Source organism: Bacillus altaicus (assembly GCF_042136375.2).
Lineage (GTDB): Bacteria > Bacillota > Bacilli > Bacillales > Bacillaceae_G > Bacillus_A > Bacillus_A cereus_U.
This window is the reverse complement of the sequence record NZ_CM143394.1, coordinates 1-57,671: the sequence shown is the minus strand read 5'-3', so window position 1 is coordinate 57,671 and position 57,671 is coordinate 1. Positions and strand designations below refer to the sequence as shown.

Genomic DNA, 57,671 nt, shown 5'->3' with positions numbered 1-57,671 from the left:
GACTCCTCTCGGGCGCGCCATAACGGGAAGTGGCTCAGCTTGGTAGAGCACCTGGTTTGGGACCAGGGGGTCGCAGGTTCAAATCCTGTCTTCCCGACCACGCGGGTGTAGTTTAGTGGTAAAACAAGAGCCTTCCAAGCTCTGGTCGAGAGTTCGATTCTCTTCACCCGCTTTTAGTTCTTTGAAAACTGAACGAAACAAACAACGTGAACGTCAATTTTTATTTTTAGATGCTAGACAAACTAACTTTATTGGAGAGTTTGATCCTGGCTCAGGATGAACGCTGGCGGCGTGCCTAATACATGCAAGTCGAGCGAATGGATTAAGAGCTTGCTCTTATGAAGTTAGCGGCGGACGGGTGAGTAACACGTGGGTAACCTACCCATAAGACTGGGATAACTCCGGGAAACCGGGGCTAATACCGGATAATATTTTGAACTGCATAGTTCGAAATTGAAAGGCGGCTTCGGCTGTCACTTATGGATGGACCCGCGTCGCATTAGCTAGTTGGTGAGGTAACGGCTCACCAAGGCAACGATGCGTAGCCGACCTGAGAGGGTCGATCGGCCACACTGGGACTGAGACACGGCCCAGACTCCTACGGGAGGCAGCAGTAGGGAATCTTCCGCAATGGACGAAAGTCTGACGGAGCAACGCCGCGTGAGTGATGAAGGCTTTCGGGTCGTAAAACTCTGTTGTTAGGGAAGAACAAGTGCTAGTTGAATAAGCTGGCACCTTGACGGTACCTAACCAGAAAGCCACGGCTAACTACGTGCCAGCAGCCGCGGTAATACGTAGGTGGCAAGCGTTATCCGGAATTATTGGGCGTAAAGCGCGCGCAGGTGGTTTCTTAAGTCTGATGTGAAAGCCCACGGCTCAACCGTGGAGGGTCATTGGAAACTGGGAGACTTGAGTGCAGAAGAGGAAAGTGGAATTCCATGTGTAGCGGTGAAATGCGTAGAGATATGGAGGAACACCAGTGGCGAAGGCGACTTTCTGGTCTGTAACTGACACTGAGGCGCGAAAGCGTGGGGAGCAAACAGGATTAGATACCCTGGTAGTCCACGCCGTAAACGATGAGTGCTAAGTGTTAGAGGGTTTCCGCCCTTTAGTGCTGAAGTTAACGCATTAAGCACTCCGCCTGGGGAGTACGGCCGCAAGGCTGAAACTCAAAGGAATTGACGGGGCCCGCACAAGCGGTGGAGCATGTGGTTTAATTCGAAGCAACGCGAAGAACCTTACCAGGTCTTGACATCCTCTGAAAACTCTAGAGATAGAGCTTCTCCTTCGGGAGCAGAGTGACAGGTGGTGCATGGTTGTCGTCAGCTCGTGTCGTGAGATGTTGGGTTAAGTCCCGCAACGAGCGCAACCCTTGATCTTCAGTTGCCATCATTAAGTTGGGCACTCTAAGGTGACTGCCGGTGACAAACCGGAGGAAGGTGGGGATGACGTCAAATCATCATGCCCCTTATGACCTGGGCTACACACGTGCTACAATGGACGGTACAAAGAGCTGCAAGACCGCGAGGTGGAGCTAATCTCATAAAACCGTTCTCAGTTCGGATTGTAGGCTGCAACTCGCCTACATGAAGCTGGAATCGCTAGTAATCGCGGATCAGCATGCCGCGGTGAATACGTTCCCGGGCCTTGTACACACCGCCCGTCACACCACGAGAGTTTGTAACACCCGAAGTCGGTGGGGTAACCTTTATGGAGCCAGCCGCCTAAGGTGGGACAGATGATTGGGGTGAAGTCGTAACAAGGTAGCCGTATCGGAAGGTGCGGCTGGATCACCTCCTTTCTATGGAGAATTGATGAACGCAGTTCATCAATAAACGTTGACTTGCTTTGTTTCGTTCAGTTTTGAGAGAACTATCTCTCAAGTTTAAATGTATGTTCTTTGAAAACTAGATAACAGTGTAGCTCATATTTTTTTTAATTTTAGTTTGGTTAAGTTAGAAAGGGCGCACGGTGGATGCCTTGACACTAGGAGTCGATGAAGGACGGGACTAACGCCGATATGCTTCGGGGAGCTGTAAGTAAGCTTTGATCCGAAGATTTCCGAATGGGGAAACCCACTATACGTAATGGTATGGTATCCTTACCTGAATACATAGGGTATGGAAGACAGACCCAGGGAACTGAAACATCTAAGTACCTGGAGGAAGAGAAAGCAAATGCGATTTCCTGAGTAGCGGCGAGCGAAACGGAATCTAGCCCAAACCAAGAGGCTTGCCTCTTGGGGTTGTAGGACATTCTATACGGAGTTACAAAGGAACGAGGTAGACGAAGCGACCTGGAAAGGTCCGTCACAGAGGGTAACAACCCCGTAGTCGAAACTTCGTTCTCTCTTGAATGTATCCTGAGTACGGCGGAACACGTGAAATTCCGTCGGAATCTGGGAGGACCATCTCCCAAGGCTAAATACTCCCTAGTGATCGATAGTGAACCAGTACCGTGAGGGAAAGGTGAAAAGCACCCCGGAAGGGGAGTGAAAGAGATCCTGAAACCGTGTGCCTACAAATAGTCAGAGCCCGTTAATGGGTGATGGCGTGCCTTTTGTAGAATGAACCGGCGAGTTACGATCCTGTGCGAGGTTAAGCTGAAGAGGCGGAGCCGCAGCGAAAGCGAGTCTGAATAGGGCGTTTAGTACGTGGTCGTAGACCCGAAACCAGGTGATCTACCCATGTCCAGGGTGAAGTTCAGGTAACACTGAATGGAGGCCCGAACCCACGCACGTTGAAAAGTGCGGGGATGAGGTGTGGGTAGCGGAGAAATTCCAATCGAACCTGGAGATAGCTGGTTCTCCCGAAATAGCTTTAGGGCTAGCCTTAAGTGTAAGAGTCTTGGAGGTAGAGCACTGATTGAACTAGGGGTCCTCATCGGATTACCGAATTCAGTCAAACTCCGAATGCCAATGACTTATCCTTAGGAGTCAGACTGCGAGTGATAAGATCCGTAGTCAAGAGGGAAACAGCCCAGATCGCCAGCTAAGGTCCCAAAGTGTGTATTAAGTGGAAAAGGATGTGGAGTTGCTTAGACAACTAGGATGTTGGCTCAGAAGCAGCCACCATTTAAAGAGTGCGTAATAGCTCACTAGTCGAGTGACTCTGCGCCGAAAATGTACCGGGGCTAAATACACCACCGAAGCTGCGAATTGATACCAATGGTATCAGTGGTAGGGGAGCGTTCTAAGTGCAGTGAAGTCAGACCGGAAGGACTGGTGGAGCGCTTAGAAGTGAGAATGCCGGTATGAGTAGCGAAAGACGGGTGAGAATCCCGTCCACCGAATGCCTAAGGTTTCCTGAGGAAGGCTCGTCCGCTCAGGGTTAGTCAGGACCTAAGCCGAGGCCGACAGGCGTAGGCGATGGACAACAGGTTGATATTCCTGTACCACCTCTTTATCGTTTGAGCAATGGAGGGACGCAGAAGGATAGAAGAAGCGTGCGATTGGTTGTGCACGTCCAAGCAGTTAGGCTGATAAGTAGGCAAATCCGCTTATCGTGAAGGCTGAGCTGTGATGGGGAAGCTCCTTATGGAGCGAAGTCTTTGATTCCCCGCTGCCAAGAAAAGCTTCTAGCGAGATAAAAGGTGCCTGTACCGCAAACCGACACAGGTAGGCGAGGAGAGAATCCTAAGGTGTGCGAGAGAACTCTGGTTAAGGAACTCGGCAAAATGACCCCGTAACTTCGGGAGAAGGGGTGCTTTCTTAACGGAAAGCCGCAGTGAATAGGCCCAAGCGACTGTTTAGCAAAAACACAGGTCTCTGCGAAGCCGTAAGGCGAAGTATAGGGGCTGACACCTGCCCGGTGCTGGAAGGTTAAGGAGAGGGGTTAGCGTAAGCGAAGCTCTGAACTGAAGCCCCAGTAAACGGCGGCCGTAACTATAACGGTCCTAAGGTAGCGAAATTCCTTGTCGGGTAAGTTCTGACCCGCACGAAAGGTGTAACGATTTGGGCACTGTCTCAACCAGAGACTCGGTGAAATTATAGTACCTGTGAAGATGCAGGTTACCCGCGACAGGACGGAAGGACCCCGTGGAGCTTTACTGTAGCCTGATATTGAATTTTGGTACAGTTTGTACAGGATAGGCGGGAGCCATTGAAACCGGAGCGCTAGCTTCGGTGGAGGCGCTGGTGGGATACCGCCCTGACTGTATTGAAATTCTAACCTACGGGTCTTATCGACCCGGGAGACAGTGTCAGGTGGGCAGTTTGACTGGGGCGGTCGCCTCCTAAAGTGTAACGGAGGCGCCCAAAGGTTCCCTCAGAATGGTTGGAAATCATTCGTAGAGTGCAAAGGCATAAGGGAGCTTGACTGCGAGACCTACAAGTCGAGCAGGGACGAAAGTCGGGCTTAGTGATCCGGTGGTTCCGCATGGAAGGGCCATCGCTCAACGGATAAAAGCTACCCCGGGGATAACAGGCTTATCTCCCCCAAGAGTCCACATCGACGGGGAGGTTTGGCACCTCGATGTCGGCTCATCGCATCCTGGGGCTGTAGTCGGTCCCAAGGGTTGGGCTGTTCGCCCATTAAAGCGGTACGCGAGCTGGGTTCAGAACGTCGTGAGACAGTTCGGTCCCTATCCGTCGTGGGCGCAGGAAATTTGAGAGGAGCTGTCCTTAGTACGAGAGGACCGGGATGGACGCACCGCTGGTGTACCAGTTGTTCTGCCAAGGGCATAGCTGGGTAGCTATGTGCGGAAGGGATAAGTGCTGAAAGCATCTAAGCATGAAGCCCCCCTCAAGATGAGATTTCCCATAGCGTAAGCTAGTAAGATCCCTGAAAGATGATCAGGTTGATAGGTTCGAGGTGGAAGCATGGTGACATGTGGAGCTGACGAATACTAATAGATCGAGGACTTAACCATATAATATGAAGCAAATGTTATCTAGTTTTGAAGGAATATACCTTCAATAGTTTGGTGATGATGGCAGAGAGGTCACACCCGTTCCCATACCGAACACGGAAGTTAAGCTCTCTAGCGCCGATGGTAGTTGGGACCTTGTCCCTGTGAGAGTAGGACGTCGCCAAGCTATTTATATCATCGCGGGGTGGAGCAGTACGGTAGCTCGTCGGGCTCATAACCCGAAGGTCGCAGGTTCAAATCCTGTCCCCGCAACCAAATGGTCCCGTGGTGTAGTGGTTAACATGCCTGCCTGTCACGCAGGAGATCGCCGGTTCGACCCCGGTCGGGACCGCCATTTTATATAAAGAAAAGAACGAAACAAGTTGTTTCGTATTTTTTTATTTGTTTTAACAAAAAACTAATAAAGACAGTCAAACTATCCTTAGGAAAACTCCTAAGGACTTTTTTATATATTTAAAACCTGTATAATAAAGAGCAGAGAACATTGTGAGTAAAGTAGGTGAAGTCTGTGAGTAAATATGAAATAACAACAAAATCTTCCGAAGAAACCCAGCGATTATCAGAAAAATTAGGGGGACTTGTAAAGAAACAAGATGTAATTATTTTAGAAGGTGATCTTGGAGCTGGCAAGACGACTTTTACAAAAGGACTAGCAAAAGGTCTTGGAGTGAAAAGAGTCGTAAATAGTCCTACCTTCAATATTATTAAAGAATATAAAGGAAGATTACCGCTATATCATATGGATGTGTATCGTTTAGCGGAAAGTGAAGAAGATTTAGGATTTGATGAGTATTTCTATGGTGAAGGGATTACAGTAGTAGAATGGGCTCATTTAATAGAAGCATATTTACCGAATGAGAAGTTGCAAATTAGTTTATTCCATGCTGGAGATGATACAAGAAAAATTGTACTCGAGCCAATTGGAGATCGCTATATTAGATTATGTGAGGAGCTATTACAAGATGAAAGTACTAGCAATTGATACTTCAAATTACGTAATGGGTGTATCCCTTATTGAGGAAGGGAACGTGATTGGGGAAATCATTACAAATTTAACAAAAAACCATTCTGTACGTCTTATGCCAGCTGTAGAGAAACTGTTAAAAGAATGCGGTGTAAAACCGAAAGAATTGACTAAAATTGTTGTAGCAGCTGGACCAGGATCATATACAGGTGTTCGTATAGGTGTGACAGCTGCAAAAACATTAGCTTGGTCACTTCAAATACCAATTGTAGGTGTATCAAGTTTAGAAGTGCTGGCTGCAAATGGTACTAATTTTAATGGACTAATTTGTCCTTTATTTGATGGCCGACGTGGTCAGATTTACACGGGGTTATATACATATGAAGGAGAGCGTATAACTTCAATAGAAGAAGACCGAATTATTCTTATTGTTGACTGGTTGCAAATGTTAAAAGATAAAGAACAGCCTGTTTTATTTATTGGTAACGATGTTAAATTGCATAAAGAAACAATTGTAGAATATTTAGGTGATCAAGCTGTATTTGCTCCGTTCACTATGAATAACCCAAGACCAAGTGAATTAGCATTTTTAGGATTACAAAAAGAAGAACAAGACGTGCATACGTTTGTTCCTAGCTATCTTCGTTTAGCTGAAGCTGAAACAAAATGGTTAGAAAGTCAAAAACAATAGGGGCTTACAGAAGATGGATATGATATTTAGAAAGATGGCACCTGATGATATTGCTCAAATTGTAGCTATTGAAGAAGCGTCTTTTTCAACCCCTTGGACTGCAGATGCCTTTCACCGTGAATTAGAGGTGAATGAACATGCACATTATGTCGTGCTAGAAAAAGATGGTCTCGTAATTGGATATTGTGGATTGTGGATAATTATTGATGAATCACATGTAACAAATATAGCTATCCTGCCAGAATACAGAGGTCAAAAGCTAGGGGATGCCTTATTGAAAGAAGTCATTTCCGAAGCGAAAGGGTTAGGAGTAAAAACAATGACACTTGAAGTACGCGTGTCAAATGAAGTAGCAAAGCAGTTATACAGAAAATACGGATTTCAAAATGGTGGGATTCGTAAACGATACTATGCAGACAATCAGGAAGATGGTCTTGTAATGTGGGTGAATATATAATGGGAAAAAATACAATTATACTTGGTATTGAAACAAGCTGTGATGAAACAGCTGTAGCAGTTGTTAAAAATGGAACGGAAATCATTGCGAATGTCGTTGCATCGCAAATTGAAAGTCATAAGCGTTTTGGCGGAGTTGTACCAGAGATTGCATCCCGTCATCATGTAGAAGAAATCACAGTTGTGTTAGAAGAAGCTTTAAAAGAAGCGAATATCACTTTTGAGGATATTGATGCAATTGCTGTAACAGAAGGCCCAGGTTTAGTCGGAGCACTTTTAATAGGTGTAAATGCAGCGAAAGCTGTGGCTTTTGCTCATGATATCCCTCTAGTTGGTGTTCATCATATTGCTGGTCATATTTATGCGAATCGTTTAGTAAAAGAAGTACAATTCCCGTTACTATCGCTTGTTGTATCCGGTGGACATACGGAGCTTGTTTATATGAAAGAACATGGTTCATTTGAAGTGATTGGTGAAACGCGAGATGATGCGGCAGGAGAAGCTTACGATAAAGTGGCTCGTACATTATCAATGCCTTATCCAGGTGGTCCTCATATTGATCGCCTTGCGCATGAAGGAAAACCAACAATTGATTTGCCTCGTGCGTGGCTAGAACCTGATTCGTATGATTTCAGCTTTAGTGGATTGAAATCAGCAGTTATCAACACTGTGCATAACGCAAAACAGCGCGGTATAGAAATTGCACCAGAAGATTTAGCAGCAAGTTTCCAAGAAAGTGTAATAGATGTACTGGTAACGAAAGCGTCTCGTGCAGCAGATGCTTATAATGTAAAACAAGTGCTTCTTGCTGGTGGAGTAGCTGCTAATAAAGGGCTTCGTGCACGTTTAGCAGCAGAATTTGCACAAAAAGAAAATATAGAGCTAATTATTCCTCCTCTATCTTTATGCACAGATAATGCAGCGATGATTGCGGCTGCAGGTACAATTGCGTACGAACAAGGAAAACGCGCTACATTAGCTTTAAATGCAAATCCAGGATTAGATATTGAAGCATAGTTATACACAAAATTAACCACAGCTTGTGGATAAAACCCATATTATCTGTTGATAATATGGGTTTTTTTGTGTACATAAAATGTGTATAACTTTTTGTGTGACTGTGGATAATGTGGAAAAGTTATTTGGAAGTTTATATTATAAAGGTGGATATGTGCATAACCTTGTGGATAACATAGAGGAAGTCTGACCTTTGAAGAAATTCTTTTTTGGGAAATAAAAAACAAGGAGATGTCCAAAAAACATTTTGAAACATCCTCCACTTATTATATAAGGTGCTACTATTGTCAATCCTTTTCGAATCGTTTATATAATTTCATTTACTATGGTATTGATTCCAAAAGAGAAAATAAAAAGGAGGTCATCTCGTCAAAAAGCCCGACTTATGAGACATCCTCCTCTTTTAAATTCTCTTATATATGCAGTTCTTCCCATTCTGCCATACAAGCTTCAAGCTGTTCTTGCAGTGTTTGTTTTTTAGTTGTAATTTCACTAGCCTTTTCATAATCTGCATATATTTCTGGTAAGCAAAGCTGATCTTCTAACGTAGCAATTTCTTCTTCTAAGCCTATGATATTTTGTTCCAGTTCTTCAATTTTTCGAGTACGTTGACGCTCTAACTGTTTACGTTCTTTTTCTTCGAGATAATTTAATTTTTCTTGTGCCACCACTTTTTGAACAGGTACTTCATCTTCTTGCTCTAGTTCCGCGCGTTCAATCATTTCATTTTTCTTTTCAACGTAATAATCGTAATCACCTAAATATTCTTGTGCACCTTCTGTTGATAACTCAACAACGGTTGTCGTTACGCGATTAATAAAGTAGCGGTCATGAGAGACGAATAGAAGAGTACCTGGGTAATCAATTAAAGCATTCTCCAAAATCTCTTTACTATTTAAATCAAGATGGTTTGTTGGCTCATCGAGAATTAATAAATTGGATTTTTGCATCATAAGTTTTGCAAGAGCTAGTCGAGCCTTTTGTCCACCACTCAGAGAAGATACTGGTTTTAATACATCATCCCCTGTGAATAAAAAGTTGCCTAGTATAGTGCGAATTTCTTTTTCAGGTTGCAGGGGATATTCATCCCATAGTTCATTTAAAACTCGCTTCGAAGATGTTAAGTTAGCTTGTTCTTGATCATAATAACCAACAGATACATTTGACCCGAAAGCAACGTTTCCATGTAATAGCTGCAACTTATTCACAATGGATTTCAATAATGTAGATTTTCCAATTCCGTTTGGCCCAACTAAGGCAACACTGTCACCGCGAGTTAAGCGCATATTTACATGTTCAATAATCGGTTCCTGATAATAGCCAATAGTTGCATCTTTAACTTGTAAAACATCATTTCCACTTTGTTTTTCAATATCGAAGTGGAAGGAAGCTGATTTAGAATCGCCTAATGGTCTAGCTAATACTTCCATTCTATCTAATTGTTTACGGCGACTTTGAGCACGTTTTGTCGTAGATGCACGAGCTATATTTTTTTGCACAAAGTCTTCCAGTTTAGAAATTTCATCTTGTTGTTTTTCATAACGCTTCATCTCTTGCTCGTATAGAGCTGATTTTGAGTCTAAATATTTACTGTAGTTACCAACAAATCGTCGGCTTTCCTTATTAGAAATTTCGTATACTTGTGTAACGAGTTTATCTAAGAAATAACGGTCATGGGAAACGATTAAAATCGCGCCAGGATAGCCTTGTAAATATTGTTCAAGCCATGTTAGTGTCTCAATGTCCAAATGGTTTGTAGGTTCGTCTAAAATAAGTAAGTCTGGTCTAGTTAATAATAATTTCCCAAGAGCTAATCGAGTCTTTTGTCCACCACTTAATGTGGAAATTGTCGTCTGATGCGTTTCAACTGGGAAGCCAAGACCGCTTAAAATCGAGCGTATATCCGCTTCGTACTGATAGCCGCCTTGATCTTTATAATCTAATTGTAATTGGTCATAATCAGCTAATAATTTCTCATATATAGCCGCAATTGAAAAGTTTTCTTCTTTTCCCATCTCTTGCTCTAGCCTTCGAAGTTTTGTCTCCATCTGCTGTAGATGTGTAAAGACGGTTAACATTTCATCCCAAATTGTTAAAGACGTTTCTAATCCGGTATTTTGAGCTAAATACCCCATTGAGACATCTTTCGGTTTTATAATTTCACCACCATCATGAGATAACTCGCCAGCTATTATTTTTAATAATGTAGATTTTCCGGCTCCATTTCGTCCGACTAATGCGATACGATCTTTTGTTTGTACTTCCAATTTTATGTTTGCAAGAATCGTTTCTGCACCGTATAATTTCGAAAGCCCATTCACTTGTAATAATATCAATGTTTTCACCTCAAATAATTTCTTAACTTTGCCATGTTTATATTTCTCAATCATACTAAAAATAGTGTATAGTTTAAAATAAAGAGAGAATACTTCTTCTCTTTATTATACAAGGAAATTCATGAGTACTAAACTTCTGTATTTGATTCAAGTATAAGAATAAAGATAGGAAGAGAGGAGAGGTTATATGGATCAGCAAAAAATTCCACAGGCCACTGCCAAACGATTGCCTCTATACTATCGATTTATCCAAAACTTATCTCTTTCTGGTAAGCAACGTGTTTCATCAGCCGAATTGAGTGAAGCGGTAAAGGTTGATTCCGCAACTATTCGAAGAGATTTTTCATATTTTGGAGCGTTAGGGAAAAAAGGATATGGATATAACGTAAATTATTTATTATCATTTTTCCGTGAAACACTCGACCAAGATGATATAACACGCGTGGCACTTATTGGAGTAGGTAATTTAGGGACCGCTTTCTTACATTATAATTTCACGAAAAACAATAATACAAAAATTGAAATGGCGTTTGATGTTAGTGAAGAGAAAGTTGGAACAGAAATCGGAGGGATTCCTGTATATCATTTGGATGAATTAGAAGAACGTTTATCAACTGATATACAAGTGGCAATATTAACGGTACCCGCTACAGTAGCGCAATCTGTGGCAGATAGATTGGCAGAAACGAACGTGCATGGTATTTTAAATTTCACACCAGCACGCTTAAATGTGTCAGAGAATATAAGAATTCATCACATTGATTTAGCTGTAGAGTTACAAACGCTTGTTTACTTTTTGAAGAATTATCCACAATAAAACGCAGAGGGGATGACCTCTGCGTTTTATTATTGTTTTTTCTTTGTGAATTTAACTAAGATAAGGCGAAGTGCCAAATTAAAATCAATTGTTGCCATAACTGCAAATAGTATTGTCCACATATTCCAGATTGTATCTGTTACGTTCGTAATGGCGAAGCGTGTAAAGATACATCCAAGAAGAAAGTACAATGCAGCCATGAACAATGGTGAGTTTCTCATACTAAAAATCCTCCGATAAAGCCTTGCATTTTTTCAGCTTCTTTAATCATTTCTTGAATTTGCTCATTACTTACTACAACTTGAGCAACTGCAACTAATGTATTCATTGCAACATGAGCTGCAATAGGAACTATAATTCGTTTCGTTTTTACGTATAAAAAGGCGAATACGAGCCCCATAGAAGTGTATACCAATAAGTGAGTAAAATCAAAATGAATCGCCGCGAATACAAGTGAACTAATGATAGCGGCAATAAAGAAGTTAAACTTCTTATAAAGTGTACCGAATAAAATTTTTCTAAATACGATTTCTTCCAAAATAGGTCCTATTATAGATATGACAATCAGGAACCAAGGTGTCGTTCTTGCGATGTCCATAAGTCTTGCTGTATTTTCAGATCCCGGTGTAATCCCTAATAAACGCATTTCGATCATACCGGCAATGCTTTGTGAGAACAGCGCTAAGAAGAAACCAATAAAAATCCATCCAATTGTAGCAGGAACAGTAGAGCGCATTTTATCTAAATGCCTGTCACGAATGTCTGTTCTGAGTAACCAAAGTACAACGCATAATGCAATGAAAAAGCTAATGATAGCCCAATGACCAGTTATGAGTTGAAGTTTTTCCTCTCTAGTAAATCCCCTATTATCGTATAGTCCAGTTTTCAGGAGAAGCGGTAACCCGGCAATGCCTGATAACTGCATTAAAATGTATGTAACGATAATCCACCAATATTGTTTTTTCAAATGGTTTAACCATCCTTTCTAACGCTAGTGTATGAGATAAGGTAGGATAACATGTAAATATACTACCTACGATATAAACTTTCATTTGAATTATATTTTTTTTGTAAATAAGTATTTGAAAATAAAATAGGAGACAGGAAAAAGTTGTACGTTTAGCGAAAACAACTTAGGGTGTCTTTCATATTGTAACATACAAGAAGTGGGAACAACGATTCATATAGTAAAGGCAGTAGAAGAAGTAATGATATGTAGGAAAGTGCATAAAGTAATTTGCGAAAAAATTATGATTTTTTTACTTGCAAAAGAAATTGAGATTATTTATTATTAGAAGTGTGTTAGCACTCGTGTGACTTGAGTGCTAATAAATAAAATTTACATAACAAAATGAGGAGGTTATTGTTCATGCTAAAGCCATTAGGTGATCGCGTTGTAATTGAACTTGTTCAAGCAGAAGAAAAAACAGCAAGTGGTATTGTATTACCAGAAACTGCAAAAGAAAAACCACAAGAGGGTAAAGTTATTGCAGTAGGTACAGGCCGAGTGCTTGAAAATGGTGAGCGTGTTGCTTTAGAGGTAGCAGCAGGTGATCTTATCATCTTCTCAAAATATGCAGGTACTGAAGTGAAATACGAAGGTACAGACTACTTGATTTTACGTGAAAGTGACATTTTAGCAATTATCGGTTAATTATATACATTTTAAAAATCCAAGGGGGTCAATTATTATGGCAAAAGATATTAAATTTAGTGAAGAAGCACGTCGTTCGATGCTTCGCGGTGTCGACACTCTTGCAAACGCAGTAAAAGTAACGCTTGGACCAAAAGGTCGTAACGTTGTACTTGAGAAAAAATTCGGTTCACCACTTATTACAAATGACGGTGTAACAATCGCAAAAGAAATCGAATTAGAAGATGCATTCGAAAACATGGGTGCGAAATTAGTGGCAGAAGTTGCTAGCAAAACAAACGATGTAGCTGGTGACGGAACGACAACTGCAACTGTATTAGCGCAAGCTATGATTCGTGAAGGTCTTAAAAACGTAACAGCTGGTGCAAACCCAATGGGTCTTCGTAAAGGTATCGAAAAAGCTGTTACTGCTGCAATTGAAGAATTAAAAGCGATTTCTAAACCAATCGAAGGTAAATCTTCTATCGCACAAGTAGCTGCTATTTCTTCGGCTGACGAAGAAGTAGGTCAATTAATTGCTGAAGCAATGGAGCGCGTTGGTAACGACGGCGTTATTACTTTAGAAGAATCTAAAGGATTTACAACAGAATTAGACGTAGTAGAAGGTATGCAATTTGATCGTGGATATGCATCTCCTTACATGATTACTGATTCTGATAAAATGGAAGCAGTTCTTGATAACCCATACATTTTAATTACTGACAAAAAGATTTCTAACATCCAAGAAATCTTACCAGTATTAGAGCAAGTGGTACAACAAGGTAAACCACTTCTTATCATTGCTGAAGATGTAGAAGGCGAAGCGTTAGCTACATTAGTAGTGAACAAACTTCGTGGTACATTCAATGTAGTAGCTGTTAAAGCTCCTGGATTTGGTGACCGTCGTAAAGCAATGCTAGAAGATATCGCAATCTTAACTGGTGGCGAAGTAATCACTGAAGAATTAGGACGTGACTTAAAATCTGCTACAGTTGCATCTTTAGGACGCGCTGGTAAAATTGTTGTAACGAAAGAAAACACAACTGTAGTTGAAGGTATTGGAAATTCAGAACAAATCGAAGCTCGCATCGGTCAAATTCGCGCGCAATTAGAAGAAACAACTTCTGAATTCGATCGTGAAAAATTACAAGAACGTCTTGCAAAACTTGCGGGCGGCGTAGCAGTAATTAAAGTAGGTGCAGCAACTGAAACTGAGTTAAAAGAGCGCAAACTTCGCATTGAAGATGCACTTAACTCAACTCGTGCAGCAGTAGAAGAAGGTATCGTTGCAGGTGGTGGTACTTCACTTATGAACGTATACACGAAAGTAGCTTCTATCGTAGCTGAAGGCGACGAAGCAACAGGTATCAACATCGTACTTCGTGCACTAGAAGAGCCAGTTCGTCAAATCGCAATCAACGCTGGTCTAGAAGGATCTGTAGTTGTAGAGCGTCTAAAAGGCGAAAAAGTAGGCGTTGGTTTCAACGCAGCTACTGGCGAATGGGTTAACATGCTTGAGTCTGGTATCGTAGATCCAGCTAAAGTAACTCGTTCTGCACTTCAAAACGCAGCATCTGTTGCAGCTATGTTCTTAACGACTGAAGCTGTAGTTGCTGACAAGCCAGAACCTAATGGTCCTGCAATGCCTGATATGGGCGGCATGGGCATGGGTGGTATGGGCGGAATGATGTAATTCCGTTCTCCCGAAAAACATCCACTTCTATATAGAAGTGGATGTTTTTTTGTGTTTTTGAGCGCAGGAAATTAATTTCTGTAGAATTTTGTCGCTTTCTCTCTTGACCATACTGATACTTCATTGTTAGAATCTAGGGAGATAATATAAAACGATCCTTCATATATCCTCAATGATATGGTTTGAGAGTCTCTACCGGGTTACCGTAAACAACCTGACTATGAAGGCAGTGTGTCTTATATTTATAAAGAGCGGAAGACTATCTTTCTTTATAAAGCCAGACCCCTGCCTTTTCTTTGTCATGAGACTAGAGGCGGAGGACTGGCTTTTTTTATTATATTGGTAATGCTTTTTGCTAAATTGGTGAAAATATTTATATACGAGAACTAACGTTGGGGTGATTATTTTGAAGAAGCAGCATGATACAATTATCGTTTTAGATTTTGGGAGTCAGTACAATCAGTTAATAGCACGTCGAATTCGTGAGTTCGGTGTATACAGTGAACTTCATCCGCATACAATTACTGCAGAAGAAATTAAAGCAATGAATCCAAAAGGGATTATTTTCTCTGGTGGACCAAATAGTGTATACGGTGAAGGTGCATTACATTGTGATGAAAAAATCTTTGAGCTAGGATTACCGATTTTCGGTATCTGTTACGGTATGCAGCTTATGACGCAACACTTCGGTGGTAAAGTAGAACGTGCCAATCACCGTGAGTACGGAAAAGCTGTTCTTAAAGTAGAGAACGAATCAAAATTATATGCGAACCTTCCAGAAGAGCAAGTTGTATGGATGAGCCATGGTGACTTAGTAACTGGTTTACCTGAAGGATTCGTAGTAGATGCAACAAGTGAGTCTTGTCCAATTGCTGGTATGAGCAATGAAGCGGAAAACTTATATGGTGTACAATTCCACCCAGAAGTACGTCACTCTGAGCACGGTAACGATTTAATTAAAAACTTCGTATTCGGCGTATGTGGTTGTTCTGAAGGATGGAACATGGAGAACTTTATCGAAGTAGAATTAGAGAAGATCCGTGAAACTGTTGGAGACAAAAAAGTACTATGCGCACTTAGTGGCGGTGTAGACTCTTCTGTTGTAGCGGTATTAATTCATAAAGCGATTGGTGACCAATTAACATGTATTTTTGTGGACCACGGTTTACTTCGTAAAGATGAAGCAGAAGGTGTTATGAAAACATTTAGCGAAGGCTTCCATATGAACGTTATTAAAGTGGATGCACAAGAGCGCTTCATGAACAAGTTAAAAGGTGTAGAAGATCCAGAGCAAAAACGTAAAATCATCGGTAATGAATTCATTTACGTATTTGATGATGAAGCTTCTAGATTAAAAGGAATGGACTTCTTAGCGCAAGGTACACTTTACACGGACATCGTTGAAAGTGGTACAGCAACGGCACAAACAATTAAATCTCACCATAACGTTGGTGGACTTCCAGAAGACATGCAGTTCAAATTAATTGAGCCTTTAAACACTTTATTTAAAGATGAAGTACGTGTATTAGGATCAGAACTAGGAATTCCTGATGAAATCGTATGGCGTCAACCGTTCCCAGGTCCAGGACTTGGTATTCGTGTATTAGGTGAAATTACAGAAGAGAAATTAGAAATCGTTCGTGAATCTGATGCGATTTTACGTGAAGAAATTATAAAAGCAGGATTAGAACGTGAAGTTTGGCAATACTTCACTGCGCTTCCTGGTATGCGTAGTGTAGGTGTTATGGGTGACGAGCGTACTTACGATTACACAGTAGGTATTCGTGCAGTAACATCTATCGATGGTATGACAGCTGATTGGGCACGTATCCCTTGGGACGTATTAGAGAAAATCTCTGTACGTATCGTAAACGAAGTAAAACACGTTAACCGTATCGTGTATGATATAACGAGCAAGCCACCAGCAACTATTGAGTGGGAATAGTATTATAATGAAAGATCCATCTATCATTTTATGTATAGATGGATCTTTTTGTTTTATTTTTAAGTGATTACACGAACGAAAATACAAAAGTTTTTAAAAACGTTCGTTTTTAAATTGACACATACCCTATTGTGGGTTAATATGAGTATGTAATTGATACGAAAAGTGAATATTATGCCGTCGTATAATATCGGGGATATGGCCCGAAAGTTTCTACCTAGCTACCGTAAATGGCTTGACTACGAGGCGTTTGTATAAAGATGAGGGGAAACTTGTCTTTGTTTATAGAACGCTTCCATGTATATGCAATGGGAGCCTTTTTTATTTTTATAGATAAAAGAGGGCTAGGGAGAATTACGGCGAGTAATCATATAACGGGGGAAACGTAAGATGAAACGCTATTTTCAGTTTGATGAACTCGGCACAAATTATAAAACAGAGTTCATAGCAGGTTTAACGACATTTCTATCTATGGCTTACGTATTATTTGTCAATCCTGCTACGCTATCACTTGGAAATGTTAAAGGGTTACCAGCTGGTACAGGAATGGATCCAGGTGCAGTATTTGTTGCTACAGCATTAGCAGCGGCGATTGGTTCGTTAATTATGGGGATATTTGCGAAGTATCCGATTGCTTTAGCGCCAGGTATGGGAATAAACGCGTTCTTTGCTTATACAGCGGTGTTAACGATGGGAATTCCGTGGCAAACGGCAATTGCTGGAACATTAATGTCAGGTATTATCTTTATTATTCTTACTGCTTCAGGTATTCGTGAAAAAATCATTAATGCAATTCCAGTAGAGTTAAAGTTTGCAGTAGCGGCGGGTATCGGATTATTCATTGCCTTCCTTGGATTCCAAAATGCCGGAATTATCGTAAAAAATGATGCTGTCCTTGTTGGATTGGGGGATTTAACGAAGGGCACAACGTTGTTGGCGATTTTCGGAGTTGTTACTACAATCATCTTCATGATTAAGAAAATAAATGGTGCTGTTTTCTACGGCATGATTCTTACGGCAATCTTAGGAGTAGCAACAGGATTAATTGATACTCCGAAAGCTGTAGTGGGAGCAATACCGAGTCTAGAACCAACGTTCGGTGTGGCGTTAACTCACTTTGGAGATATTTTCACTGTTGAAATGGCGATTGTTATTATAACGTTCTTCTTTATTGATTTCTTTGATACAGCGGGTACGCTTGTAGCGGTTGCGAATCAAGCGGGATTAATGAAGAACAATAAATTACCACGTGCAGGAAAAGCATTATTTGCAGATGCGATTGCAACTGTAATTGGTGCAATTCTAGGTACATCTACTACAACGTCTTACATTGAATCGTCTGCAGGGGTAGCAGCAGGAGGACGTTCTGGATTTACAGCAGTTGTAACAGCAGGATTCTTCTTACTGGCACTTTTCTTCTCGCCACTATTAAGTGTTGTGACACCAGCTGTAACGGCACCAGCTCTAATTATTGTAGGAATCTTGATGGTTTCATCTTTAGGAGAAATTGATTGGAAGAAATTCGAGATTGCAGTACCAGCATTCTTTACTATCATTTCAATGCCACTTACGTATAGTATCGCAACAGGAATTGCAATCGGATTTATCTTCTATCCAATTACAATGGTTGTGAGCGGCCGTCGTAAAGAGATTCATCCAATTATGTATGTTATGGGAGTTTTATTCGTACTATATTTCATCTACGTTCGTAAATAAAAGGGGTTTTTTGAAAGGTCTAGACTTAAGGGGAGTCTAGACCTTTTTTGCGTCTTCAGAAAATCTTAAGGATTTCCGAGCGTTTTTCTTCAGAAGTTTTCTTATAATAGAAGTTAGGGATTAAAAAAGTGATGGGGGAGATAGTATGGCCGGGGAAACAATACTTGTCGTAGATGATGAAAAAGAAATTAGGAACCTTATTACAATTTATTTAAAGAATGAAGGATATAAAGTACTGCAAGCAGGGGACGGAGAAGAAGGGTTACGTATATTAGAAGAAAATGAAGTGCACTTAGTTGTATTAGATATTATGATGCCGAAAGTAGATGGTATTCATATGTGTATGAAAGTAAGGGAAGCGAAGGAAATGCCGATTATTATGCTATCGGCAAAAACGCAAGATATGGATAAAATTTTAGGATTAACAACAGGTGCAGATGATTACGTAACGAAACCGTTTAATCCGTTAGAGTTAATCGCAAGAATTAAATCGCAGCTACGTCGTTATATGAAAATGAATGGCTTCGCTATTCAAAATGAGGACGAGTTAGAAATAGGAGATATGGCAATAAACATTTCAACTCATAAAGTCATTGTAGAGGGAGAAGAAGTGAAGTTAACTCCAAGGGAATTTTCAATTTTAGAATTGCTAGCTCGTAATCCAGGTATGGTCTTTAGTGCTGAGCAAATTTATGAAAAAGTTTGGAACGAAAGATCTTTCCAGTCTGATAATACTGTAATGGTACATATTCGAAAAGTACGAGAAAAGATTGAGGAGAATCCAAGGAAGCCGAGATATATAAAAACAGTATGGGGAGTGGGGTATAAGATTGAAAAAGATATTTAATCCATTTACTTATATTAGGGAAGCTAGAAGGTTAGTTGGCAAACTAGTGAAGAGTGTTAAGCGGAGTATAAGAATTCAACTGATTACTACTTTTGCAGCTTGTGCGTTATTAGGAGTTTTATCATCGAAAGCAGCAGCGCCATTTTTTGAGAATGCGAATCGTGAAGCGACTATCGATTATCGGGCAGGTATGGAGCAAATTAATCAACAAGCTCAAAGTGCTGCAAATAGCTCGGTTCATGAAAATAAATTAGAAGTTATATCAAATATGATTGAAATGGAGAACCAAAGTTTAGAACAAGGATCTAGAGCTTTAAAAATATTGGTTACTGACGAAAGTGGTAAAGTTTTATATAAAACGAAGCAAGCACAAGAGGAGCAAATAGATTTACACAATACGATTCGTAATGCAGCATCCTTTGCGATTAATTATGTAAATGGTAGAAATGAATTTGAAAGTACGAGAAAAGAATTTATAGCTTTTGCCCCTATTACAATTGAAGGAAAGAATTTGTACATGTTTGTTAGTGGGATTCCGGAAGGTGAAGTAATGTATGCTACGCAAGAAGGACCGTTTCCATTTTTAATAGGTGTCCTTGTATTTATTTTCTCTTTCTTCTATATAACAAAGAGAAAGATGAAACAAATTGAGGCGATGGCAGAAGGTGTAAAAGAAATAGAAAAAGGAAACTTAGCTTATCGTATTGAGAAAAAAGGTGAGGATGAGATCGCTGCTTTAACTGAGAATATTAACAATATGGCAGAAGAGCTCATGTATAACATTGAGAAGGAGCGTAAACTCGAGAAACAAAAAAATGAACTTATTACAAATGTATCTCATGATTTGCGTACACCACTTACTTCTATTATGGGGTACTTACGATTACTTAGAGATTCTAAATATGAAAACAAAGAACAATATGATGAGTATACGAGAATTGCTTTTGCAAAATCGGAGCAGTTAAGGAATTTAATAGAAGATTTATTTGAGTATACGAAGTTAACGAATGAACAAGTTGTATTAGAAAAACAAGAAGTATGTGTAAATGAGTTGCTTGATCAATTAATAGAAGAGTTAGTACCGCAGGCAGAAGAGCACGGGCTTTCATTTGTTAAAAAATTTCCTGAAGAACGTGCGCATGCAATGATTGACTCGGAAAAGATGGTCCGTGTATTCGACAACTTGCTAATGAATGCGATTAAGTATAGTAAAGATGATGGAGAGATAAAAGTTTCTCTGCAAAGACAGCGCAGGGATATACAAATTGTTATTGCAAATCATAGTGAAGAGTTTACGAGAGAAGAGTTAGGGAACTTGTTTGAACGGTTTTATAAGAAAGATCAATCTAGAAGTAGAGTAACAGAAGGTTCGGGGCTCGGATTAGCTATTGCGAAAAGTATTGTTGAGTTGCAAGGTGGTAGTATTCGAGCTGAGTATGAGGACGGGATCGTTCAGTTCATCGTTTCATTACCAATTATAGAAAAATAATAAATGAATAGGATTTTATAGGATAAAAAGGCTTATTTTAAAAGGAATAAGTCTTTTTATATTTTTTTAGAAAAACATATTGACGATTAGAGTTTAGAGGTGTAATATAAAACAAGTCGCCGATAGCAACAACGCAGAAAGCGACAAAAGAAATAAAAAAACTTGGTTGACATTGAAATATGAAAATGTTAACATAAGGGAGTCGCAAATGAGCGACAAACAAGTTCTTTGAAAACTGAACGAAACAAACAACGTAAACGTCAATTTTTATTTTTAGATGCTAGACAAACTAACTTTATTGGAGAGTTTGATCCTGGCTCAGGATGAACGCTGGCGGCGTGCCTAATACATGCAAGTCGAGCGAATGGATTAAGAGCTTGCTCTTATGAAGTTAGCGGCGGACGGGTGAGTAACACGTGGGTAACCTACCCATAAGACTGGGATAACTCCGGGAAACCGGGGCTAATACCGGATAATATTTTGAACTGCATAGTTCGAAATTGAAAGGCGGCTTCGGCTGTCACTTATGGATGGACCCGCGTCGCATTAGCTAGTTGGTGAGGTAATGGCTCACCAAGGCAACGATGCGTAGCCGACCTGAGAGGGTGATCGGCCACACTGGGACTGAGACACGGCCCAGACTCCTACGGGAGGCAGCAGTAGGGAATCTTCCGCAATGGACGAAAGTCTGACGGAGCAACGCCGCGTGAGTGATGAAGGCTTTCGGGTCGTAAAACTCTGTTGTTAGGGAAGAACAAGTGCTAGTTGAATAAGCTGGCACCTTGACGGTACCTAACCAGAAAGCCACGGCTAACTACGTGCCAGCAGCCGCGGTAATACGTAGGTGGCAAGCGTTATCCGGAATTATTGGGCGTAAAGCGCGCGCAGGTGGTTTCTTAAGTCTGATGTGAAAGCCCACGGCTCAACCGTGGAGGGTCATTGGAAACTGGGAGACTTGAGTGCAGAAGAGGAAAGTGGAATTCCATGTGTAGCGGTGAAATGCGTAGAGATATGGAGGAACACCAGTGGCGAAGGCGACTTTCTGGTCTGTAACTGACACTGAGGCGCGAAAGCGTGGGGAGCAAACAGGATTAGATACCCTGGTAGTCCACGCCGTAAACGATGAGTGCTAAGTGTTAGAGGGTTTCCGCCCTTTAGTGCTGAAGTTAACGCATTAAGCACTCCGCCTGGGGAGTACGGCCGCAAGGCTGAAACTCAAAGGAATTGACGGGGGCCCGCACAAGCGGTGGAGCATGTGGTTTAATTCGAAGCAACGCGAAGAACCTTACCAGGTCTTGACATCCTCTGAAAACTCTAGAGATAGAGCTTCTCCTTCGGGAGCAGAGTGACAGGTGGTGCATGGTTGTCGTCAGCTCGTGTCGTGAGATGTTGGGTTAAGTCCCGCAACGAGCGCAACCCTTGATCTTAGTTGCCATCATTAAGTTGGGCACTCTAAGGTGACTGCCGGTGACAAACCGGAGGAAGGTGGGGATGACGTCAAATCATCATGCCCCTTATGACCTGGGCTACACACGTGCTACAATGGACGGTACAAAGAGCTGCAAGACCGCGAGGTGGAGCTAATCTCATAAAACCGTTCTCAGTTCGGATTGTAGGCTGCAACTCGCCTACATGAAGCTGGAATCGCTAGTAATCGCGGATCAGCATGCCGCGGTGAATACGTTCCCGGGCCTTGTACACACCGCCCGTCACACCACGAGAGTTTGTAACACCCGAAGTCGGTGGGGTAACCTTTATGGAGCCAGCCGCCTAAGGTGGGACAGATGATTGGGGTGAAGTCGTAACAAGGTAGCCGTATCGGAAGGTGCGGCTGGATCACCTCCTTTCTATGGAGAATTGATGAACGCAGTTCATCAATAAACGTTGACTTGTTTTGTTTCGTTCAGTTTTGAGAGAACTATCTCTCAAGTTTAAATGTATGTTCTTTGAAAACTAGATAACAGTGTAGCTCATATTTTTTTTAATTTTAGTTTGGTTAAGTTAGAAAGGGCGCACGGTGGATGCCTTGACACTAGGAGTCGATGAAGGACGGGACTAACGCCGATATGCTTCGGGGAGCTGTAAGTAAGCTTTTATCCGAAGATTTCCGAATGGGGAAACCCACTATACGTAATGGTATGGTATCCTTACCTGAATACATAGGGTATGGAAGACAGACCCAGGGAACTGAAACATCTAAGTACCTGGAGGAAGAGAAAGCAAATGCGATTTCCTGAGTAGCGGCGAGCGAAACGGAATCTAGCCCAAACCAAGAGGCTTGCCTCTTGGGGTTGTAGGACATTCTATACGGAGTTACAAAGGAACGAGGTAGACGAAGCGATCTGGAAAGGTCCGTCACAGAGGGTAACAACCCCGTAGTCGAAACTTCGTTCTCTCTTGAATGTATCCTGAGTACGGCGGAACACGTGAAATTCCGTCGGAATCTGGGAGGACCATCTCCCAAGGCTAAATACTCCCTAGTGATCGATAGTGAACCAGTACCGTGAGGGAAAGGTGAAAAGCACCCCGGAAGGGGAGTGAAAGAGATCCTGAAACCGTGTGCCTACAAATAGTCAGAGCCCGTTAATGGGTGATGGCGTGCCTTTTGTAGAATGAACCGGCGAGTTACGATCCCGTGCAAGGTTAAGCTGAAGAGGCGGAGCCGCAGCGAAAGCGAGTCTGAATAGGGCGTTTAGTACGTGGTCGTAGACCCGAAACCAGGTGATTTACCCATGTCCAGGGTGAAGTTCAGGTAACACTGAATGGAGGCCCGAACCCACGCACGTTGAAAAGTGCGGGGATGAGGTGTGGGTAGCGGAGAAATTCCAATCGAACCTGGAGATAGCTGGTTCTCCCCGAAATAGCTTTAGGGCTAGCCTTAAGTGTAAGAGTCTTGGAGGTAGAGCACTGATTGAACTAGGGGTCCTCATCGGATTACCGAATTCAGTCAAACTCCGAATGCCAATGACTTATCCTTAGGAGTCAGACTGCGAGTGATAAGATCCGTAGTCAAGAGGGAAACAGCCCAGATTGCCAGCTAAGGTCCCAAAGTGTGTATTAAGTGGAAAAGGATGTGGAGTTGCTTAGACAACTAGGATGTTGGCTCAGAAGCAGCCACCATTTAAAGAGTGCGTAATAGCTCACTAGTCGAGTGACTCTGCGCCGAAAATGTACCGGGGCTAAATACACCACCGAAGCTGCGAATTGATACCAATGGTATCAGTGGTAGGGGAGCGTTCTAAGTGCAGTGAAGTCAGACCGGAAGGACTGGTGGAGCGCTTAGAAGTGAGAATGCCGGTATGAGTAGCGAAAGACGGGTGAGAATCCCGTCCACCGAATGCCTAAGGTTTCCTGAGGAAGGCTCGTCCGCTCAGGGTTAGTCAGGACCTAAGCCGAGGCCGACAGGCGTAGGCGATGGACAACAGGTTGATATTCCTGTACCACCTCTTTATCGTTTGAGCAATGGAGGGACGCAGAAGGATAGAAGAAGCGTGCGATTGGTTGTGCACGTCCAAGCAGTTAGGCTGATAAGTAGGCAAATCCGCTTATCGTGAAGGCTGAGCTGTGATGGGGAAGCTCCTTATGGAGCGAAGTCTTTGATTCCCCGCTGCCAAGAAAAGCTTCTAGCGAGATAAAAGGTGCCTGTACCGCAAACCGACACAGGTAGGCGAGGAGAGAATCCTAAGGTGTGCGAGAGACTCTGGTTAAGGAACTCGGCAAAATGACCCCGTAACTTCGGGAGAAGGGGTGCTTTCTTAACGGAAAGCCGCAGTGAATAGGCCCAAGCGACTGTTTAGCAAAAACACAGGTCTCTGCGAAGCCGTAAGGCGAAGTATAGGGGCTGACACCTGCCCGGTGCTGGAAGGTTAAGGAGAGGGGTTAGCGTAAGCGAAGCTCTGAACTGAAGCCCCAGTAAACGGCGGCCGTAACTATAACGGTCCTAAGGTAGCGAAATTCCTTGTCGGGTAAGTTCCGACCCGCACGAAAGGTGTAACGATTTGGGCACTGTCTCAACCAGAGACTCGGTGAAATTATAGTACCTGTGAAGATGCAGGTTACCCGCGACAGGACGGAAAGACCCCGTGGAGCTTTACTGTAGCCTGATATTGAATTTTGGTACAGTTTGTACAGGATAGGCGGGAGCCATTGAAACCGGAGCGCTAGCTTCGGTGGAGGCGCTGGTGGGATACCGCCCTGACTGTATTGAAATTCTAACCTACGGGTCTTATCGACCCGGGAGACAGTGTCAGGTGGGCAGTTTGACTGGGGCGGTCGCCTCCTAAAGTGTAACGGAGGCGCCCAAAGGTTCCCTCAGAATGGTTGGAAATCATTCGTAGAGTGCAAAGGCATAAGGGAGCTTGACTGCGAGACCTACAAGTCGAGCAGGGACGAAAGTCGGGCTTAGTCGATCCGGTGGTTCCGCATGGAAGGGCCATCGCTCAACGGATAAAAGCTACCCCGGGGATAACAGGCTTATCTCCCCCAAGAGTCCACATCGACGGGGAGGTTTGGCACCTCGATGTCGGCTCATCGCATCCTGGGGCTGTAGTCGGTCCCAAGGGTTGGGCTGTTCGCCCATTAAAGCGGTACGCGAGCTGGGTTCAGAACGTCGTGAGACAGTTCGGTCCCTATCCGTCGTGGGCGCAGGAAATTTGAGAGGAGCTGTCCTTAGTACGAGAGGACCGGGATGGACGCACCGCTGGTGTACCAGTTGTTCTGCCAAGGGCATAGCTGGGTAGCTATGTGCGGAAGGGATAAGTGCTGAAAGCATCTAAGCATGAAGCCCCCCTCAAGATGAGATTTCCCATAGCGTAAGCTAGTAAGATCCCTGAAAGATGATCAGGTTGATAGGTTCGAGGTGGAAGCATGGTGACATGTGGAGCTGACGAATACTAATAGATCGAGGACTTAACCATATAATATGAAGCAAATGTTATCTAGTTTTGAAGGAATATACCTTCAATAGTTTGGTGATGATGGCAGAGAGGTCACACCCGTTCCCATACCGAACACGGAAGTTAAGCTCTCTAGCGCCGATGGTAGTTGGGACCTTGTCCCTGTGAGAGTAGGACGTCGCCAAGCAAGCTAAAACACAAGTCTTTTGACTTGTGTTTTTTTGTATATTTGTTTCGTTAGAAACAAGAGCGGAAATATTAGTTACTCAATCATACCAAACGGAAAATCATTTGCAGAATCATGATAAAGGCGAAGTATTTTCGCTATTTTTATTAAGCATTCATTAAACTATATGTATTTCGTCATAGGACCATTATTGGTCATATCTTCAATATAAGAGGAAATCTCTCTTCTTTTATAATTAATTTCTAAAAAACTTGGCGCATAATTGAAGCTTCTATACTCTAAATGATTTAATGGTTTATGAATTGTATAGCTATTTTTCCTTAAAATCCTGTATACAGTAGCCCTTAACTAATAAATATTAGAGGTATTTTTGCCGGTAAATACTTCTTCTTCACTAATATACTTTTGAAAATAACTCCGTTCATAATTTCAATAATATAGATTTGTATAATTGCTTCCTTTGAGTTTGCAGTTTGCTAAATCTATTAAACAAGCCCGTCTATATAATTGCATTTTATATAGACGGGCTTGTTTAATTTTTTATTCTTATAATAGTAGCGTTTTGAGGGATATTTTTTTGTTATTAAGTATAGGGAAGTAGTACATAATCTATGGAAATAATACAGGTGCTTTTCAACTATTATGAGAACAGCTATATTATGGCTAAATATGTAGTGAGATATAGGAATGTTGAACAAGGAGCTCATTTACAATTGAAGTGTATATATGTGCATGAAATCTTCTTTGATTAGTAGTCGTAACTTCTTGAGGCATAAATTTTTGAATTCCGTAACGTCAGTGCTACAATGATTGAAAAATAAATGTTAATGAGGTGTTCATATGAAAATTGAAGTTTGGTCTGATTTTGTATGCCCGTTTTGCTATATTGGGAAGCGTAGATTAGAAATGGCTTTAGAGCAATTTCCACATAAGAAAGATGTTGAAGTTGAGTTTAAAAGTTTTGAATTAGATCAAAATGCTCCGATCTACTCTGGAACGAGTATTAATGAAGTACTTGCATCGAAGTATGGAATTAGTGTTGAAGAAGCTGATCGTAATAATATACAACTAGGCAATCATGCAGCTAGTATGGGTTTAAGTTTCAATTTTGAAGAGATGAAGCCAACAAATACTTTTGATGCACATCGTTTGGCGAAATTCGCAAAGGATCAGGGGAAGGAAAAGGAGATTACAGAAAATCTACTTTTTGCATATTTCACTGAATCGAGAAACTTAAGTGATGTGGAAACACTAGCTAATATTGCTGAAGCTTCCGGTCTAGATAGGGAAGAGGCTTTAAATGTTATTCATAATAAAAATGCTTATGCCAATGAGGTTAGGATTGATGAATCAATTGCCCAACAATATAAAATTACAGGGGTACCTTATTTTATTGTCAATCAAAAGTATGCTATTTCAGGTGCACAACCACTTGAAACCTTTGTTGGTGCACTTCAGCAGGTGTGGGAAGAAGAGAATCCTAAGTCTGAACTTCAAGATCTTTCAATAAATAGTACAACAGATGATTATTGTGCAGATGGTAGCTGCTCGATACCTTCAAAGGAATAATATTTAATTCTTTCTTTCTATTATGGTGTACATAATGTAATGAGGGAATAAATTATTAATGACCTCTAACTACGGATAACCTACAGTGACTTTTATAGGTTATTCGTAGTTAGTTTATTTTTGGGGAGTTACATTCAAGTGTATTATTATTGTGCTAACGGCTTGTTGGTATAGGTAATTCATATTTTTATAAAAAACTTATTTAAAACTATTGACGATTAACATACATAGGTGTAATATAGAACAAGTCGCCGATAGCAACAACGCAGAAAGCGACAAAAGAAATAAAAAAACTTGGTTGACATTGAAATATGAAAATGTTAACATAAGGGAGTCGCAAATGAGCGACAAACAAGTTCTTTGAAAACTGAACGAAACAAACAACGTAAACGTCAATTTTTATTTTTAGATGCTAGACAAACTAACTTTATTGGAGAGTTTGATCCTGGCTCAGGATGAACGCTGGCGGCGTGCCTAATACATGCAAGTCGAGCGAATGGATTAAGAGCTTGCTCTTATGAAGTTAGCGGCGGACGGGTGAGTAACACGTGGGTAACCTACCCATAAGACTGGGATAACTCCGGGAAACCGGGGCTAATACCGGATAATATTTTGAACTGCATAGTTCGAAATTGAAAGGCGGCTTCGGCTGTCACTTATGGATGGACCCGCGTCGCGTTAGCTAGTTGGTGAGGTAACGGCTCACCAAGGCAACGATGCGTAGCCGACCTGAGAGGGTCGATCGGCCACACTGGGACTGAGACACGGCCCAGACTCCTACGGGAGGCAGCAGTAGGGAATCTTCCGCAATGGACGAAAGTCTGACGGAGCAACGCCGCGTGAGTGATGAAGGCTTTCGGGTCGTAAAACTCTGTTGTTAGGGAAGAACAAGTGCTAGTTGAATAAGCTGGCACCTTGACGGTACCTAACCAGAAAGCCACGGCTAACTACGTGCCAGCAGCCGCGGTAATACGTAGGTGGCAAGCGTTATCCGGAATTATTGGGCGTAAAGCGCGCGCAGGTGGTTTCTTAAGTCTGATGTGAAAGCCCACGGCTCAACCGTGGAGGGTCATTGGAAACTGGGAGACTTGAGTGCAGAAGAGGAAAGTGGAATTCCATGTGTAGCGGTGAAATGCGTAGAGATATGGAGGAACACCAGTGGCGAAGGCGACTTTCTGGTCTGTAACTGACACTGAGGCGCGAAAGCGTGGGGAGCAAACAGGATTAGATACCCTGGTAGTCCACGCCGTAAACGATGAGTGCTAAGTGTTAGAGGGTTTCCGCCCTTTAGTGCTGAAGTTAACGCATTAAGCACTCCGCCTGGGGAGTACGGCCGCAAGGCTGAAACTCAAAGGAATTGACGGGGGCCCGCACAAGCGGTGGAGCATGTGGTTTAATTCGAAGCAACGCGAAGAACCTTACCAGGTCTTGACATCCTCTGAAAACTCTAGAGATAGAGCTTCTCCTTCGGGAGCAGAGTGACAGGTGGTGCATGGTTGTCGTCAGCTCGTGTCGTGAGATGTTGGGTTAAGTCCCGCAACGAGCGCAACCCTTGATCTTAGTTGCCATCATTAAGTTGGGCACTCTAAGGTGACTGCCGGTGACAAACCGGAGGAAGGTGGGGATGACGTCAAATCATCATGCCCCTTATGACCTGGGCTACACACGTGCTACAATGGACGGTACAAAGAGCTGCAAGACCGCGAGGTGGAGCTAATCTCATAAAACCGTTCTCAGTTCGGATTGTAGGCTGCAACTCGCCTACATGAAGCTGGAATCGCTAGTAATCGCGGATCAGCATGCCGCGGTGAATACGTTCCCGGGCCTTGTACACACCGCCCGTCACACCACGAGAGTTTGTAACACCCGAAGTCGGTGGGGTAACCTTTATGGAGCCAGCCGCCTAAGGTGGGACAGATGATTGGGGTGAAGTCGTAACAAGGTAGCCGTATCGGAAGGTGCGGCTGGATTACCTCCTTTCTATGGAGAATTGATGAACGCAGTTCATCAATAAACGTTGACTTGTTTTGTTTCGTTCAGTTTTGAGAGAACTATCTCTCAAGTTTAAATGTATGTTCTTTGAAAACTAGATAACAGTGTAGCTCATATTTTTTTAATTTTAGTTTGGTTAAGTTAGAAAGGGCGCACGGTGGATGCCTTGACACTAGGAGTCGATGAAGGACGGGACTAACGCCGATATGCTTCGGGGAGCTGTAAGTAAGCTTTTATCCGAAGATTTCCGAATGGGGAAACCCACTATACGTAATGGTATGGTATCCTTACCTGAATACATAGGGTATGGAAGACAGACCCAGGGAACTGAAACATCTAAGTACCTGGAGGAAGAGAAAGCAAATGCGATTTCCTGAGTAGCGGCGAGCGAAACGGAATCTAGCCCAAACCAAGAGGCTTGCCTCTTGGGGTTGTAGGACATTCTATACGGAGTTACAAAGGAACGAGGTAGACGAAGCGACCTGGAAAGGTCCGTCACAGAGGGTAACAACCCCGTAGTCGAAACTTCGTTCTCTCTTGAATGTATCCTGAGTACGGCGGAACACGTGAAATTCCGTCGGAATCTGGGAGGACCATCTCCCAAGGCTAAATACTCCCTAGTGATCGATAGTGAACCAGTACCGTGAGGGAAAGGTGAAAAGCACCCCGGAAGGGGAGTGAAAGAGATCCTGAAACCGTGTGCCTACAAATAGTCAGAGCCCGTTAATGGGTGATGGCGTGCCTTTTGTAGAATGAACCGGCGAGTTACGATCCCGTGCGAGGTTAAGCTGAAGAGGCGGAGCCGCAGCGAAAGCGAGTCTGAATAGGGCGTTTAGTACGTGGTCGTAGACCCGAAACCAGGTGATCTACCCATGTCCAGGGTGAAGTTCAGGTAACACTGAATGGAGGCCCGAACCCACGCACGTTGAAAAGTGCGGGGATGAGGTGTGGGTAGCGGAGAAATTCCAATCGAACCTGGAGATAGCTGGTTCTCCCGAAATAGCTTTAGGGCTAGCCTTAAGTGTAAGAGTCTTGGAGGTAGAGCACTGATTGAACTAGGGGTCCTCATCGGATTACCGAATTCAGTCAAACTCCGAATGCCAATGACTTATCCTTAGGAGTCAGACTGCGAGTGATAAGATCCGTAGTCAAGAGGGAAACAGCCCAGATTGCCAGCTAAGGTCCCAAAGTGTGTATTAAGTGGAAAAGGATGTGGAGTTGCTTAGACAACTAGGATGTTGGCTCAGAAGCAGCCACCATTTAAAGAGTGCGTAATAGCTCACTAGTCGAGTGACTCTGCGCCGAAAATGTACCGGGGCTAAATACACCACCGAAGCTGCGAATTGATACCAATGGTATCAGTGGTAGGGGAGCGTTTTAAGTGCAGTGAAGTCAGACCGGAAGGACTGGTGGAGCGCTTAGAAGTGAGAATGCCGGTATGAGTAGCGAAAGACGGGTGAGAATCCCGTCCACCGAATGCCTAAGGTTTCCTGAGGAAGGCTCGTCCGCTCAGGGTTAGTCAGGACCTAAGCCGAGGCCGACAGGCGTAGGCGATGGACAACAGGTTGATATTCCTGTACCACCTCTTTATCGTTTGAGCAATGGAGGGACGCAGAAGGATAGAAGAAGCGTGCGATTGGTTGTGCACGTCCAAGCAGTTAGGCTGATAAGTAGGCAAATCCGCTTATCGTGAAGGCTGAGCTGTGATGGGGAAGCTCCTTATGGAGCGAAGTCTTTGATTCCCCGCTGCCAAGAAAAGCTTCTAGCGAGATAAAAGGTGCCTGTACCGCAAACCGACACAGGTAGGCGAGGAGAGAATCCTAAGGTGTGCGAGAACTCTGGTTAAGGAACTCGGCAAAATGACCCCGTAACTTCGGGAGAAGGGGTGCTTTCTTAACGGAAAGCCGCAGTGAATAGGCCCAAGCGACTGTTTAGCAAAAACACAGGTCTCTGCGAAGCCGTAAGGCGAAGTATAGGGGCTGACACCTGCCCGGTGCTGGAAGGTTAAGGAGAGGGGTTAGCGTAAGCGAAGCTCTGAACTGAAGCCCCAGTAAACGGCGGCCGTAACTATAACGGTCCTAAGGTAGCGAAATTCCTTGTCGGGTAAGTTCCGACCCGCACGAAAGGTGTAACGATTTGGGCACTGTCTCAACCAGAGACTCGGTGAAATTATAGTACCTGTGAAGATGCAGGTTACCCGCGACAGGACGGAAAGACCCCGTGGAGCTTTACTGTAGCCTGATATTGAATTTTGGTACAGTTTGTACAGGATAGGCGGGAGCCATTGAAACCGGAGCGCTAGCTTCGGTGGAGGCGCTGGTGGGATACCGCCCTGACTGTATTGAAATTCTAACCTACGGGTCTTATCGACCCGGGAGACAGTGTCAGGTGGGCAGTTTGACTGGGGCGGTCGCCTCCTAAAGTGTAACGGAGGCGCCCAAAGGTTCCCTCAGAATGGTTGGAAATCATTCGTAGAGTGCAAAGGCATAAGGGAGCTTGACTGCGAGACCTACAAGTCGAGCAGGGACGAAAGTCGGGCTTAGTCGATCCGGTGGTTCCGCATGGAAGGGCCATCGCTCAACGGATAAAAGCTACCCCGGGGATAACAGGCTTATCTCCCCCAAGAGTCCACATCGACGGGGAGGTTTGGCACCTCGATGTCGGCTCATCGCATCCTGGGGCTGTAGTCGGTCCCAAGGGTTGGGCTGTTCGCCCATTAAAGCGGTACGCGAGCTGGGTTCAGAACGTCGTGAGACAGTTCGGTCCCTATCCGTCGTGGGCGCAGGAAATTTGAGAGGAGCTGTCCTTAGTACGAGAGGACCGGGATGGACGCACCGCTGGTGTACCAGTTGTTCTGCCAAGGGCATAGCTGGGTAGCTATGTGCGGAAGGGATAAGTGCTGAAAGCATCTAAGCATGAAGCCCCCCTCAAGATGAGATTTCCCATAGCGTAAGCTAGTAAGATCCCTGAAAGATGATCAGGTTGATAGGTTCGAGGTGGAAGCATGGTGACATGTGGAGCTGACGAATACTAATAGATCGAGGACTTAACCATATAATATGAAGCAATGTTATCTAGTTTTGAAGGAATATACCTTCAATAGTTTGGTGATGATGGCAGAGAGGCCACACCCGTTCCCATACCGAACACGGAAGTTAAGCTCTCTAGCGCCGATGGTAGTTGGGACCTTGTCCCTGTGAGAGTAGGACGTCGCCAAGCAACTTTAAGATGAGTCAGAATGACTCGTCTTTTTTGTGTTTAATGAAATAAGCTTGTTATCTATGGTTCAAGAAACCTATTGATAACAAGCTTATTTGTTTAAAGGTAAGTGTATTTATATAGGCTTCACTTTATTTCTTACATCGATAAGCTCAAAACGTTCATGAGCAAGTAGCATATTGTTTATTTGCAATAGCTTTGTAGTTATTTGAAATCCACGGATCAATGAAGATAATAAACTGAATAAATATGGCTTTTAAACAAGTTCACTCCATTTATGAGGATCTTTTTCTTAGACACCTTTATGACGGGATGTTTAATCTCTGAATTGTTTCGTATGATAATGGCTTTAATTCGTGAATAGCAAAGAAGCTACCACATGTTAAATTGAAGTGAACCCGAATAGTGGTACATGAAAAAGTTCATTGTAACAGGCTATTTACTTGCAGTAAAACTCCCACCTCAAAATTCAGATGGAGCAAAGAAGTTAGGTGGGAGCCCTGCTGCCCGTAAACGCCCGATTGGTGAAGGCTAATAATCAGTGGGGGATCAACAAAACCCCCACTGATTAAAGTTTCACTTTATTTGTTTTAAGTAGTTGTATGGTGAAAGTGGTGGCGTTAAAAAGATAATAGCGCCTGTTCTTTTTTCTGAATCTGGCTTTTGAAGAGCGGCGATAATTTCAAAATATAGTTCTTGAAAGTCTTATGTATTACTTTCGCATATAACATTTTGGATAAAGATGTGTGGATTAATGTTTAGACTCTATAATCTTTTTTATAGTTTGGATAGTTTGTTACACGAAATTCCCAAGGGAATCTCTGGGACGGGAAGATCAGTTATGAGTAGTAATATTTGAACTGCTCTTGTACATAGTGTTCAGCTTCTTTATAAGTTCTACTTGTTTCCTCTAATAGTTGGATAAGAATCTTTTTTTGTGTAGCCTTATAAATAAGATAACTAAAGTATAGTTGGCCACTGGCTGCTATTTGAACAGCATATTTATCCCGCATTAACGGGCAGTAAGACTCCCACCTCAAAATTCGGCGAATGCGAGGGAGTTAGGTGGGAGATCAACTGCCCGTAAAAGCCCGATTGGTTCAACTAATAATCAGTGGGGGATGGATAAAACCCCCACTGATTAAAGTTTCACTTTATCTTTATTATCACGTTGATATAAATAAGTTGAAGGAAGAATGGGTTCATCGGGAATAAATTCAGGTAGTTATATACTCTATTTGTAATTTGGTTGGAAATAATGAAACTATATGCTTTGTTAGCGATGCTATTTGCTCTTCTAACGGAAAAGCTTACTGTTTTCTGTATAGAGATATAGGATACAACTCTTTAAAATTTATAATTTTGGAGCTTTTATATAGAAGATAAGTGTAAGTGGAAAATTATAGTGTGATTACTTAAATGCAAGGAAGTAGTGGTGTATAACAAGAGGTTGGAACATTTGTTCTTGAAGGGTGTAATGGGCATACTCAATCAATTGAGGCGCTTATTTTCTATTGGACATATGTGTTTAAAGAAGAGCTGCTATACTAGATTCGGATTTCCAGTATAGCTTGTAACTTTACATACTTTAGTGAAGTGGTTCTTCAGTAAAGTATGTTTCAATTATTAATATTGGATTTATTGACACTCCCACTGCTAAAGGGGCAACCTGATTAACATCAGTGTGATTCTTGCTACCAAAGGCGAAGTCCATTTTTGGTAGCGCTGATGTGCAAGATTGTAGTGTGCCATCACCACTCTCGCGATAGACCGTATAGGTTCGTGAGCTACGGTGCTATGACAGCTGCATGTTCATATGTTTTAGTGTCTTGTTCTTGTCTATAGTTGACGTGTATCAAAACAATAAGCGTTTTTCTATGAAAGTATCGTGAAATCTGTAAACGAACCAATTATTCTATTTTCAACTGGTTTTATGAAATAATCTACTGATAGTCCTTTACTCATCATAATTTTTAATATTGATTGAATCTAGTCTATTAGTTGGTTCATTCTATTATGAATGGTTCAGGAGAGTGAATAAGAGTGTGTGTATTGTTAGAAAGAGATATTGTAATTAAGATAAGGAGAGTAAATGAAGTTGCTAGAAAAGAATTTCTTGTGGAACCCAGTAATGTACGGGGGATAATCCTCTTGAAATAGAGAGGATTGTTAGAGGAGATTAGTAGATAGAGGTAGACTATGATTGCTATTTAGTAAAATCTTTGTGGATTCTTATGTAAGCTTTACTAATCGGGAATTTATAGATCGTCAGGCTTACTACTAACTTCTTTGCTTAGCCGAACTTTGAGGTGGGAGTCTTACTGTCCGCAAATAGCGGGATAAAATGGTGTGAACATATTAAATTAAATATCTTTATAAAAAGGTGTTGACGATTATCCTATAGAGGTGTAATATAGAACAAGTCGCCGATAGCAACAACGCAGAAAGCGACAAAAGAAATAAAAAAACTTGGTTGACATTACAAATTGGAAATGTTAACATAAGGGAGTCGCAAATGAGCGACAAACAAGTTCTTTGAAAACTGAACGAAACAAACAACGTAAACGTCAATTTTTATTTTTAGATGCTAGACAAACTAACTTTATTGGAGAGTTTGATCCTGGCTCAGGATGAACGCTGGCGGCGTGCCTAATACATGCAAGTCGAGCGAATGGATTAAGAGCTTGCTCTTATGAAGTTAGCGGCGGACGGGTGAGTAACACGTGGGTAACCTACCCATAAGACTGGGATAACTCCGGGAAACCGGGGCTAATACCGGATAATATTTTGAACTGCATAGTTCGAAATTGAAAGGCGGCTTCGGCTGTCACTTATGGATGGACCCGCGTCGCATTAGCTAGTTGGTGAGGTAACGGCTCACCAAGGCGACGATGCGTAGCCGACCTGAGAGGGTGATCGGCCACACTGGGACTGAGACACGGCCCAGACTCCTACGGGAGGCAGCAGTAGGGAATCTTCCGCAATGGACGAAAGTCTGACGGAGCAACGCCGCGTGAGTGATGAAGGCTTTCGGGTCGTAAAACTCTGTTGTTAGGGAAGAACAAGTGCTAGTTGAATAAGCTGGCACCTTGACGGTACCTAACCAGAAAGCCACGGCTAACTACGTGCCAGCAGCCGCGGTAATACGTAGGTGGCAAGCGTTATCCGGAATTATTGGGCGTAAAGCGCGCGCAGGTGGTTTCTTAAGTCTGATGTGAAAGCCCACGGCTCAACCGTGGAGGGTCATTGGAAACTGGGAGACTTGAGTGCAGAAGAGGAAAGTGGAATTCCATGTGTAGCGGTGAAATGCGTAGAGATATGGAGGAACACCAGTGGCGAAGGCGACTTTCTGGTCTGTAACTGACACTGAGGCGCGAAAGCGTGGGGAGCAAACAGGATTAGATACCCTGGTAGTCCACGCCGTAAACGATGAGTGCTAAGTGTTAGAGGGTTTCCGCCCTTTAGTGCTGAAGTTAACGCATTAAGCACTCCGCCTGGGGAGTACGGCCGCAAGGCTGAAACTCAAAGGAATTGACGGGGGCCCGCACAAGCGGTGGAGCATGTGGTTTAATTCGAAGCAACGCGAAGAACCTTACCAGGTCTTGACATCCTCTGAAAACTCTAGAGATAGAGCTTCTCCTTCGGGAGCAGAGTGACAGGTGGTGCATGGTTGTCGTCAGCTCGTGTCGTGAGATGTTGGGTTAAGTCCCGCAACGAGCGCAACCCTTGATCTTAGTTGCCATCATTAAGTTGGGCACTCTAAGGTGACTGCCGGTGACAAACCGGAGGAAGGTGGGGATGACGTCAAATCATCATGCCCCTTATGACCTGGGCTACACACGTGCTACAATGGACGGTACAAAGAGCTGCAAGACCGCGAGGTGGAGCTAATCTCATAAAACCGTTCTCAGTTCGGATTGTAGGCTGCAACTCGCCTACATGAAGCTGGAATCGCTAGTAATCGCGGATCGAGCATGCCGCGGTGAATACGTTCCCGGGCCTTGTACACACCGCCCGTCACACCACGAGAGTTTGTAACACCCGAAGTCGGTGGGGTAACCTTTATGGAGCCAGCCGCCTAAGGTGGGACAGATGATTGGGGTGAAGTCGTAACAAGGTAGCCGTATCGGAAGGTGCGGCTGGATCACCTCCTTTCTATGGAGAATTGATGAACGCAGTTCATCAATAAACGTTGACTTGTTTTGTTTCGTTCAGTTTTGAGAGAACTATCTCTCAAGTTTAAATGTATGTTCTTTGAAAACTAGATAACAGTGTAGCTCATATTTTTTTTAATTTTAGTTTGGTTAAGTTAGAAAGGGCGCACGGTGGATGCCTTGACACTAGGAGTCGATGAAGGACGGGACTAACGCCGATATGCTTCGGGGAGCTGTAAGTAAGCTTTTATCCGAAGATTTCCGAATGGGGAAACCCACTATACGTAATGGTATGGTATCCTTACCTGAATACATAGGGTATGGAAGACAGACCCAGGGAACTGAAACATCTAAGTACCTGGAGGAAGAGAAAGCAAATGCGATTTCCTGAGTAGCGGCGAGCGAAACGGAATCTAGCCCAAACCAAGAGGCTTGCCTCTTGGGGTTGTAGGACATTCTATACGGAGTTACAAAGGAACGAGGTAGACGAAGCGACCTGGAAAGGTCCGTCACAGAGGGTAACAACCCCGTAGTCGAAACTTCGTTCTCTCTTGAATGTATCCTGAGTACGGCGGAACACGTGAAATTCCGTCGGAATCTGGGAGGACCATCTCCCAAGGCTAAATACTCCCTAGTGATCGATAGTGAACCAGTACCGTGAGGGAAAGGTGAAAAGCACCCCGGAAGGGGAGTGAAAGAGATCCTGAAACCGTGTGCCTACAAATAGTCAGAGCCCGTTAATGGGTGATGGCGTGCCTTTTGTAGAATGAACCGGCGAGTTACGATCCCGTGCAAGGTTAAGCTGAAGAGGCGGAGCCGCAGCGAAAGCGAGTCTGAATAGGGCGTTTAGTACGTGGTCGTAGACCCGAAACCAGGTGACTCTACCCATGTCCAGGGTGAAGTTCAGGTAACACTGAATGGAGGCCCGAACCCACGCACGTTGAAAAGTGCGGGGATGAGGTGTGGGTAGCGGAGAAATTCCAATCGAACCTGGAGATAGCTGGTTCTCCCCGAAATAGCTTTAGGGCTAGCCTTAAGTGTAAGAGTCTTGGAGGTAGAGCACTGATTGAACTAGGGGTCCTCATCGGATTACCGAATTCAGTCAAACTCCGAATGCCAATGACTTATCCTTAGGAGTCAGACTGCGAGTGATAAGATCCGTAGTCAAGAGGGAAACAGCCCAGATCGCCAGCTAAGGTCCCAAAGTGTGTATTAAGTGGAAAAGGATGTGGAGTTGCTTAGACAACTAGGATGTTGGCTCAGAAGCAGCCACCATTTAAAGAGTGCGTAATAGCTCACTAGTCGAGTGACTCTGCGCCGAAAATGTACCGGGGCTAAATACACCACCGAAGCTGCGAATTGATACCAATGGTATCAGTGGTAGGGGAGCGTTCTAAGTGCAGTGAAGTCAGACCGGAAGGACTGGTGGAGCGCTTAGAAGTGAGAATGCCGGTATGAGTAGCGAAAGACGGGTGAGAATCCCGTCCACCGAATGCCTAAGGTTTCCTGAGGAAGGCTCGTCCGCTCAGGGTTAGTCAGGACCTAAGCCGAGGCCGACAGGCGTAGGCGATGGACAACAGGTTGATATTCCTGTACCACCTCTTTATCGTTTGAGCAATGGAGGGACGCAGAAGGATAGAAGAAGCGTGCGATTGGTTGTGCACGTCCAAGCAGTTAGGCTGATAAGTAGGCAAATCCGCTTATCGTGAAGGCTGAGCTGTGATGGGGAAGCTCCTTATGGAGCGAAGTCTTTGATTCCCCGCTGCCAAGAAAAGCTTCTAGCGAGATAAAAGGTGCCTGTACCGCAAACCGACACAGGTAGGCGAGGAGAGAATCCTAAGGTGTGCGAGAGACTCTGGTTAAGGAACTCGGCAAAATGACCCCGTAACTTCGGGAGAAGGGGTGCTTTCTTAACGGAAAGCCGCAGTGAATAGGCCCAAGCGACTGTTTAGCAAAAACACAGGTCTCTGCGAAGCCGTAAGGCGAAGTATAGGGGCTGACACCTGCCCGGTGCTGGAAGGTTAAGGAGAGGGGTTAGCGTAAGCGAAGCTCTGAACTGAAGCCCCAGTAAACGGCGGCCGTAACTATAACGGTCCTAAGGTAGCGAAATTCCTTGTCGGGTAAGTTCCGACCCGCACGAAAGGTGTAACGATTTGGGCACTGTCTCAACCAGAGACTCGGTGAAATTATAGTACCTGTGAAGATGCAGGTTACCCGCGACAGGACGGAAAGACCCCGTGGAGCTTTACTGTAGCCTGATATTGAATTTTGGTACAGTTTGTACAGGATAGGCGGGAGCCATTGAAACCGGAGCGCTAGCTTCGGTGGAGGCGCTGGTGGGATACCGCCCTGACTGTATTGAAATTCTAACCTACGGGTCTTATCGACCCGGGAGACAGTGTCAGGTGGGCAGTTTGACTGGGGCGGTCGCCTCCTAAAGTGTAACGGAGGCGCCCAAAGGTTCCCTCAGAATGGTTGGAAATCATTCGTAGAGTGCAAAGGCATAAGGGAGCTTGACTGCGAGACCTACAAGTCGAGCAGGGACGAAAGTCGGGCTTAGTCATCCGGTGGTTCCGCATGGAAGGGCCATCGCTCAACGGATAAAAGCTACCCCGGGGATAACAGGCTTATCTCCCCCAAGAGTCCACATCGACGGGGAGGTTTGGCACCTCGATGTCGGCTCATCGCATCCTGGGGCTGTAGTCGGTCCCAAGGGTTGGGCTGTTCGCCCATTAAAGCGGTACGCGAGCTGGGTTCAGAACGTCGTGAGACAGTTCGGTCCCTATCCGTCGTGGGCGCAGGAAATTTGAGAGGAGCTGTCCTTAGTACGAGAGGACCGGGATGGACGCACCGCTGGTGTACCAGTTGTTCTGCCAAGGGCATAGCTGGGTAGCTATGTGCGGAAGGGATAAGTGCTGAAAGCATCTAAGCATGAAGCCCCCCTCAAGATGAGATTTCCCATAGCGTAAGCTAGTAAGATCCCTGAAAGATGATCAGGTTGATAGGTTCGAGGTGGAAGCATGGTGACATGTGGAGCTGACGAATACTAATAGATCGAGGACTTAACCATATAATATGAAGCAATGTTATCTAGTTTTGAAGGAATATACCTTCATCAGTTTGGTGATGATGGCAGAGAGGTCACACCCGTTCCCATACCGAACACGGAAGTTAAGCTCTCTAGCGCCGATGGTAGTTGGGACCTTGTCCCTGTGAGAGTAGGACGTCGCCAAGCAAGATAAAAACACAAGTCTTTTGACTTGTGTTTTTTGTGTTTAATAAAATAAGCTTGTCATCTACGTATTTCTGGAGTGATAGATGACAAGCTATATTTATTTTTTTACATCAATCAGCTCAAAACGTTCGCAAACGAGCAGCATATCTTCAGAAAAACTAAGCCTAAGCTCGTTTAGTTCCCCTGTAAAGAACTGAATATGGGTGTCTCTCCAGTAACTATAGGTACGATCGCCTTCACCTTCAGCGATAGCGAATTCTTCAGTTACTTCATTCATTGGTGTTACAGTTACTTCTATTGTTTTAATGATAGCTACAGGTTCATCTTGACTATTGAGTACAATACTATAATCATTGGTTGTCGGCAGCGGTTCATTTTCTAATTCATAAAAAATATGGCCGGAGCATGTTGCTGTTTTTACACCATCAATGACTAATTGAGCGAGATAATCAGGAGAATCACCAAATTGCCAAGCCATAACGGATTTCGGTTTTTCATTGTTCCCCCAATAAGTATCCCAATATGTTCGTGCTAATGGATTCATTTGTATTTTTACCTCGCTTTAGCTAAAGTTGATTTTCTTTATAAACCCTGGGCAATTTGCTTATTTGTAATAGCTTTGTAGTCATTTAAAATTTGTATTGTTGTATTACGGATTAATAAAGGTAATACGCTGACTGGATAGGGTTTGTAAACATGTTCTGTCCATTTATGGCCATCTTTCCCGTAGACGCCCATATTAATAGATGGGATGTTTAATTTCCGGATTGTTTTGTATGGTAATGGATATAGTTGTTATGTAGTCTATTTGTGATTTGGGCTGCAATAAAATTAGGATCAATGCAAGACAATGTATCACCTACATGTACTTCTCTTCCATAAATATAGAAACAAGGAAGAAGTTTACCTGAAGTTCCTGTATAAATGTAGCGCTGAGTATCTCCATCATATAAATTCATTGTTAATAGCCAAACGATACTGTAATTGTTTTTCTTGCTTCAGTCTTTCGAATTCGGTTAAGGCAGAGATAATCCCACGATGTTCTCCTTCTTCATCTCCATTGAATAAGAGTAGTAGATTTCCTTCGAGTAAATGCACATGTTCTGAGAAGTATAGTATATTGGCTAGATGAATGGCAGCACCATCTTTCATATCAAGAGAACCACGGCCGAACAGCCACTCTCCAGGTTTTGGATTGGTTTGAAAATATTGTTCGAGTGTTTCAGGAGAGAAAGCATGTTCTTTTAACGATCCAAGGTCTTCAATGCCGACTATATCTAGGTGTGAATGATAAATGATAGTAGAGCGGGAAGCGTTTTTTTCTTTTACAAATGCAAATACATTTTTTCTACCTATTGGATCATGAGGTACATGTTGAATCCATACGTGTTCAGGGTGCTTTTGAAAATACTATATAGTTCATCTATAATACTGACCTCGCCATCGGTACCGTTAATACTATTAAATGAAACTAAATGCTTGGTCAACAATTCGATTTGCTTTTCTAATTGTAAGCGTACAGTTGTTTGTATATAGACATAGGATGAAACCTACTTAAATCTTATAATTGGGAGTCTTTCGTAGAGAAGATAAGTGCAAGTGAAAAAACTATAGTACGATTACTTAAATACAAGGAAGTAGCGGCACAGAACGTTCATTCTGTGGTGGTGTAATGGGCATATTCAATCAATTGAGGTGTTTATTTTTAATTCAGTATATGTGTTTAAAGAGGAAATGCTATTATTAGGTTCGGATTTCAAGTATAGCTTTTAACTTTACATATTTTAATGAAATGTTGATTGGTAGTAAAGAATATTCAGATTATTAATAGTGATCTATTACCCACTATGCCATATTGAAGTGAGTAATACTAGAGGTGAAATAGATAAAAACCGATATTCCTTGAATATCGGTTTAATAACATGTGACTTATATGAAGCTATAGCAATACGAAAAGTGTAAATACAATGGCTAACAAAATACGATAATATGCAAAAGGTTTTAAACCGATCTTTTCTAAAAGCTTCAGGAAAGTTACTACTGCTAGCATTGCTACTATAAAAGAGGTAATGAATCCTACAGTAAACATAGGAATGTCATCTACACTTAAATACTTCCAACTTTTTAATAAGTCTAATCCTGTAGCTCCGACCATTACAGGAATGGCAATGAGAAAAGAAAACTCAGATGCAGCCTTATAATTTACTTTTGCTAATAGCCCTCCAGAAATAGTAGAGCCCGCTCTAGAGAAGCCAGGATATACTGCTAAGCATTGAAATAATCCAATTATTAATGCTTGGCGGTATGTTAAATCATCTAGTGAAAAAGCGGTTACCTCTGCCTTTTTTACTTCTGCAAAAATCATTAGAATTGCTCCTGCTACAAGTCCAATTACGACAGTATACGGCTGAAATAAGTATGTTTTAATAACATCATGTAGTAGTAAGCCAGCAACTACTGCCGGGAATACACCGAGAAAAACATGTAATGCATTGAATTTTTTCTCTTTCCGTAGAAGGGGTCTAATATTACATAAAGAAACAAGGCGTTTATGATATAAAATCGCGATAGCTAAAATTGCCCCTAACTGTATGACAATTTCAAATGTTTTTGCCCTTTCTCCTTCAAAACCTAATAAATGTCCGACTAATATAAGATGGCCAGTAGAAGAGATGGGTAAAAATTCAGCCAAGCCTTCTACAATGCCAAGTATGAAGGAAATGATAAGATCGCTCATAATTTCACTCCTATAAATTAATGAATATCTACTCTTTTAAAATAGAATAGTGTTGTAATAAATCCGAAAATAGCTGTTACTGCAATGATGATATAAGAATACTCTGGTGGATAAGTCGTTTGTAATTCGTTATTTGCTATATCTAGAGTAGCGGTCCATGGGAATAGGTCTTTATGTTTTGAATTTACAATCATAAGGTTAGTCATTGTAATAATGATTGTTAATATAATAGGCGGTACATAGGTTTTCGTTAAAAGAGTTAGTAGTACAATAGGTGAAGACAAAAGAAAGAGAAGTCCACCACATATTAAAAATTTTATGAGAGAGCCTAAAAGTAAGGTGATACTAAACCCAGGGAAGCTACCTATTAGCCCTAATAATAAAGTTAGCGTCCAAGCGACTAAAGTTAGCATCATGATCCAAAGGAATAGAAGGATAAACTTACTTATAATAAAGCTAATACGTGATACTGGGATAGTTAGCAAGTTTTTTAATGTATCTTCCGTGTATTCACGGGTAAATAGATAAGCGATTACAACTCCATATAAGGGGAATCCTATAATTAAAGTAGTGTATAGGTTAACTTCAGTGAACAGTTGACCAAATAAAATAGTTGGAGTAGGCTGCTTTGTCTTCATGTGTATATAAGAAGCTACAACCACTAAAAATGGTGCGACACCTGCTCCGATAATACTGATCAAAAACATATTGGATCGTTTCAATTTTAATAGTTCTGTATAAAGCAGATTAACCAATTGTGCCACCCCCAACTAGTTTGGTGAAATAATCTTCTAGTCTATCTTCGCTCATCACAATTTTTAATACTTCAATATCGTTACGAACTAACGTTCTGTTGATGTGTCCTTGCTGTCCAAAGTGAGAATAAACGCGAATATTTCCTTCATCATGTACCTCATAATCAAAAATTTGAAAATGATTTTCTAATAGCATCGCAGCTTTATTATCATTATTCACCTGGAATTCTATGTACTTACGATTGGCTTTACGCAGTGTATCAAGAGAAACTTCTTCTAATAACCTTCCTTCATGAATAATTCCCATACGATCGACTAGTTGTTCCACCTCAGCTAATATATGACTAGAAATGAGTATCGTTATATTTCTGTCTTGAGCTAAAGATTTAATGAGTTTTCGCATTTCTTTAATACCGATTGGATCTAGTCCGTTAGTTGGTTCATCTAGTATGAGTAGTTCAGGATAATGGAGAAGAGCACGTGCAATCCCTAAGCGTTGCTTCATTCCTAAAGAGTATTTTCCTACTAGTTTTTTTGTTTCGTGCTGCAAGCCTACAATTTCTAATGCTTCTTCAATTGCATTCCTTTTGTGAACTCCAATTATATTTGCATTAATTAATAAGTTCTCTCTTGCAGTTAAGTTTTCATAAAATCCTGGGACTTCAACGATAGAACCAATTCTTCTTAAAATGTCTTTTGGATTCCGAAGTAAATCCTCACCGAATATTTCTATATTTCCACTTGTAGGTTTTATAAGACTAAGCAGCATACGGATTGTAGTTGTTTTACCAGCACCGTTACGCCCTATGAATCCATAAATCTCTCCTTGTCGTACATTCATATTTAGATTATCTACTGACTTTTGGGTCCCATAAACTTTAGTAAGGTTTGTCGTTTTTATAAGTGTATTTATAGGGGGCACCTACTTTCTATAAGTTCTTAATTACATAATAAAAAGGAAGGTTTAACTGCATATTAATCATTTCTTAACTATTTCCTTAAAAGTAGTGTGTTTTAGGACGGAAAAACCAAAAGTAGTTCGTTCCCGGGGAATACTGTCAACCCATATACGCCCACCATTTTTTTCAACGAGGGCTTTAGAAATAGAAAGTCCGAGGCCACTACCACCGTAAGAAGGATTTCTTGATTGTTCACTGCGGTACATCCGCTTAAATACGTTTTGTAAATCATGTTTTGGAATACCGGTTCCCTTGTCCCAAATAAGAAGCTCATATTCTGTATTGGTTTCTAGTAGTTCGACTCCTACTATTTTCCCAGCTTTTCCGTAATGGATAGCGTTTTTTATTAGATTACCTATAATTCGTATAAGGCTAAGGTGATCTGCAATAATAGGAGAAGTAGATTCTGGTATGAGAACTTGTAGTTCAATGTTATGTTTTGATAGCTCGGGTAAAAATTCGATTAATACTTCTCTAGTAACTTCAGAAAAATCGAGTTCTTCTTCTTTTAATGGAAATTCATCAGCATCTAGCTTGGCAATATTAAAGATTTCATCGACCAGATGTTTTAAGTCATTCGATTTCTTATAAAGTATTTCAAGATATTCTTGCTTTTCTACTTCAGAAGTAGCGACATCATCTTTTAAAGCATCAATATATCCAATAATAGAAGTGAGTGGTGTCCGGATATCATGTGAGATATTAGATAAAAGTTGTTTTCTAGCTTCTTGGGATTTCCTTGCTTCGATCTGACCCTTTTCTAATGCAGCTATTAATTCGTTTATTGAAAACACGATATTATTTAATGAACGGTCGTTATTTGTGAATAGCCTCGTTTGTAAATTCCCTTTAAGTGCACGGCTTAATTTAGTAACCATCGATTCGTTGCTTTGAATAAAGTGAACTCTTGAAAAGAAAAAGTATATTGTGATTATGATAAGAGCAATAAATAAAGATACTTTTACATGGTATCCCATATCTATATTTAAAAGTCCGCAAATGATAAGTTGTAATGAAATAAGAAAGAGGATCTTATCATTTTTCAACCTTTTCACCTACAAACTTATAACCGATTCCCCATACAGTCTGAATGAATTTTGGATTGGAAGAATCGATTTCTATTTTCTTTCTAAGCTTTCTGATATGCACCATAACGGTATTATCATCTTCTATATAATTATCGTCCCATACATTTCGAAAGAGTTGTGTTTTTGTAAATACTTGCTCTGGGTTTGAAGCGAAGAATTTTAATAGTTCAAGTTCTTTTCCAGTTAAGTTGATTTCTTTTCCGTTCGTATGGACCGTGTATTTTTTAAAATCGATAGTTAGCCCTTTAAATGTTAAAGCTGTTTTCTCTTGTCCGTTAGTATTACTTTCAAGAACTAAAAAACGTCGCATAAGAGCTTTTACTCTTGCAACCACTTCGTGATCTTTAGCAGTTAGCATTAATATAGGAATGTTCGTTGTATCTCTAAGCTTTCTACATACTTCGATCCCATCTACTTTTGGTATCATAAGATCTAATATAACGAGGTTATAGTTGTTTGGATTAAATAAGCGCAGGGCCTCTTCACTGTTGATCGCAGTACCTACTATGTATAACTCTCGGATTTCTTTATCATAGTCTGCTATAAGAATACGTATATCTTTCATATCGTCACCTGTTTCTAATAGAATGTTATTGATATTACAATTTGATAAACAAAGGGGAGTAGGGAGCGGTAATAAAAAATAAAGCAACTTTCTACTTATATACTATTAATTATTAAAATAAGGTTGCTAATTTAGCTGAAAAGAATCAATCGTATGAGTTCGGTAAGATGGGGGGAGCGAGTCCTTTGTAATAGAGGAGTGCCTAAATTGAAAAGTATGTAGAAGGATAGATTAGTAAAGAAAAGTAGACGATGGTTTCTATGTTAAATGAAATCTTTATAGGTCCGTATCTAGAGCTAAAAGAGTACGAAGGTATTAAATTAAATATCTTTATAAAAAGGTGTTGACGATTATCCTATAGAGGTGTAATATAGAACAAGTCGCCGATAGCAATAACGCAGAAAGCGACAAACGAAATAAAAAACTTGGTTGACATTACAAATTGGAAATGTTAACATAAGGGAGTCGCAAATGAGCGGCAGACAAGTTCTTTGAAAACTGAACGAAACAAACAACGTAAACGTCAATTTTTATTTTTAGATGCTAGACAAACTAACTTTATTGGAGAGTTTGATCCTGGCTCAGGATGAACGCTGGCGGCGTGCCTAATACATGCAAGTCGAGCGAATGGATTAAGAGCTTGCTCTTATGAAGTTAGCGGCGGACGGGTGAGTAACACGTGGGTAACCTACCCATAAGACTGGGATAACTCCGGGAAACCGGGGCTAATACCGGATAATATTTTGAACTGCATAGTTCGAAATTGAAAGGCGGCTTCGGCTGTCACTTATGGATGGACCCGCGTCGCATTAGCTAGTTGGTGAGGTAACGGCTCACCAAGGCAACGATGCGTAGCCGACCTGAGAGGGTGAACGGCCACACTGGGACTGAGACACGGCCCAGACTCCTACGGGAGGCAGCAGTAGGGAATCTTCCGCAATGGACGAAAGTCTGACGGAGCAACGCCGCGTGAGTGATGAAGGCTTTCGGGTCGTAAAACTCTGTTGTTAGGGAAGAACAAGTGCTAGTTGAATAAGCTGGCACCTTGACGGTACCTAACCAGAAAGCCACGGCTAACTACGTGCCAGCAGCCGCGGTAATACGTAGGTGGCAAGCGTTATCCGGAATTATTGGGCGTAAAGCGCGCGCAGGTGGTTTCTTAAGTCTGATGTGAAAGCCCACGGCTCAACCGTGGAGGGTCATTGGAAACTGGGAGACTTGAGTGCAGAAGAGGAAAGTGGAATTCCATGTGTAGCGGTGAAATGCGTAGAGATATGGAGGAACACCAGTGGCGAAGGCGACTTTCTGGTCTGTAACTGACACTGAGGCGCGAAAGCGTGGGGAGCAAACAGGATTAGATACCCTGGTAGTCCACGCCGTAAACGATGAGTGCTAAGTGTTAGAGGGTTTCCGCCCTTTAGTGCTGAAGTTAACGCATTAAGCACTCCGCCTGGGGAGTACGGCCGCAAGGCTGAAACTCAAAGGAATTGACGGGGGCCCGCACAAGCGGTGGAGCATGTGGTTTAATTCGAAGCAACGCGAAGAACCTTACCAGGTCTTGACATCCTCTGAAAACTCTAGAGATAGAGCTTCTCCTTCGGGAGCAGAGTGACAGGTGGTGCATGGTTGTCGTCAGCTCGTGTCGTGAGATGTTGGGTTAAGTCCCGCAACGAGCGCAACCCTTGATCTTCAGTTGCCATCATTAAGTTGGGCACTCTAAGGTGACTGCCGGTGACAAACCGGAGGAAGGTGGGGATGACGTCAAATCATCATGCCCCTTATGACCTGGGCTACACACGTGCTACAATGGACGGTACAAAGAGCTGCAAGACCGCGAGGTGGAGCTAATCTCATAAAACCGTTCTCAGTTCGGATTGTAGGCTGCAACTCGCCTACATGAAGCTGGAATCGCTAGTAATCGCGGATCGAGCATGCCGCGGTGAATACGTTCCCGGGCCTTGTACACACCGCCCGTCACACCACGAGAGTTTGTAACACCCGAAGTCGGTGGGGTAACCTTTATGGAGCCAGCCGCCTAAGGTGGGACAGATGATTGGGGTGAAGTCGTAACAAGGTAGCCGTATCGGAAGGTGCGGCTGGATCACCTCCTTTCTATGGAGAATTGATGAACGCAGTTCATCAATAAACGTTGACTTGTTTTGTTTCGTTCAGTTTTGAGAGAACTATCTCTCAAGTTTAAATGTATGTTCTTTGAAAACTAGATAACAGTGTAGCTCATATTTTTTTAATTTTAGTTTGGTTAAGTTAGAAAGGGCGCACGGTGGATGCCTTGACACTAGGAGTCGATGAAGGACGGGACTAACGCCGATATGCTTCGGGGAGCTGTAAGTAAGCTTTAATCCGAAGATTTCCGAATGGGGAAACCCACTATACGTAATGGTATGGTATCCTTACCTGAATACATAGGGTAAGGAAGACAGACCCAGGGAACTGAAACATCTAAGTACCTGGAGGAAGAGAAAGCAAATGCGATTTCCTGAGTAGCGGCGAGCGAAACGGAATCTAGCCCAAACCAAGAGGCTTGCCTCTTGGGGTTGTAGGACATTCTATACGGAGTTACAAAGGAACGAGGTAGACGAAGCGACCTGGAAAGGTCCGTCACAGAGGGTAACAACCCCGTAGTCGAAACTTCGTTCTCTCTTGAATGTATCCTGAGTACGGCGGAACACGTGAATTTCCGTCGGAATCTGGGAGGACCATCTCCCAAGGCTAAATACTCCCTAGTGATCGATAGTGAACCAGTACCGTGAGGGAAAGGTGAAAAGCACCCCGGAAGGGGAGTGAAAGAGATCCTGAAACCGTGTGCCTACAAATAGTCAGAGCCCGTTAATGGGTGATGGCGTGCCTTTTGTAGAATGAACCGGCGAGTTACGATCCCGTGCAAGGTTAAGCTGAAGAGGCGGAGCCGCAGCGAAAGCGAGTCTGAATAGGGCGTTTAGTACGTGGTCGTAGACCCGAAACCAGGTGACTCTACCCATGTCCAGGGTGAAGTTCAGGTAACACTGAATGGAGGCCCGAACCCACGCACGTTGAAAAGTGCGGGGATGAGGTGTGGGTAGCGGAGAAATTCCAATCGAACCTGGAGATAGCTGGTTCTCCCCGAAATAGCTTTAGGGCTAGCCTTAAGTGTAAGAGTCTTGGAGGTAGAGCACTGATTGAACTAGGGGTCCTCATCGGATTACCGAATTCAGTCAAACTCCGAATGCCAATGACTTATCCTTAGGAGTCAGACTGCGAGTGATAAGATCCGTAGTCAAGAGGGAAACAGCCCAGATTGCCAGCTAAGGTCCCAAAGTGTGTATTAAGTGGAAAAGGATGTGGAGTTGCTTAGACAACTAGGATGTTGGCTCAGAAGCAGCCACCATTTAAAGAGTGCGTAATAGCTCACTAGTCGAGTGACTCTGCGCCGAAAATGTACCGGGGCTAAATACACCACCGAAGCTGCGAATTGATACCAATGGTATCAGTGGTAGGGGAGCGTTCTAAGTGCAGTGAAGTCAGACCGGAAGGACTGGTGGAGCGCTTAGAAGTGAGAATGCCGGTATGAGTAGCGAAAGACGGGTGAGAATCCCGTCCACCGAATGCCTAAGGTTTCCTGAGGAAGGCTCGTCCGCTCAGGGTTAGTCAGGACCTAAGCCGAGGCCGACAGGCGTAGGCGATGGACAACAGGTTGATATTCCTGTACCACCTCTTTATCGTTTGAGCAATGGAGGGACGCAGAAGGATAGAAGAAGCGTGCGATTGGTTGTGCACGTCCAAGCAGTTAGGCTGATAAGTAGGCAAATCCGCTTATCGTGAAGGCTGAGCTGTGATGGGGAAGCTCCTTATGGAGCGAAGTCTTTGATTCCCCGCTGCCAAGAAAAGCTTCTAGCGAGATAAAAGGTGCCTGTACCGCAAACCGACACAGGTAGGCGAGGAGAGAATCCTAAGGTGTGCGAGAGAACTCTGGTTAAGGAACTCGGCAAAATGACCCCGTAACTTCGGGAGAAGGGGTGCTTTCTTAACGGAAAGCCGCAGTGAATAGGCCCAAGCGACTGTTTAGCAAAAACACAGGTCTCTGCGAAGCCGTAAGGCGAAGTATAGGGGCTGACACCTGCCCGGTGCTGGAAGGTTAAGGAGAGGGGTTAGCGTAAGCGAAGCTCTGAACTGAAGCCCCAGTAAACGGCGGCCGTAACTATAACGGTCCTAAGGTAGCGAAATTCCTTGTCGGGTAAGTTCCGACCCGCACGAAAGGTGTAACGATTTGGGCACTGTCTCAACCAGAGACTCGGTGAAATTATAGTACCTGTGAAGATGCAGGTTACCCGCGACAGGACGGAAAGACCCCGTGGAGCTTTACTGTAGCCTGATATTGAATTTTGGTACAGTTTGTACAGGATAGGCGGGAGCCATTGAAACCGGAGCGCTAGCTTCGGTGGAGGCGCTGGTGGGATACCGCCCTGACTGTATTGAAATTCTAACCTACGGGTCTTATCGACCCGGGAGACAGTGTCAGGTGGGCAGTTTGACTGGGGCGGTCGCCTCCTAAAGTGTAACGGAGGCGCCCAAAGGTTCCCTCAGAATGGTTGGAAATCATTCGTAGAGTGCAAAGGCATAAGGGAGCTTGACTGCGAGACCTACAAGTCGAGCAGGGACGAAAGTCGGGCTTAGTCGATCCGGTGGTTCCGCATGGAAGGGCCATCGCTCAACGGATAAAAGCTACCCCGGGGATAACAGGCTTATCTCCCCCAAGAGTCCACATCGACGGGGAGGTTTGGCACCTCGATGTCGGCTCATCGCATCCTGGGGCTGTAGTCGGTCCCAAGGGTTGGGCTGTTCGCCCATTAAAGCGGTACGCGAGCTGGGTTCAGAACGTCGTGAGACAGTTCGGTCCCTATCCGTCGTGGGCGCAGGAAATTTGAGAGGAGCTGTCCTTAGTACGAGAGGACCGGGATGGACGCACCGCTGGTGTACCAGTTGTTCTGCCAAGGGCATAGCTGGGTAGCTATGTGCGGAAGGGATAAGTGCTGAAAGCATCTAAGCATGAAGCCCCCCTCAAGATGAGATTTCCCATAGCGTAAGCTAGTAAGATCCCTGAAAGATGATCAGGTTGATAGGTTCGAGGTGGAAGCATGGTGACATGTGGAGTTGACGAATACTAATAGATCGAGGACTTAACCATATAATATGAAGCAATGTTATCTAGTTTTGAAGGAATATACCTTCAATAGTTTGGTGATGATGGCAGAGAGGTCACACCCGTTCCCATACCGAACACGGAAGTTAAGCTCTCTAGCGCCGATGGTAGTTGGGACCTTGTCCCTGTGAGAGTAGGACGTCGCCAAGCAAAAACCTAAGTCGTTTCGACTTAGGTTTTTTTGTGTTTATTTTTATTTACCAAATGTTAAAATCCATAAATTTAATAACGCTAAAGAAGAAAAAAGAATGAAGTAGAAACGGTATAAAATAAAATTTGGATGTTAAAGTGATAAGAAGGTTATAAAGTAATATATTTAAATATAAATTAAAGGTAAGGATTACCTTTTTATGTTAATTTAGTTGTAGAATGAACAATAATGTTTTTGATCTAATATGAAAAGGTTATGCGAAAAAGAGCTGGATGGCTATTTTTCGTATAACCTTTTTGTGGTTTTAAAGGATTTTACTTAAGAAAAAATCTATAATTAAGGTAGTTAACATATATTTTTTGATGGGTGTGGGGGATTATGAAAGAAATATGCATGTTATTAGTGGCTGTTATATTATGGGGGACGGCAATTGCGCCAACGAAATGGGCATTAGAATCTATTCAACCATTTACTTTGTTATTTATTCGTCTTTTCTTTGCGGGTGGAATTTGTATGCTTTTTTCATATGGCCAACTTCAAAAAGCAATCGTACATAAACATATTCCATGGAAAAGAATGAGTTTGCTATCTTTTACTGGTGTAGCTGGGTATTTTATGTTCACATCCTACGGGATTTCTTTAACAAGTGGATTACATGTTAGTATCATTGATGCTGCATTGCCATTAGTTACAATTCTTTTTTCAGCGTTCTTTTTGAAAGAGAAAATTCAGCCGAATTATTGGATTGGTATTATATTGGGGGCTATAGGGGTACTTCTTATTACAATTTCATCTAACAATGCAGATCAAGAGGTATCTTTAATAGGAGATATCCTTATTTTATTAAGTACCTTCTTATTTGCTTTCTATACAGTATTGTTAAAACAGCCGAAACAGGAACAGTATCTATCAAACAAGGTTTTTACAACATTAACTTTAATTATTGGATCGGTTATTTTATTACCATTTGCAATAGTAGAAACTTTTTATTACGGTTTCCCAAAGATTGAAACCTGGAAGACTGGATTTAGTGTAATGTATCTTGTTATTGGAGCGACAATTTTAGCATATTGGTGTTGGAATAAAGCACTAGAGAGAGTTACAGCATCAGTAAGTGGATTATATTTAAATGCATTGCCGCTAATAAGTATTGTTGCTTCAATTGTTCTATTAAATGAATCTTTAACGTGGAGAATAGTAATAGGCGGCGGCTTAGTTTTATTTGGAGTGGTATGGGCGGATAAAAATAAATTAATTGATTTATTTATCATTTCCCGACAGAAAAGGCCCGCCTCAAGGAATGAGTAGGACGATAGTTTAAATAAGAGGAGGAGTTCAAAAGCTTAAAGAGTGCATGTATATAATGTGTAATTAAAAGGACGTCTTGTATGTAATGGGATGTCCTTTTTTATTATTTTCATTGAAATAGAGAAATAGGATAACTGAAATTAATATAGAAAATACCTTTTGGGATTTTTTTATTATTAATTGAATAAAAGGTATTGACGATTAGCATATAGAGGTGTAATATAGAACAAGTCGCCGGTAGCAACAACGCAGAAAGCGACAAAAGAAATAAAAAAACTTGGTTGACATTGAAATATGAAAATGTTAACATAAGGGAGTCGCAAATGAGCGACAAACAAGTTCTTTGAAAACTGAACGAAACAAACAACGTAAACGTCAATTTTTATTTTTAGATGCTAGACAAACTAACTTTATTGGAGAGTTTGATCCTGGCTCAGGATGAACGCTGGCGGCGTGCCTAATACATGCAAGTCGAGCGAATGGATTAAGAGCTTGCTCTTATGAAGTTAGCGGCGGACGGGTGAGTAACACGTGGGTAACCTACCCATAAGACTGGGATAACTCCGGGAAACCGGGGCTAATACCGGATAATATTTTGAACTGCATAGTTCGAAATTGAAAGGCGGCTTCGGCTGTCACTTATGGATGGACCCGCGTCGCATTAGCTAGTTGGTGAGGTAACGGCTCACCAAGGCAACGATGCGTAGCCGACCTGAGAGGGTGATCGGCCACACTGGGACTGAGACACGGCCCAGACTCCTACGGGAGGCAGCAGTAGGGAATCTTCCGCAATGGACGAAAGTCTGACGGAGCAACGCCGCGTGAGTGATGAAGGCTTTCGGGTCGTAAAACTCTGTTGTTAGGGAAGAACAAGTGCTAGTTGAATAAGCTGGCACCTTGACGGTACCTAACCAGAAAGCCACGGCTAACTACGTGCCAGCAGCCGCGGTAATACGTAGGTGGCAAGCGTTATCCGGAATTATTGGGCGTAAAGCGCGCGCAGGTGGTTTCTTAAGTCTGATGTGAAAGCCCACGGCTCAACCGTGGAGGGTCATTGGAAACTGGGAGACTTGAGTGCAGAAGAGGAAAGTGGAATTCCATGTGTAGCGGTGAAATGCGTAGAGATATGGAGGAACACCAGTGGCGAAGGCGACTTTCTGGTCTGTAACTGACACTGAGGCGCGAAAGCGTGGGGAGCAAACAGGATTAGATACCCTGGTAGTCCACGCCGTAAACGATGAGTGCTAAGTGTTAGAGGGTTTCCGCCCTTTAGTGCTGAAGTTAACGCATTAAGCACTCCGCCTGGGGAGTACGGCCGCAAGGCTGAAACTCAAAGGAATTGACGGGGGCCGCACAAGCGGTGGAGCATGTGGTTTAATTCGAAGCAACGCGAAGAACCTTACCAGGTCTTGACATCCTCTGAAAACTCTAGAGATAGAGCTTCTCCTTCGGGAGCAGAGTGACAGGTGGTGCATGGTTGTCGTCAGCTCGTGTCGTGAGATGTTGGGTTAAGTCCCGCAACGAGCGCAACCCTTGATCTTAGTTGCCATCATTAAGTTGGGCACTCTAAGGTGACTGCCGGTGACAAACCGGAGGAAGGTGGGGATGACGTCAAATCATCATGCCCCTTATGACCTGGGCTACACACGTGCTACAATGGACGGTACAAAGAGCTGCAAGACCGCGAGGTGGAGCTAATCTCATAAAACCGTTCTCAGTTCGGATTGTAGGCTGCAACTCGCCTACATGAAGCTGGAATCGCTAGTAATCGCGGATCAGCATGCCGCGGTGAATACGTTCCCGGGCCTTGTACACACCGCCCGTCACACCACGAGAGTTTGTAACACCCGAAGTCGGTGGGGTAACCTTTATGGAGCCAGCCGCCTAAGGTGGGACAGATGATTGGGGTGAAGTCGTAACAAGGTAGCCGTATCGGAAGGTGCGGCTGGATCACCTCCTTTCTATGGAGAATTGATGAACGCAGTTCATCAATAAACGTTGACTTGTTTTGTTTCGTTCAGTTTTGAGAGAACTATCTCTCAAGTTTAAATGTATGTTCTTTGAAAACTAGATAACAGTGTAGCTCATATTTTTTTAATTTTAGTTTGGTTAAGTTAGAAAGGGCGCACGGTGGATGCCTTGACACTAGGAGTCGATGAAGGACGGGACTAACGCCGATATGCTTCGGGGAGCTGTAAGTAAGCTTTGATCCGAAGATTTCCGAATGGGGAAACCCACTATACGTAATGGTATGGTATCCTTACCTGAATACATAGGGTAAGGAAGACAGACCCAGGGAACTGAAACATCTAAGTACCTGGAGGAAGAGAAAGCAAATGCGATTTCCTGAGTAGCGGCGAGCGAAACGGAATCTAGCCCAAACCAAGAGGCTTGCCTCTTGGGGTTGTAGGACATTCTATACGGAGTTACAAAGGAACGAGGTAGACGAAGCGACCTGGAAAGGTCCGTCACAGAGGGTAACAACCCCGTAGTCGAAACTTCGTTCTCTCTTGAATGTATCCTGAGTACGGCGGAACACGTGAAATTCCGTCGGAATCTGGGAGGACCATCTCCCAAGGCTAAATACTCCCTAGTGATCGATAGTGAACCAGTACCGTGAGGGAAAGGTGAAAAGCACCCCGGAAGGGGAGTGAAGAGATTCCTGAAACCGTGTGCCTACAAATAGTCAGAGCCCGTTAATGGGTGATGGCGTGCCTTTTGTAGAATGAACCGGCGAGTTACGATCCCGTGCAAGGTTAAGCTGAAGAGGCGGAGCCGCAGCGAAAGCGAGTCTGAATAGGGCGTTTAGTACGTGGTCGTAGACCCGAAACCAGGTGATCTACCCATGTCCAGGGTGAAGTTCAGGTAACACTGAATGGAGGCCCGAACCCACGCACGTTGAAAAGTGCGGGGATGAGGTGTGGGTAGCGGAGAAATTCCAATCGAACCTGGAGATAGCTGGTTCTCCCGAAATAGCTTTAGGGCTAGCCTTAAGTGTAAGAGTCTTGGAGGTAGAGCACTGATTGAACTAGGGGTCCTCATCGGATTACCGAATTCAGTCAAACTCCGAATGCCAATGACTTATCCTTAGGAGTCAGACTGCGAGTGATAAGACCGTAGTCAAGAGGGAAACAGCCCAGATCGCCAGCTAAGGTCCCAAAGTGTGTATTAAGTGGAAAAGGATGTGGAGTTGCTTAGACAACTAGGATGTTGGCTCAGAAGCAGCCACCATTTAAAGAGTGCGTAATAGCTCACTAGTCGAGTGACTCTGCGCCGAAAATGTACCGGGGCTAAATACACCACCGAAGCTGCGAATTGATACCAATGGTATCAGTGGTAGGGGAGCGTTCTAAGTGCAGTGAAGTCAGACCGGAAGGACTGGTGGAGCGCTTAGAAGTGAGAATGCCGGTATGAGTAGCGAAAGACGGGTGAGAATCCCGTCCACCGAATGCCTAAGGTTTCCTGAGGAAGGCTCGTCCGCTCAGGGTTAGTCAGGACCTAAGCCGAGGCCGACAGGCGTAGGCGATGGACAACAGGTTGATATTCCTGTACCACCTCTTTATCGTTTGAGCAATGGAGGGACGCAGAAGGATAGAAGAAGCGTGCGATTGGTTGTGCACGTCCAAGCAGTTAGGCTGATAAGTAGGCAAATCCGCTTATCGTGAAGGCTGAGCTGTGATGGGGAAGCTCCTTATGGAGCGAAGTCTTTGATTCCCCGCTGCCAAGAAAAGCTTCTAGCGAGATAAAAGGTGCCTGTACCGCAAACCGACACAGGTAGGCGAGGAGAGAATCCTAAGGTGTGCGAGAGAACTCTGGTTAAGGAACTCGGCAAAATGACCCCGTAACTTCGGGAGAAGGGGTGCTTTCTTAACGGAAAGCCGCAGTGAATAGGCCCAAGCGACTGTTTAGCAAAAACACAGGTCTCTGCGAAGCCGTAAGGCGAAGTATAGGGGCTGACACCTGCCCGGTGCTGGAAGGTTAAGGAGAGGGGTTAGCGTAAGCGAAGCTCTGAACTGAAGCCCCAGTAAACGGCGGCCGTAACTATAACGGTCCTAAGGTAGCGAAATTCCTTGTCGGGTAAGTTCCGACCCGCACGAAAGGTGTAACGATTTGGGCACTGTCTCAACCAGAGACTCGGTGAAATTATAGTACCTGTGAAGATGCAGGTTACCCGCGACAGGACGGAAAGACCCCGTGGAGCTTTACTGTAGCCTGATATTGAATTTTGGTACAGTTTGTACAGGATAGGCGGGAGCCATTGAAACCGGAGCGCTAGCTTCGGTGGAGGCGCTGGTGGGATACCGCCCTGACTGTATTGAAATTCTAACCTACGGGTCTTATCGACCCGGGAGACAGTGTCAGGTGGGCAGTTTGACTGGGGCGGTCGCCTCCTAAAGTGTAACGGAGGCGCCCAAAGGTTCCCTCAGAATGGTTGGAAATCATTCGTAGAGTGCAAAGGCATAAGGGAGCTTGACTGCGAGACCTACAAGTCGAGCAGGGACGAAAGTCGGGCTTAGTGATCCGGTGGTTCCGCATGGAAGGGCCATCGCTCAACGGATAAAAGCTACCCCGGGGATAACAGGCTTATCTCCCCCAAGAGTCCACATCGACGGGGAGGTTTGGCACCTCGATGTCGGCTCATCGCATCCTGGGGCTGTAGTCGGTCCCAAGGGTTGGGCTGTTCGCCCATTAAAGCGGTACGCGAGCTGGGTTCAGAACGTCGTGAGACAGTTCGGTCCCTATCCGTCGTGGGCGCAGGAAATTTGAGAGGAGCTGTCCTTAGTACGAGAGGACCGGGATGGACGCACCGCTGGTGTACCAGTTGTTCTGCCAAGGGCATAGCTGGGTAGCTATGTGCGGAAGGGATAAGTGCTGAAAGCATCTAAGCATGAAGCCCCCCTCAAGATGAGATTTCCCATAGCGTAAGCTAGTAAGATCCCTGAAAGATGATCAGGTTGATAGGTTCGAGGTGGAAGCATGGTGACATGTGGAGCTGACGAATACTAATAGATCGAGGACTTAACCATATAATATGAAGCAATGTTATCTAGTTTTGAAGGAATATACCTTCATCAGTTTGGTGATGATGGCAGAGAGGTCACACCCGTTCCCATACCGAACACGGAAGTTAAGCTCTCTAGCGCCGATGGTAGTTGGGACCTTGTCCCTGTGAGAGTAGGACGTTGC

At 43.4% G+C, this 57,671-nt stretch carries 23 protein-coding genes, 5 tRNA genes, 18 rRNA genes, 1 pseudogene and 2 riboswitches (1 of these 49 running past the window's edge); of the genes and pseudogenes, 37 read left to right on the top strand and 10 right to left on the bottom strand.

Features of this window, described 5'->3' with window-relative positions:
* The 12 genes from ACE38F_RS00235 to tsaD form a co-directional block, all read left to right on the top strand.
* Nucleotides 1-20: transfer RNA gene (locus ACE38F_RS00235), tRNA-Arg, on the top strand (it extends 57 nt beyond the left edge of the window).
* 3 nt (nucleotides 21-23) lie between these two features.
* Nucleotides 24-100: transfer RNA gene (locus ACE38F_RS00230), tRNA-Pro, on the top strand.
* Between the two features lies 1 nt (nucleotide 101).
* Nucleotides 102-172, top strand: a tRNA-Gly gene (locus ACE38F_RS00225).
* Between the two features lie 76 nt (nucleotides 173-248).
* Nucleotides 249-1,801: ribosomal RNA gene (locus ACE38F_RS00220) — 16S ribosomal RNA — on the top strand.
* A gap of 147 nt (nucleotides 1,802-1,948) precedes the next feature.
* A 23S ribosomal RNA gene (locus tag ACE38F_RS00215) occupies nucleotides 1,949-4,869 on the top strand.
* Between the two features lie 50 nt (nucleotides 4,870-4,919).
* Nucleotides 4,920-5,035 (top strand): 5S ribosomal RNA (gene rrf / locus ACE38F_RS00210).
* Together the 16S, 23S and 5S rRNA genes with 5 tRNA genes alongside form the textbook arrangement of a ribosomal RNA operon.
* 12 nt (nucleotides 5,036-5,047) lie before the next feature.
* Nucleotides 5,048-5,124 (top strand) — tRNA-Met (locus tag ACE38F_RS00205).
* 3 nt (nucleotides 5,125-5,127) lie between these two features.
* Nucleotides 5,128-5,203: transfer RNA gene (locus ACE38F_RS00200), tRNA-Asp, on the top strand.
* Between the two features lie 174 nt (nucleotides 5,204-5,377).
* Nucleotides 5,378-5,851 (top strand): tRNA (adenosine(37)-N6)-threonylcarbamoyltransferase complex ATPase subunit type 1 TsaE, encoded by a 474-nt coding sequence (gene tsaE, locus ACE38F_RS00195; protein ID WP_131233028.1) that lies wholly within the window; start codon nucleotides 5,378-5,380, stop codon nucleotides 5,849-5,851.
* Complete coding sequence (tsaB, locus tag ACE38F_RS00190) at nucleotides 5,832-6,524, top strand: tRNA (adenosine(37)-N6)-threonylcarbamoyltransferase complex dimerization subunit type 1 TsaB (protein ID WP_131233026.1); 693 nt, start codon at nucleotides 5,832-5,834, stop codon at nucleotides 6,522-6,524. The genes tsaE and tsaB overlap by 20 nt, the downstream gene beginning before the upstream one ends.
* 13 nt (nucleotides 6,525-6,537) lie before the next feature.
* Nucleotides 6,538-6,981, top strand: a complete 444-nt coding sequence (rimI, locus tag ACE38F_RS00185) for a ribosomal protein S18-alanine N-acetyltransferase (protein ID WP_131233024.1) — start codon at nucleotides 6,538-6,540, stop codon at nucleotides 6,979-6,981.
* Nucleotides 6,981-7,997: a tRNA (adenosine(37)-N6)-threonylcarbamoyltransferase complex transferase subunit TsaD gene (gene tsaD, locus ACE38F_RS00180; protein ID WP_002091609.1), complete on the top strand. Its 1,017-nt coding sequence runs from the start codon at nucleotides 6,981-6,983 to the stop codon at nucleotides 7,995-7,997. The genes rimI and tsaD overlap by 1 nt, the downstream gene beginning before the upstream one ends.
* Nucleotides 7,998-8,410: 413 nt before the next feature.
* Here tsaD and ACE38F_RS00175 read toward each other — a convergent pair whose 3' ends face one another.
* Complete coding sequence (locus ACE38F_RS00175; protein ID WP_375371387.1) at nucleotides 8,411-10,333, bottom strand: ABC-F family ATP-binding cassette domain-containing protein; 1,923 nt, start codon at nucleotides 10,331-10,333, stop codon at nucleotides 8,411-8,413.
* A 187-nt stretch (nucleotides 10,334-10,520) separates the two neighbouring features.
* On the opposite strand from ACE38F_RS00175, the gene ACE38F_RS00170 reads away from it, so the two are divergent.
* Nucleotides 10,521-11,150 carry a redox-sensing transcriptional repressor Rex gene (locus tag ACE38F_RS00170; RefSeq protein ID WP_000372704.1) on the top strand — a complete coding sequence of 210 codons (630 nt, stop codon included), beginning with the start codon at nucleotides 10,521-10,523 and terminating at the stop codon, nucleotides 11,148-11,150.
* A 29-nt stretch (nucleotides 11,151-11,179) separates the two neighbouring features.
* Here ACE38F_RS00170 and ACE38F_RS00165 read toward each other — a convergent pair whose 3' ends face one another.
* Together ACE38F_RS00165 and ACE38F_RS00160 are read right to left on the bottom strand one after the other, a co-directional pair.
* Nucleotides 11,180-11,371: a YdiK family protein gene (locus tag ACE38F_RS00165; protein WP_001246201.1), complete on the bottom strand. Its 192-nt coding sequence runs from the start codon at nucleotides 11,369-11,371 to the stop codon at nucleotides 11,180-11,182.
* A complete protein-coding gene (locus tag ACE38F_RS00160; RefSeq protein WP_002009988.1) occupies nucleotides 11,368-12,117 on the bottom strand; it encodes a CPBP family intramembrane glutamic endopeptidase in 750 nt (249 codons plus the stop codon). Before ACE38F_RS00160 ends, ACE38F_RS00165 begins: the two co-directional genes overlap by 4 nt.
* 402 nt (nucleotides 12,118-12,519) lie before the next feature.
* Here ACE38F_RS00160 and groES point away from each other — a divergent pair, with 402 nt between their 5' ends.
* The 17 genes from groES to rrf (ACE38F_RS00075) all read left to right on the top strand — a co-directional run bounded on the left by groES (nucleotide 12,520) and on the right by rrf (ACE38F_RS00075) (nucleotide 39,724).
* Nucleotides 12,520-12,804, top strand: coding sequence for a co-chaperone GroES (gene groES, locus ACE38F_RS00155; RefSeq protein ID WP_002009985.1), 285 nt, complete (start codon nucleotides 12,520-12,522; stop codon nucleotides 12,802-12,804).
* A 37-nt stretch (nucleotides 12,805-12,841) separates the two neighbouring features.
* Nucleotides 12,842-14,476 (top strand): chaperonin GroEL, encoded by a 1,635-nt coding sequence (groL, locus tag ACE38F_RS00150; protein WP_375371388.1) that lies wholly within the window; start codon nucleotides 12,842-12,844, stop codon nucleotides 14,474-14,476.
* Between the two features lie 139 nt (nucleotides 14,477-14,615).
* Nucleotides 14,616-14,717: riboswitch (purine riboswitch) on the top strand.
* 165 nt (nucleotides 14,718-14,882) lie between these two features.
* On the top strand, nucleotides 14,883-16,421 hold the full coding sequence (gene guaA / locus ACE38F_RS00145; RefSeq protein WP_375371389.1) for a glutamine-hydrolyzing GMP synthase: 1,539 nt from the start codon (nucleotides 14,883-14,885) through the stop codon (nucleotides 16,419-16,421).
* 160 nt (nucleotides 16,422-16,581) lie between these two features.
* Nucleotides 16,582-16,683: riboswitch (purine riboswitch) on the top strand.
* A 128-nt stretch (nucleotides 16,684-16,811) separates the two neighbouring features.
* Nucleotides 16,812-18,137 carry an NCS2 family permease gene (locus tag ACE38F_RS00140; protein ID WP_002091603.1) on the top strand — a complete coding sequence of 442 codons (1,326 nt, stop codon included), beginning with the start codon at nucleotides 16,812-16,814 and terminating at the stop codon, nucleotides 18,135-18,137.
* A gap of 145 nt (nucleotides 18,138-18,282) precedes the next feature.
* The gene (locus ACE38F_RS00135; RefSeq protein WP_215555033.1) at nucleotides 18,283-18,984 is read left to right on the top strand and encodes a response regulator transcription factor; all 702 of its coding nucleotides are present in this window, start codon (nucleotides 18,283-18,285) and stop codon (nucleotides 18,982-18,984) included.
* Complete coding sequence (locus tag ACE38F_RS00130; RefSeq protein ID WP_215555034.1) at nucleotides 18,968-20,473, top strand: sensor histidine kinase; 1,506 nt, start codon at nucleotides 18,968-18,970, stop codon at nucleotides 20,471-20,473. The genes ACE38F_RS00135 and ACE38F_RS00130 overlap by 17 nt, the downstream gene beginning before the upstream one ends.
* 295 nt (nucleotides 20,474-20,768) lie before the next feature.
* Nucleotides 20,769-22,320 (top strand): 16S ribosomal RNA (locus tag ACE38F_RS00125).
* 147 nt (nucleotides 22,321-22,467) lie between these two features.
* Nucleotides 22,468-25,389: ribosomal RNA gene (locus ACE38F_RS00120) — 23S ribosomal RNA — on the top strand.
* Between the two features lie 50 nt (nucleotides 25,390-25,439).
* Nucleotides 25,440-25,555: ribosomal RNA gene (gene rrf, locus ACE38F_RS00115) — 5S ribosomal RNA — on the top strand.
* 840 nt (nucleotides 25,556-26,395) lie between these two features.
* Nucleotides 26,396-27,124, top strand: coding sequence for a DsbA family oxidoreductase (locus ACE38F_RS00110; protein ID WP_002016772.1), 729 nt, complete (start codon nucleotides 26,396-26,398; stop codon nucleotides 27,122-27,124).
* A gap of 427 nt (nucleotides 27,125-27,551) precedes the next feature.
* Nucleotides 27,552-29,104, top strand: a 16S ribosomal RNA gene (locus tag ACE38F_RS00105).
* 146 nt (nucleotides 29,105-29,250) lie between these two features.
* Nucleotides 29,251-32,170: ribosomal RNA gene (locus ACE38F_RS00100) — 23S ribosomal RNA — on the top strand.
* Between the two features lie 49 nt (nucleotides 32,171-32,219).
* Nucleotides 32,220-32,335, top strand: a 5S ribosomal RNA gene (gene rrf, locus ACE38F_RS00095).
* Nucleotides 32,336-32,747: 412 nt separating this feature from the next.
* Nucleotides 32,748-32,870: a hypothetical protein gene (locus ACE38F_RS00090; protein WP_375371407.1), complete on the top strand. Its 123-nt coding sequence runs from the start codon at nucleotides 32,748-32,750 to the stop codon at nucleotides 32,868-32,870.
* Nucleotides 32,871-34,937: 2,067 nt separating this feature from the next.
* Nucleotides 34,938-36,490, top strand: a 16S ribosomal RNA gene (locus ACE38F_RS00085).
* 147 nt (nucleotides 36,491-36,637) lie between these two features.
* Nucleotides 36,638-39,559 (top strand): 23S ribosomal RNA (locus ACE38F_RS00080).
* A gap of 49 nt (nucleotides 39,560-39,608) precedes the next feature.
* Nucleotides 39,609-39,724 (top strand): 5S ribosomal RNA (rrf, locus tag ACE38F_RS00075).
* 97 nt (nucleotides 39,725-39,821) lie between these two features.
* Here rrf (ACE38F_RS00075) and ACE38F_RS00070 read toward each other — a convergent pair.
* The 7 genes and pseudogenes from ACE38F_RS00070 to ACE38F_RS00040 form a co-directional block, all read right to left on the bottom strand.
* Nucleotides 39,822-40,268: an ASCH domain-containing protein gene (locus tag ACE38F_RS00070; RefSeq protein WP_375371405.1), complete on the bottom strand. Its 447-nt coding sequence runs from the start codon at nucleotides 40,266-40,268 to the stop codon at nucleotides 39,822-39,824.
* Between the two features lie 217 nt (nucleotides 40,269-40,485).
* Nucleotides 40,486-41,256, bottom strand: a pseudogene (locus tag ACE38F_RS00065) (M20/M25/M40 family metallo-hydrolase); the annotation flags it as partial.
* A 407-nt stretch (nucleotides 41,257-41,663) separates the two neighbouring features.
* Nucleotides 41,664-42,461: an undecaprenyl-diphosphate phosphatase gene (gene bacA / locus ACE38F_RS00060; protein WP_375371404.1), complete on the bottom strand. Its 798-nt coding sequence runs from the start codon at nucleotides 42,459-42,461 to the stop codon at nucleotides 41,664-41,666.
* Nucleotides 42,462-42,478: 17 nt separating this feature from the next.
* Nucleotides 42,479-43,216 carry an ABC transporter permease gene (locus ACE38F_RS00055; RefSeq protein WP_375371403.1) on the bottom strand — a complete coding sequence of 246 codons (738 nt, stop codon included), beginning with the start codon at nucleotides 43,214-43,216 and terminating at the stop codon, nucleotides 42,479-42,481.
* A complete protein-coding gene (locus tag ACE38F_RS00050; RefSeq protein ID WP_375371402.1) occupies nucleotides 43,209-44,138 on the bottom strand; it encodes an ABC transporter ATP-binding protein in 930 nt (309 codons plus the stop codon). Before ACE38F_RS00050 ends, ACE38F_RS00055 begins: the two co-directional genes overlap by 8 nt.
* Nucleotides 44,139-44,195: 57 nt before the next feature.
* Nucleotides 44,196-45,221, bottom strand: coding sequence for a sensor histidine kinase (locus ACE38F_RS00045; protein WP_375371401.1), 1,026 nt, complete (start codon nucleotides 45,219-45,221; stop codon nucleotides 44,196-44,198).
* Nucleotides 45,211-45,828, bottom strand: a complete 618-nt coding sequence (locus ACE38F_RS00040; RefSeq protein ID WP_375371400.1) for a response regulator transcription factor — start codon at nucleotides 45,826-45,828, stop codon at nucleotides 45,211-45,213. The genes ACE38F_RS00045 and ACE38F_RS00040 overlap by 11 nt, the downstream gene beginning before the upstream one ends.
* A 558-nt stretch (nucleotides 45,829-46,386) precedes the next feature.
* On the opposite strand from ACE38F_RS00040, the gene ACE38F_RS00035 reads away from it, so the two are divergent.
* The 7 genes from ACE38F_RS00035 to rrf (ACE38F_RS00005) all read left to right on the top strand — a co-directional run bounded on the left by ACE38F_RS00035 (nucleotide 46,387) and on the right by rrf (ACE38F_RS00005) (nucleotide 57,671).
* Nucleotides 46,387-47,940: ribosomal RNA gene (locus ACE38F_RS00035) — 16S ribosomal RNA — on the top strand.
* A 146-nt stretch (nucleotides 47,941-48,086) separates the two neighbouring features.
* A 23S ribosomal RNA gene (locus tag ACE38F_RS00030) occupies nucleotides 48,087-51,010 on the top strand.
* 49 nt (nucleotides 51,011-51,059) lie between these two features.
* Nucleotides 51,060-51,175, top strand: a 5S ribosomal RNA gene (gene rrf, locus ACE38F_RS00025).
* Between the two features lie 379 nt (nucleotides 51,176-51,554).
* Complete coding sequence (locus ACE38F_RS00020) at nucleotides 51,555-52,484, top strand: DMT family transporter (RefSeq protein WP_375371408.1); 930 nt, start codon at nucleotides 51,555-51,557, stop codon at nucleotides 52,482-52,484.
* A 410-nt stretch (nucleotides 52,485-52,894) separates the two neighbouring features.
* A 16S ribosomal RNA gene (locus ACE38F_RS00015) occupies nucleotides 52,895-54,445 on the top strand.
* A gap of 146 nt (nucleotides 54,446-54,591) precedes the next feature.
* Nucleotides 54,592-57,511, top strand: a 23S ribosomal RNA gene (locus tag ACE38F_RS00010).
* Between the two features lie 49 nt (nucleotides 57,512-57,560).
* Nucleotides 57,561-57,671 (top strand): 5S ribosomal RNA (gene rrf / locus ACE38F_RS00005).

Coding starts and splice junctions, on each gene's coding strand:
- tsaD (WP_002091609.1), top strand. CDS start 6,981: ATGGGAAAAAATACAATTATACTTGGTATTGAAACAAGCTGTGATGAA.
- groL (WP_375371388.1), top strand. CDS start 12,842: ATGGCAAAAGATATTAAATTTAGTGAAGAAGCACGTCGTTCGATGCTT.
- groES (WP_002009985.1), top strand. CDS start 12,520: ATGCTAAAGCCATTAGGTGATCGCGTTGTAATTGAACTTGTTCAAGCA.
- ACE38F_RS00070 (WP_375371405.1), bottom strand. CDS start 40,268: ATGAATCCATTAGCACGAACATATTGGGATACTTATTGGGGGAACAAT.
- ACE38F_RS00040 (WP_375371400.1), bottom strand. CDS start 45,828: ATGAAAGATATACGTATTCTTATAGCAGACTATGATAAAGAAATCCGA.
- ACE38F_RS00165 (WP_001246201.1), bottom strand. CDS start 11,371: ATGAGAAACTCACCATTGTTCATGGCTGCATTGTACTTTCTTCTTGGA.
- ACE38F_RS00110 (WP_002016772.1), top strand. CDS start 26,396: ATGAAAATTGAAGTTTGGTCTGATTTTGTATGCCCGTTTTGCTATATT.
- tsaB (WP_131233026.1), top strand. CDS start 5,832: ATGAAAGTACTAGCAATTGATACTTCAAATTACGTAATGGGTGTATCC.
- ACE38F_RS00090 (WP_375371407.1), top strand. CDS start 32,748: ATGAAAAAGTTCATTGTAACAGGCTATTTACTTGCAGTAAAACTCCCA.
- ACE38F_RS00170 (WP_000372704.1), top strand. CDS start 10,521: ATGGATCAGCAAAAAATTCCACAGGCCACTGCCAAACGATTGCCTCTA.
- rimI (WP_131233024.1), top strand. CDS start 6,538: ATGGATATGATATTTAGAAAGATGGCACCTGATGATATTGCTCAAATT.
- bacA (WP_375371404.1), bottom strand. CDS start 42,461: ATGAGCGATCTTATCATTTCCTTCATACTTGGCATTGTAGAAGGCTTG.
- ACE38F_RS00140 (WP_002091603.1), top strand. CDS start 16,812: ATGAAACGCTATTTTCAGTTTGATGAACTCGGCACAAATTATAAAACA.
- ACE38F_RS00020 (WP_375371408.1), top strand. CDS start 51,555: ATGAAAGAAATATGCATGTTATTAGTGGCTGTTATATTATGGGGGACG.
- ACE38F_RS00135 (WP_215555033.1), top strand. CDS start 18,283: ATGGCCGGGGAAACAATACTTGTCGTAGATGATGAAAAAGAAATTAGG.